This window comes from Nocardioides sp. B129/18 (genome assembly GCF_055282735.1).
Map to the genome: position 1 here is coordinate 60,486 of NZ_JBUZJI010000012.1, position 48,864 is coordinate 109,349.

The window sequence follows — 48,864 nt, forward strand, 5'->3', positions numbered from 1 at the left end:
CCCGCTGCCTATACCCCCACCACCACCTGATCGGTGAGGACCGCCACCCGCCGTCGGAGTCGTCCACAAATTCCTCGGCTCCGGAGGCATGGTCCGGCGTCGGGCGGGGAAGTGTGACCTCGATGCCGGAGCGGGCCGACCGCACCGGTTCGACGGAGGTCACCGACCGCCGTCATGTGCGTTCCGCCTGCTCGGGACTGACTCGGGCACCAGACATACCACTTAGGGAGAACCCCATGGCTAACGTGAACGTGACTTACCAGGAGATGGAGTCGCAGGCCACCAAGCTCACCAACGCGCAGCAGGAGATCGACACCTACCTGCGCAACCTCAAGAGCCAGGTCGACGGCCTGGTCTCCGGCGGCTTCGTCACCGACGCCGCCTCCGGTGCCTTCCAGGCCTCCTACGAGGAGTTCACCCAGGGCGCCTCAAAGACCATCGAGGGTCTGCAGGGCATGGCCGGCTACCTCAACAAGGCCGCCTCCACCTTCCGCGACGTCGACTCGCAGCTGTCCTCGGCCCTCAAGGGCTGACGCTCTTCGGCGACCACACGAGGCCGGTGTCCCCGCTCGGGGGCACCGGCCTCGTGCTGTCTGCGGGCACCCGTCCCGACCGACGACAGCGGCCCCGTCCACCACGCAGGGGGACGGGGCCGATCGTCGTCGCGCGTCGTGGCCGCGGCCTCACTCGACGAGCGTGGCCACCTGCACCAGCTCGCCGTCGCCCGCGTGCAGCCAGCCGCTGCCCGGACGCACCGGGTTGCCGATGATGCTGCGCGGCAGGCGGACGCCGACGAGGTCGCCGTCGGAGAGGCCCTGCGGCGAGAGCAGCACGCCGGCGCGGGTCTTGCGCAGCTCGACCTGCCAGCCGGAGATGCCGGAGGTGACGCTGTCGCTGTGACCGCCGGCGAGCAGGAAGATCTCCTCACGGCGGCCGCGGACGACGTCGAGCAGGAGGTCCGAGCCACCGCAGTCGCGCAGGCCCTCGGCGTCGTCGAGCACCATCAGCACCCGCCCCGTGGCGCCCTCGAGCATCTCCTCGTAGGCGCTGACCGGGGTGCCGGCGTCGGTGACGACGCCGAGGACGCCGGGCTGACCGGCGAGGTCGCGCAGCGGGCTGGGCCGCGGAGCGACGACGAGCACCTGGCCGCCGGTGGCGATGAAGCCGCGGGCGGCGCCGAGCAGCACCGAGGAGCGGCCGGAGCGCCCCGGACCGGCCACCAGGAAGCTGGCGCCGCGGGCGGCGTCGACCTCGAAGGTGTGCAGGTCGTCGCCACCGACGCCCACGAGGATCCGCGGGCCGACCACCTCGAGGGGCGGCAGCGACAGCGCGAGCTCGAGGGTCGCCCGCGCGGGCAGGACGTCGACGCGGAACGGGCGACGGCCCTCCGCGGCCGGCACGAGATCGCGGCCGAGGTCGCGCAGCGCGGCCGCCTGGGCCGGGCCGGAGTCGTCGGCGGAGAGCAGCATGACCTGCACCTCCTCGCCACCGGCGGTGAAGGCACGGCCCGCCGGGATGCGCTCGGGCACGGCGCGCGGCGAGAGGCCCACCATCGTGTAGTCGCCGCGGTCGGCCAGGCGCATCGCGAGCTTGTTCTCCGTCATCGAGGAGACGCGCGAGTTGCTGGCCAGGGTGCGGTCGCCGGCGATGACGGCGTGGACGCCGAGGCTGGCGCCCTCGCGCAGGATGCGGGTGACGCCGTCGAAGATGGAGTCGACCTCGCCGATCGTGGTGGCGAAGCCCTCCCAGCGGTCCAGCAGCAGCACGAGGTGCGGCAGCGGGTCGCTGGAGGCCGCGCGCTGCTCGGTGACGTCGGCGAAGCCGCCGGCGGACAGGATGCGCTGACGCTCGTCCATCGCGGCGGTGAGCCGGGCGATCAGGCGGGCCGCCCGCTCGGGCTCGGTGCGGGAGACGACCGCGCCGCAGTGCGGCAGGTCGGCCACCGGGTTGAGGGCGCCGTTGCCGCAGTCGAGGCCGTAGAGGTGGACGTCGGCCGGGTCGGCCAGTCGGGCCACCGACGCGGCGATCGCGCGCAGCGCCTGCGAGCGGCCGGCCTTGGCCGAGCCGATGAGCAGCAGGTGACCGTCCTGGGCGAGGTCGAGCACGGCGGCGCGCTGACGCTGCTGGCCCGGCAGGTCGATGCGGCCGAACGGGAAGGCCGGCACGTGGCCCGGGCCGAGCGTCGGGACGCCGGCCTGCTCCCAGACCTCCTCGCACAGCAGCTGCTCGGGCAGGGGCGGCAGCCACGGGCGGCGCTGCTCGGGCAGGCCCTCGGCCTGCGCGGCCGCGCCGATCGCGCGGACGACGGCGGCGAGGTCGGTGTCGGCGACCTCGTTGTTCGTGGTCGGGCCGCTGGGCCGCGGGGCGGCGTAGCCGGCGTTGCCCCACGTCATGCGGGCCAGGAACGGCGGCGGGATCTCGGCCACCGCGGCACCGGGACGACGTCCGCCGACGCGGCCGGCCTGGAAGCCCTGCAGCGAGGAGGCGCCGGTGCGGGCGAAGGCCCGGCCCGGCGCGCTCTTCGGGATGCGCGCGGAGTCGGCGGAGTTGATGACGTCGGTGGAGTCGCTGACGTCGTTGACGCGCAGCGCGATGCGCAGGTTGGTGTTCGCGCGGATGTCGGCCGACACCACGCCGCCGGGGCGCTGGGTGGCCAGCACCAGGTGGATGCCCAGCGATCGTCCGAGCTGGGCGATGCTCACCAGGCCGGTGACGAAGTCCGGGAGGTCCTTGGACAGCTGGGCGAACTCGTCGATGACGATGAGCAGGCGCGGCAGCGGCGGCCGGTGGGGCTCGCGGGCGCAGAGGTCCTGGTAGTCCTCGATGTCCTTGACCGATGCCTCGGCCAGGAAGTGCTCGCGGTGCTTGAGCTCGGCCTGCAGCGAGGCGAGCGCGCGCTCCACGAGGTGGGGGTCGAGGTCGTTGACCTTGCCGACGGTGTGCGGGAGCTTCACGCACTCCTTGAACGCGGAGTCGCCCTTGTAGTCGACGAGCACGAAGTTGAGCTCGTCGGGGCGGTTCGCGATCGCGAGGCTGGCGATCATCGTCTGCAGCAGCTCGGTCTTGCCCGAGCCGGTGGTGCCGGCGACGAGGCCGTGCGGGCCGTCGAGGCGCAGGTCGAGGGAGAACGGGCCGTCGACGCCGACGCCGAGCACCATCGTCGTCGAGCGCGGCTCGAGCACCCAGCGCGAGCGGATGGCGTCGGCGGTGGGGTCCTCGAGCGCGAGCACCTCGAGCAGGCGCGCGGAGTCGGGCAGGGTGTCGCCGCCGGCCTCGGCGCCGACGTCCTTCAGCGGCGCGAGGGCGCGGGCGACCCGCTCGGTGTAGCGCTGGCCGACGGCGTCGACGAGCACCTTGCGCAGCGTGGTCTCCCCGGCGCGCGAGAGCACGGCGTAGGAGGGGTGGGCGAGGTCGAGCAGGAGGGTGGCGTTGCAGCGCTCGGGCAGCGAGCGCTCCTCCTCGTCGGTGCACACGGCGTAGACGCCGACCTCGGGGCCCTGCTCGAGGATCCGGGCCAGGCCCGGGAGGCCGCGCATGCGGCGGTAGCCGTGCAGGACGACGACGTGGGTCGGGAACGACTCCGCGCTCAGGTTGTGGTGCTCCTTGGCGGAGTCCTGGCGCTGCTTGACCATCTCGCTGAGGCCGGCGACGAGCGCGGTGGTGGTGGCGTCGTCGTTGCCGATCATCGCGGCGGGGCCGTCGGGGTCCTCGGGACGCAGGTGCGGGAGCCAGCGGGTCCAGGACCAGGTGGCGCCGGCCTGGGTGGAGAGGAAGGAGACCGAGAGGTCGCGGGGCGCGTGGTAGGCGCTCAGCTGCACCATCACCCAGCGCAGCACGCCCTCGACGCGCTCGGGAGCGCCGGCCAGGCCGAGCACGCCGACCTGGGCGAGGTGGACGCCGACCGGGACGTCGCGCAGCCGGTGGTCGGCGCCGTCGTCGGCGCCGCTGACCTCGACGGTGGAGGGGATCTCCGAGGTGCCCAGCCGCAGCACGAGGGAGTCGGGGTCGTGCTTGCGACGCTCCCAGAGCCGGCGGCCCGGGAGCGTGGCGGTGAGGAGCGTGGCGGCGGCGTCGGGCATCTCCTCGCGCAGCCGGCGCTGCTCGGAGTCGATGGCGCGGTCGAGGTCGATCTGGGCCTGGGCGAGCTTGGCCTCGTACTCGGCCACCGCCTCCTTGTGGTCCTTCGCGGCCCCGCGACGCTCGGAGAACTGGTTGGCCGCCATCATCAGCGGGCTCATCAGCGCGAACATCAGGTAGAACGGCGACTTCATGACGACGGCCATGACGATGCCGAAGAACAGCGGCGCGACCATCGCGATCACGGGGAAGCGACGGTTGCGGTGCTCGGCGGGCGCCTTCGGCACCTCGATGCGCGGGGTCAGATGCAGTGGACGGATCCGCGGCGGCCGCAGGAACGTCGACCAGCCGGCCTCGGCGTCCTCGACCGCGGCGTCGGCGACGACGGCCTGACGCAGCTCGAGCAGGGAGTCGCCCAGGTGCAGCACCGCGCCGGGCTCCCACGCGACCGCGGTCTCCTGCGGCACGGCCTCGCCGTCGAGCAGCGAGCCGTTGGCCGAGCCGAGGTCCTGGACGCTCACGCCGTCGGTGCCGACCTCGACGCAGCAGTGGCGCCGCGACATCGACTGGTCGCCCCACGACGGCATGCCGCTGCGGCCGAGCTCGTGACGTCCCAGCGGCAGGGAGAACACGCCGCCGGCGGCGGGGCCGCCGACCACGTGGAGCTGCCAGCCGCTGGTGGGCAGCTCGACGTCGGGGTCGGCGCCGTCGAGGCGGATGACCGCGCCGTTGCGCAGCCCCGCCTCCGCGACGCGGGTCTCCGCGCCGAGGGGGCCGGCCGGGCTGCCGACGGTGACGAGCGCGCCGACCTCGGCCCGCACCGCCTCCTGCAGCCGCTCCAGCGGCAGGTCGTCGTCACAGTCGACGAGGACGTCGGTCTCCCCGGCTGGGGCCTGGACGGTCAGGGTGATGCGCAACGTCAGCCTCCTGCGGAAGCGATGGTGAAGGTCGGGGACTCGAGATCGGTGAAGTTGCCCAGCCGCACGTCGACCCGGCAGTCCGAGGCGGTGCGCTGGATGCCGACGCGACGTCCGTCGTCGATGACGAGGGCTCCGTTGCAGCCGTCGGAGAGCCGGACGCCCTCGTAGCCGCCGGCCACCTGGTCGAGCATGGTGGTGGCGTCGCCGACCGCCCGACTGTCGAAGAGCGGGTGCTCGGCGTCGGCGGACTTCGCGCCCAGCCAGACCGGCAGCAGGGTGACGCCCAGCGTGGTCTGCCCGACCCGCGGCTGGGTGGGGCTGATCTGGACGTCGACGTCCTGGAGGCGCTGCACGGCGTAGGCGGTGGAGCGCGGCTGCGCGCTCAGCGCCGCCTGCGTGCTCTCCGCGATCGATCCGAGCCAGCCGTCCAGCGCGTCCTTGGTGGCGTCGATCTTCAGCGGGATGTCGGCCTTGACCTCGACGTCGCTGCGCGCGTCGATGTCGGGCGTCTGGAGGGAGTAGGCGCACGGGACCGCGATGCCCGTGGTGCTGGGGATGTTCGGGGTGACCTGGGCGTCCTGCCAGGCCGGGAGCGGGCAGTCCTGCCCCGTGCCGGTCGGCGGGATGACCTGCAGGAAGGGGCCCTTGAGCGGTGCGGACTCCGCGGAGTAGCGGATCGTCAGCGCCACCGAGCCCTTCGAGGCGTCGTAGGTGGCGTCGTAGTCGACGGTGAGCCCGGTGGGCAGCGCGTCGCCGGGAAGCGAGGCGTCGACCGAGCCGGAGCCCTGGCCACCGGCCTTCTCGTCGCCGCCGCCTCCGCCGAGCAGGCTGGTGACGCCCCAGGCGCCGAGGCCCAGGACGATCGCGGCGCCGGCGGCGACCACGGGGACGAACCACTTGGGACGGGTGCGCTCGGGAGCCGAGACGACCTGCGGCTCGAGCACCGGCTTCGGCGCGGACTCCACGACGCGACCGAGCATCGTCTCCTCGCCGCCGCCGAGCCCGGTGACCGGCGCGAGCGCCTGGACCTCGCCGGCCCGGGCGACCGGCTCGGCGACCTCGCCGGAGCGCGGGACGAAGGTGGCGCCGACGTCGACTCCGGCGGGGGTCTCCTGGACGCGGATCGGCCCCGCGGGGCTCTCAGGCGCGGCCTGGATCCACGACGCGGGATCGCTCTGCACGGGCAGGGCAGGCACGTCGAGCACGGAGTCGGGCAGCGCCCGCAGGAGCTCGGCGGTGCGCTCGGCCGGCAGCCGGCTCCCGGGCTCCTTGGCCAGCATCGTGGAGAGCGCGCGCCACAGCTCGTCGGGCACGGCGAGCACGGGCGGCGCCATGGTGACGTGCCGGTGGCCGACGGTGTGCGCGGTGCCGGGACCCGCGAACGGGGTGCGGCCGGCGAGGAGCTCGTAGAGCAGGACGCCGGCGGCGTACACGTCGGAGGCCGCGCTGAACGAGCCGTGGACGAACAGCTCCGGCGGCATGTAGCCCGGGGTGCCGAGCAGGCCGGTGGCCATGACCGTGGACTCCTGGGCCAGCCGGGCGATGGAGAAGTCGGAGAGCCGGACGTCGGCGGGGTCGGCGCCGCCGGCCCGCGCCATCAGCACGTTGTCGGGCTTGACGTCGCGGTGGAGCACCCCGGCGGCGTGGGCGGCCGCCAGCGCGTCGAGGATCGAGCAGACGATGCCGACCGCGATCCGCGGCGTCATGGTGCCCTGCTCGCGCAGGTGCCAGCGCAGGTCGTGGCCCTCGACGAGGTCCATGACGATGGCGAGGTCCTCGCCCTCCACCACGAGGTCGCGCACCCGCACGATGTGCGGGTGGCGCAGCGTCACCAGGATCGAGCGCTCCTGCACGAAGCGAGCGACGATCGAGGGGTCCTGCGTCAGCTCCGAGCGCAGCAGCTTCGCTGCCACCACGGAGCCGTCGGTGCGGTCCTCAGCACGCCAGACCTCGCCCATCGCACCGGAGCCGATGCGCTGGACGAGCTCGTAGCGACTGCCGAGTGCTCGACGGTTCTCCACGTTCAGGGATCAGCCCTCCTGGGCGGGGATCGCGAACCAGTGCAGGGCCGCGGTGGTGCTGAGCGCCGGGCGCACGCCCGGGTCCTGCGAGGTCGAGACCAGCGGGACGACGTCCTTCTGGGCGAGGGCGTCGGTGGAGCCGAAGTCCAGCTGCGGGCCGGCGAGGCCGTCGGCCGCCTCGACCTGGAGGCCCTGGAGCGTCGAGGCGACGTCGGAGGCGGTGACCGAGCCGGCCTCCGCCGCCGCGGTGGCGAAGGCGATGACGGCGTCGTGGCTGGCGAGGTCGGCCCCGGACGAGGCGTCGGCGAAGGAGCCCGAGCCGAAGAGGTCCTTGGCGTCGGGGTTGTCGGCCAGCAGTCGCAGCGCCGCGAAGAACGCGGCCGCCGACTCCGCCGGGCGGCCCTGGCCGAGCGTGGTGGCGTCCGTGGCGTCGATGCCCACCGTGGTGAGCTCGTCGGCCGTGGTGCCGCCCGCCTCGTCGAGGGTCTTGGCGAAGGTCGGGCTGAGGGCGTCGGGGGTCAGGACGATCGGCAGGTCGGGCACCCGGCCCTGCAGGGCGGCGACGATCTTGCCCTGGGTGTCGGGAGCCGCGGCGACGACGACGCTGTCGGCGCGCTTGGCCTTGACCGCCCGCTGCACCGCCGCGACGACCCGCGTCGGCGAGGACGCGGTGTCGCCGGCGTCGATGCCCTCGAGGGCGTCGACCGGCGAGGCGACGCCGTCGGCGCTGACGACAAACGGCTTGGTGAGGCTCTGGTCGGCCAGGGCCTGCTTCGTGGCCGCGGCGATGCCGGCGTCGTCGGGGCCGGAGAGCCAGACGCCCTTCGGCAGCTGCGCGGTCTCGCGCAGGTAGGGGGCGATGACGGGGACGCCGGCCTTCGACGCGGCGTCGAGGGCGTCGTCGAGGTGGTCGCCGGTGGAGGCGACGACGATGCCGCTGACGCCCTGGCCGACCATCTCCTCGACGGCCGCCGAGGCGCCCTCTGCGGTGCCGCGGTCGTCCTGGACGTCGAGGGTGATCTTCGACCCGCCCAGGCGCAGGCGCTCGACGGCGACCTGCGCCCCGGCCGCCGAGGCCAGGACGGCGTCGCCCTGGCCCGGCGCGGAGTCGACGGTGACCAGGAGGCCGAGCGTCATGGGGTCCTCGACCTTGAGGTCGCTCAGCGCGACCGCGGCCGGACGCGGACCCTTCGGCGTCTGGTCGTCGTCACCCGAGCAGGCCGCCAGGCCCAGCACCGGGGTGCTGGCCAGCGCCAGCACCGCGACCCGGCCCAGCCGGGTGTGCGTGAGGCGCGGCATCAGCCACCCACCTGCACCGAGAAGACGGTCGTGTGGGTGCTGCCCGCGGGCAGGTCGATGCCGAAGACCGGGAAGTCGGCCTGCAGCTGCAGCGCCAGCGCGGTCTGCGCCTGCTGCAGCAGGAGGTCGTCGAGGCCCTGGCCGCGCACCCGGCTGAAGTCGGCCGCGGTGTCGGTGGCGCTCTCGATGCGGTCGTTGCTGACGCCGGTGCTGGTGGCGCTGGTGAACAGCGAGCCGAGGAGGCCCGAGCCGTTGTTCTTGCGCTCGCCGAGATCGAGGAGGACCTTGCGAAGGTCGGCCAGCAGGCGCTTCTCCGAGGCGGCGACGTTGCGGTTGGACGCCGCGACCGTGGCGTCGATGCTGCGCACCGTGGCGGTGACGCCGGAGGTCAGCTCCGCGCCCGAGCGCCGGGTGGTGGCGGCCAGCCGCTCCCGCTGCTCGGTGACGGTGTCGCGCCCCTCCTTGAGCACCTGGTCGCCCGAGTCGTCGAGCTGGCTGCTGAGCTGGCCGATCAGGCTGCTGGCCTGGTTGCCGGCCTGGTTGCCTGCCTGCGAGACCTGCTGGGCCGAGACGCCGGCCTGCTGCGCGGCGGCGCTCATGACGCCGGTGGCGCCGTCGAAGGCCTGGCGGATGGACTCCGCGGTGAGGCTGGCCTGGTTCTCCTTGACCGCCTCGATCGCCTTCTGCAGCTCCGGCAGCGGCGCGAGGGTGCCGTCGGGCAGCTTCCCGCAGGGCGTCTCCGGGAGCTTGTCGGCGCCCAGGGTCAGCTTGGCGACGGTGCAGTAGACCCCGATCAGCTTGTTGCTCAGGGCGGGGCTGCTGCCGGAGTCGCCGGTGATGTCGTCGATCTGGCTGATGGCGCTGGTGACGTAGCCGTTGACCGCGTTGATCTTCGTCACGACGTCCCCGATGCCCGAGGCGATGGCGTCGAGCTCGCCGGCGGCGGAGTCGACCTGGCTGAACTTCCCGGCGAGGGAGTCGGGGTCGTAGGCGTTCGCGGCGGGCAGCGGGTCGGCGCACTTCACGCCGAGGAGGTCGACCGACACCCGGTCGGACTGGTCGCCCGGCAGGTTGTCGCAGACGTAGGTGCGCACCGTGCCGAGGCGGGCGATCGAGCTGCCCCGCCCGGTGGAGTCGCGGAGCGTCGTGCGGACCGGCGCGAGCTGGTCGTTGAGCTTGTCGAGCTGCACGGCGAGGGTGTCGCCCCCGGTGGGCGCGAGCAGGTCCCGGGCCTGGACGAGGGTGGCGCGCACGCCGCTGAGGTCGCCGGTGATGCCGCCGGTGCCGCCGCTGGAGAGCGGGTAGACGAGCTTGTAGAGGTCGTTCACGGCCTTCTGGACCGCGTCGTTGGTCGAGATGACCTTGCCGACCAGGGCGGGGTCGAACTTCGCCGCGAAGGAGTCGCGGAACTGGACGACCGCGGCGACCTGCGTGGTGAGCGACGTGCCGACCTGCTGGATCATGCAGGCGGCGGCGTCGGCCGGGGTGCAGGTGCCGTCGGGCTCGATGGTGCCGACCGTCGTGGCGAGGCCGGCCTGGATGAGCTCCTGGCACCTCCCGGTGGACGTCGACAGGGCCTTGAGCTGGCCGGAGACCGCGGCGATCTGGGCCATGATCGTGGGCTTGCGGCCCTCGGGCAGGGCCGGGATGTCACAGCCGTCGGTGGTGTCCCTGATGACCGGCGCCTGGGTCTTCGGGTCGCCGAGCAGCGAGGTGACCTGGGTGACGCTGCGGCCCAGCGCCTTGAGCGCGGAGTCGTTGGCCTTGTCGAGGCGGGTGCTGATGTCGGAGCTCAGGCCGTTGAGGTCGGCGCTCAGGCTCGTCATCGAGGAGCTGACCTCCGAGCTGCTGCTCTGGAGGTCGGCGATGGTGCGCGCGCCGAGGGTGGCGGCGGTGCCGCCGAGCTCGGTCTGGATGCGGTTGAGCACCGAGCTGGCCTCGGTGAGCACGGTGGTGACGCTGGTGATCAGCGAGATCGTGCGGCGCTCCAGGCTGACGTTGCTGTCGGACTGGTCGGTGAAGGCCGCCTCGAGGAGGCCCTTCAGCGAGGCGTCGGTGACCAGGCCGGGCTGGACGCTGAGGTCGAACCGCGGCGGCTTGAAGTCCTTGGTGTCCTGGACCAGGCGCAGCGTCGCGCTTGCGCCCAGGCGCGGCGGGGCGAGCATCGTCGCCCACTGCACCTGGCCGGCGTCGTCGTCGCCGCGGCCGAGGACGCCGTTGGTGACGTCCTGCGGGCGCTGGTCGTCGTTGACGACGACCTGGCCGTAGGACTTCTTGCCGAGGTCGGCCGAGGCGACGACCGTGAGCGGCGTGCCGACCAGCGCCCAGCGCTTGCGGCTCACGCCGGCGACGTCGTAGGCGACCTGGCGGGCCTGGACGGTGGTGTTCTGGACGGTGAGGTCGATGACGACCCGGCCCGACTCGCCCTTGATCTGGTTCAGATCGGTGCCGGTGCGGTCGCCCAGGCGCCAGGCGGTCTGGACGCGGACGGGCAGGCGCGGGGCCAGCGTGGCGGCGTCGAGGTCCTGCACGTCCTCCTTGACGTCGTCGTCGCCGGAGGCGCGGACGGCGCGGCTGGTGATGCTCGCGACGCGACCGTCCTCGCCGACCTTCACGTCGACCGACTGCAGCACGCGCTGCGGCGCGGCCTCGGCCGATCCGGCCGTGCCGGCCACCACGATCGCGGTGGTCGAGCCGGCCAGCACCATCGCCATGACGGCGGTCGCCGGCTTCACGACCCGGCGGCGGCGTGCCGCCCGGGTCCCCCATGTCTTCGTCATCTGAACTCTCGCCTCGTAGCCGGGTCAGCCCGGGATTCCATGACCTGCTGCCACGACGTCGACGAAGCGATCGATGTGCTCGCCGAGTCGGGCACGTCGCACCTACCCATCCCGGACCGGATCTACTCGTCCTGAGACGGATGAATGCGCCCGGTTCAACGCGGACCTCCGCCGGAGGTGACGCCGGCGCCTCCGCCTCGGCGTGTCGCGGGCGTGTCGCGGGCGTGTCGCCGTGGTGCGGATCCACAGGTGTGAGCCGCGTCGAGACGGGGAAGCAGGACTGGGACCGCCGCGCGCGTCCGGTCTCCGGGCGCGCGTCCTCGGGGCGGTCCCGGAGAGGGAGGTCCCCATGGCGGGCGACACGCTGCAGTACGCGCGGGAGGACCTGCTCGGCATGAGCCGCACGCTGGCGACCCTCGCCGACCAGCTCGTCCACGATCCCGGTCTCGACCGCGTCGACCGGCGCGACGTCGCCGTCGACTCCCTCGTGCACGTGCTGCAGGATCTCGCCGGCGTCTGGGAGGGCGATCGCGAGGCCCTGGCCCGCGGCCTGCAGGACCTCGCGCAGTGGGTGGCCCGCGCGGCCGCCGAGCTCGACCGCGCCGACACCGAGCTCGCCGCGCGCATCCACGCCGTCATGGGCGGCGCCCCGACCTCGTCGGGAGCGGTCGCATGAGCCGCGTCGGCGACTGGCACCTCCTCGGCCGCGAGGCCGACCCGGTGCCCGCCACCGCCGACGCCGTCGAGCGGGTGGCCGCCGACCACGACGACCGGGCCCGGCGCCTGCGCGAGGTGCAGGTGGCCCTCGACCGGCTCAGCGCCCTCGAGGGCTGGCACGGCCGCAGCGCGGAGACCTTCGCCGTGCGCGCCGCGGAGCACCTGGGCGCCCTGGCCCGCGCCGCGGAGGACCATGAGCGCGCGAGCGGGGCGCTGCGCCGCTTCGCCGACGACGTCGCCCACGCCCGCGGACGCACCGGGTCCGCGCTCCAGACCGCGGAGGGCGCCGAGCGCCAGCGGCTGGCCCACCAGCCCGACCCCCTCGCCACCCCCGAGCAGGCCGACGTCGACAGCGCCCGGCTGGCCGCCGCCGAGGACGAGCTGGCCGCCGCGCGCCGCCGCCTCGAGGCCACGATGCGCGACCTCGACGACGCCGCCGACCGCTGCCGCCGCGAGCTGCAGCCCCGCGCCGACGGCGCCGACGGCGTCTCCGACGTCACCCTCCTCCTGCCCGGCGGCCTCGCCGCCACCCTGACCCGCTCGATCGAGGGGCTCGGCACCGTCGGCCAGGCGCTGGCCGTGGCTACCCGCTCGCTGCGCCTGCTGGCCGCGGCCGCCTCCGACGGCCAGGGCGAGGTGCGCACCGTCGCGCTCGGCCTGGCCCGCCCCGACGTCGGCGCGACGCTGCGTCCCGGCGAGGTCCGCCAGGCCGGCCTGACGCCCACGGGCGACGTCGGCTGGACGATCGCGGGGATGCTGCTCCTCGGCTTCGCGCTGACGATGCTCCCGCCCGACCGCACCGACGTCCGCGTGCGCGCGGCGCTGACCACCGCCCGGGGTCGTCAGCTCGCCGAGGCCGACCGCGACGAGCCCCGCGACGAGGCCCACGACCTCCACTTCCCGGCCGGACGCCACCCGCTGCTGGAGGCCCCTGGCGCGGGCGGCGGGCCCGGCGACCTCGGCGATCTCAGCGACCTCGGGCTGCACCTCACCGGCCTCGACCACGCCGTCGTCGCCGCCGGCCGCTCCCCGGCGTCGGCCTGGCGGTCCGTGGCGGTCGCGTGAGGGGCTCCGCACCGGCCGCGACGACCACCACCGGCGTGCTGCGTCTGCCGGGCCTGGCCCGCTGGCTCCCCCTGGACCTCGACGCCGAGCCGGAGGCCTATCGCGAGCGGCTGCTCGGAACCCGGTCCGGCTCCGCGGAGCAGGCCGACGCCATCCTGCGCGTCGCGACCCTCCTGGGCGCGGATCGCGGCCGGCCCGGCGTCGACCTCGTGGCCGCCTGGCTCCTGCTCGACGAGCCCGGCGCGCTGCGCTGGAGCGCCCACGCGACGCTGCGGGGCGTGCGACTCCCGGCCGCCCGACAGGCCACCGACGCCGTCGCCCGGCTGCTGGCGGGCGAGGCGCTCGTCGGCGCGCCCGAGGTCGACGAGGTCGCCACGGCGTCCGGCCCGGCCCTGCGGGTGCGCTGCCGCCCTCTGGCCGCGCCCGACGCCACGGGCGCGCGGGCCGTGCACGCGCGCACGAGCCTGGCGTGGCGGCGTCCCGACCGCGACCTGCTGGTGGTGCTCGGCGGCTACGCCGAGGACCTCGCCCACGGCCCCGCGCTCACCACCGCCCTCGCTGCCCTCGGACGCGAGGTGAGCGGACTGTGAGCGCCCCCGCGCACGTCCCCGCCGAGGCGCCCGGCCGGCGCGCCGACTGGCGGCTCCTCCTGCCGCCGGGATGGGTCAGCCTGCGGGCGGGCGAGCTCGACGCCGAGCCGGCCTCCCCCGAGCTCGGCCTGCTCGCCGACCACCTGCGCGCCGCGGCCGACGACGCCGCCTGCAGCGTCCACGTCCTGCGCGACGGCCTGCCCGGCGTCGCGGACGTCGACGTCACCGCCGCGCTGGTCGTCAGCCAGCCGGCGGGCCGCGCCGACGACGGCGCCGAGGCGATGCTCGGACCGGCCCTGGGCGTGCTCGAGACCGGCCCGATCGCCGTCGCCGGGCTCACCGGGGTGCGACGGCGTCGCCGCATGCTGATCACCGACGGGCCGGACGCCGGCGGATGGGCCACCCACCTGGAGATCCTGCTGCTCGACCGCGAGCGCCGCCCGCTCCTGCTGCAGTTCACCACCGTCTCCGACGACGTCGCCGGCGAGCTGGTGGCCCTCTTCGACGCCATCGCCGGCTCGCTGCACCGCGCCGACTCGACGCCCTCCGCCTGACCCCCTCCCGCCGGGGCCTTGCGTTGATCGAACGCCTGTTCGATCATGGAGCGTGCCCCGGTTCCTCCACGCCGACCTCGACTCGTTCTACGCCTCGGTCGAGCAGCGCGACGACCCCGCGCTCGCCGGGCGCGCGGTCATCGTCGGAGCCGGGGTGGTGCTGGCGGCCAGCTACGAGGCCCGGGCCTACGGGGTGCGCGGCGGCATGGGCGGCCAGGAGGCGCTGCGACGCTGCCCGCAGGCCGTCGTCGTCCCGCCCCGGTTCTCCGCCTACGTCGAGGCCAGCCGCGCGGTGTTCGCCGTGTTCGAGGACACCACGCCGCTGGTGGAGGGGGTCTCGATCGACGAGGCGTTCCTCGACGTCGCGGGCCTGCGACGGCTCGCCGGACCCGCCGAGGACGTCGCCCGTGCACTGCGCGCCCGCGTGCGCGAGGAGGTGGGGCTGCCGATCTCCGTGGGCGTGGCCCGCACCAAGCACCTGGCGAAGGTGGCCAGCGCCGCCGCCAAGCCCGACGGCCTGCTCGTCGTGCCCGCCGACGCCGAGGAGACCTTCCTGCACCCGCTGCCGGTCGAGCGGCTGTGGGGCGTCGGTCCGGTGACGGCCCGGCGCCTGCACGCCGACGGCATCCACACCGTCGGCGACCTCGCCGCCCGCGAGCAGACCGAGCTCGAGGGCGCCCTCGGCGCCGCCGCCGGCCAGCACGTGTGGGCGCTGGCCAACCTGCGCGACCCGCGGCCGGTCGTCGTCGGGCGTCGGCGCAGCTCGGTGGGTGCGCAGAGCGCGCTGCCGCGCAGCGCCCCGAAGGGACGCAGCGACCTCGAGGCTGTCCTGGTCGGCCTCGTCGACCGCGTGGCCCGGCGCCTGCGCTCCGGGGAGCGCATCGGGCGCACCTTCACCCTGCGCCTGCGCTTCGCCGACTTCGGCACCGTCACCCGCTCGGCCACCCTCCCCCACTCGACGGCCACCACCGCGGCCTGGGTCGAGACCGGCCGGGCGCTGCTCGCCGGCGCGTGGCCGATGATCGTCGAGCGCGGCTGCACCCTCATCGGCGTCAGCGTCTCGGGTCTCGTCGACGAGCACTCCGAGCAGCTCGAGCTCGACCTCTTCGGCGAGGTGGCCCAGCGCGAGAGCGACACCGCGCTCGACACCGCGCTCGACGCCGTCCGCGACCGCTTCGGCTCCGACGCCGTCGGCCGCGCGATGCTGCTGGGCCGGCGGGTCGGCTTCGAGGCGCCGATGCTGCCCGACGTCGCCGCGGGGTGAGGGCTCAGCCTCGGCCGTCGGCCGCGGGACCGGACTCGATCCCCTCGCGCTCGACCGGCCAGTGCTCGAGCGACCATGGCTCCGGGACGTCGGCCCGGTGGAGGGTCCGCGCGACGGCGTCGAAGAGGGCCATCAGCGGCTCGACCAGCGGCTCGGTGTAGGTGGTGAAGGTGAGCACCAGGATCCGTCCGGGCTGCTCCTGCACCAGGAAGTCGAGCTGGGCCGACCAGGTCTCGGCGGCGCCGGGCTCCTCCAGCACCGGTGCCGTCCGCTCACGGCGCCGGCGCAGGGCGGGACGACCGCCCAGCTCGGTCGGCCCGTTCTCGACCACCCCCTCGGCGGCCCCGAGGAGCGCCGCCAGGCGCGCTCCGACCCGCTCGCCCTCGTCGACCTCGAGCTCGGCGACCATGAGGGTCGCGGACACCGGCACCCCGGCGATCGCACGGGTCAGGGCGTGCATCTGCGTCACGCCATGATCGGCCGCACGCGCGAGGTCCGCGCGCAGACGCTGGTCCAGCGCGATCCGCAGTCGGATCAGCTCATCGCGCGAGGTGCGCGAGAACTGCGCGTCGAGCAACCGGACGATGGCGCGATCGCGCTCGACCGCGTCGGTGGTCGGGATGGTGAACCACCCCGCAGGGAGCACCAGACGCCAGCCGGGCGTCGCATCGACGAAGCGGTCAGACATCCAGACCCTCTCTCGCATCGACCTCGCGAGCGGTGCTCGCGAGCTGGACCACGGCAGCCGACACGGCATCGGCCAAGGCGAGGTCCTCGATCGGCATCGTGTGCAGCACCAAGGCGATGTCGTCGTCGGTCGGCCAGGCCACCGAGACCACCTCGCTGAGCGCGATGCCACCCCATCCCTCGGCGCCGATCCGCATGCGGTGGTGCAGAGCCGGGCCGAGCAGGGTGTCGATCGTCGCGCGGCGCGGCGGCTGCCACGGCTCGGCGTGGCTGGCGAGGAACGCGGACGCGGCGTCGAGGTCGAAGCCCGGCTCCACCGCGACCCACGACCCCACCAGCACCGCGTACGGCCGCAGCCGCTGACCACCGGAGGGCAGCAGTGCCCACACGGCGAACACCTCGTGGGCGGGCCCGGCGGTCGCGAGCACGGAGTCGCGGACGGTCACGAGCTGTCGTGCGAGGCGCTCCTTGATCTCTGGTCGCGCGGGGTCGGCGAGGAAGCGGTCCTCGATGTCGTGCCGAAGGTCCTCGGCCGCGCGGTCGACGGGCAGGGCCAGCCACTCGTCGAACCGCTCGAGCCCGAGGTCGGTGCGGATCACGACGACCTCGGCGCGGTGGCGTCGCGCCGCGTCACCCGCCGCAGCCAGGCCTTGCGCCGCAGACCGAGCACGAGCGCGACGACGGCCGTCAGCATCCCGACGGCGCCGCTGACGCCGAGGAGCACCGACTGCCAGGCGGGCTGGTCACCGAGGAAGACCGGTGCGATCGCGTAGAAGGCGTTGAGCACGCCGAGGATCGGCATCCCGACGGCCGCGACGATGCTGAGCATGCCCTGGTCAGCGGGGGCGATGAGGAAGCGGTCAGGGGAGGAGAGGTCCTCGGCGTGGGGGTCGTCGGCGCTCCAGTCACCGGGGAAGGCGCCCGGCAGGCCCGCCTGAGCCATGGGCCGGACGGCGATCCCGGCCGCGTCACAGGCGCGGCGCAACGCTGCGTCGTCGCCGTCGGGGACCCATCGCGCCGAGGAGAGGGCCAGGAAGGGGGCATCGTCGGCCCCGAGGAACCACAGGGCGTCGGGGCTGACGGCGCAGGTGCGCACGCCGCCCTCGGCGGGGCCCGGCAGCCAGACCTCCGCGCCGCGCTGGCGCCAGACGACGCCCGCCGCGGCCACACGCAGCTGCGCCTCGCGCTGGAAGACCGGCGCGGACGGCGCAGCCCGGTTCGGCAGATCGGCCACCGGATCCGCGGGATCCGGGAGGGGCGCGTCGACCCGCCGGAGGAAGCGGTCGGTCCACCGCCAGCTGTCGATCGCCCACCATCCGAGGCCCAGAGCGCTCAGGACGCTCAACGGCCACGCGCTGCGGTCGCTGGTGACGACGATGTTGGCGTAGAGCACGGCCGCCACGGCCAGAGCGATCGCGAGGACGAGGTGCACCCGACGACGGGATCGCAGCGCCTCCACGGTCGGCCCCCACGTGTGCGCGGCACCCGCGCGGCGCACGAGGGAGCGCTCCTGCTCCGAGGCGTCCTCCAGCGGCAGCCCGAGCGCCGCGGCGGCGGCCTCCAGCCGCGTCGCCGAGTAGATCTCCTCGTGCGTCACCGGGCTGCCGCCGGCGAACATCTTCCACAGCGTCAGCGTGAGGACCACGCGATCACCGGCGAGGAACGCGACGACGTCCTGCGTGGGGGTCCGCCCTCGCAGCGGGACCCTGCGGAAGCGCGCCGGCAGATCGGGGCCCGGAACCCGCACCGCCCGGGTGATCTCCCCCGGGCCTGCGAGCGCGCGCGACCGTTCGCCCTCGCCGTCCGGCTCGATGGCCTGGAGCCCCTCGGCGGAGGCGATCAGCCGCCAATGACGCGCATCGGCGAGGGATACGCCCTGGCGCACGCCGGGAGTCAGGACGACGCGGGTCACCGACCGGCACCGACGAGGGTCGTCGGACGGTCCTCGACGCCGAGGTCGAACGGCCGGTCGTCACCCCATAGCTCCCGACCGCTCTCAACGGACTCGCCGGGGTTGACCACGAGGTCGTGGCCGAGGCTGACGCCCTGCATGCCGGCGCCGGTGTAGGTGGCGCCCAGGCCGGCGAAGACCCGGCCGAGGGCGTCCTCGGGGATGTCGGCGTAGCGGCACAGCAGGGCCAGGCGGCGGGTCTCGGTGATGGCGTCCGCGGCGCCCAGGAAGTCCGCGATCGGGCGCTTGGCATTCATGATCGCCGGCAGCCCCTCGTCGACGGCCCGGGTGACGCCCCGTGCGAGGTCGTCCTGGTACTGCCCCAGCCGACGAGCGATCCGTCCGCCCGCCGGGGCGAGGTTGCGCAGCATCCCGGCGAATCGGTAGCGCAGGAGGCCCGAGCCGCCACTGCGGGCCAGCGGGATCATCCGAGCGACGGGGCCCTTCAGCAGGGCCCCGCCCACGCGACCGAGGCCGAAGCCGAACACCCCGACCGCCGCCCACGCGGCGTCCTGCCACGTGGCGTCGCCCCACATGGCCTGCGCGGCCGTCAGGGTCGCTGCCACGGCGGAGACGACGAGAGCGATGGTGTTCAGCGCCGAGACGACGCCTGCGACCGCGGCCAGCGCACCACCTGCCGTGGCCACGATCAGGATCACGATGACGATCGCCGCGATCACCATGGCGACGATCGTCAGCACCTTCACCGCCGAGGCGACGAAGCCCTTGATGTTGTCCCAGGTGCTGTCCTTGAAGCGCTCCGAGGCGGAGTTGATCGCCCTGGCCGCGGTGTCTGCCGCGCGGGCGAGGTCACTCATCGCGGACTCGAGGTCCTTGCGAGCCGTCGCGAGGTCGCCCTGCGCGCCCGCGAGCTGACGGGTGCGGGCCGACTCCGCGTCGACCTGCGCGGGAGTCGGGTCGTCGACGACCGGCGGGGCATCGGCGTGCTGGCGCCGGCGCTCCTCGGCCGCCTCGGCATCCTTGACCGCCCTCCACGTGCGGTCGCGGGCGTCGTCGACCTCCCAGGAGTAGGACCGCAGTGCGGTGGCGGCGTCGCCGTACTTGGTGGCCGCCTTCTCGAGGTCCTTCCAGGTGTCCTCGGCCTCGTCGTCGAAGGCCTTGGCGGCCTCGCCGACCCAGGCGGACTCGGAGGCGAACGCCTTGAGCGTGGCCGACGCCGTCGACATCACCTCGGCGCGGTCCTGGAACTCCACGGCGACCTCCCGGACGCGATCGCCGTCAGCAGGGACGGGGTCCGAGCCGTGTCCGACGAGGTCCCAGTCAGCGACCCGGCGACTCACGAGTCCTCCCCGTCGACCTTGAGGGCCTTGACGAGCTCGAGGTCGACCTTGGCGAACTCCTCGTGGGCTGAGGCCGCGGCCTTCTGGAGGGTCTCGACCTTCGAGATCAGGCGCTGACGCTTGTCGTCCCAGTCGTTCACGAAGTCGTCGATGGCGTCGGCCACCTTGCGATGAGCGACGTCCTCGACGCCGTGATCACGCAGCTTCCGATCGTTCTCGAGGTCGGTGGTGATGGTCTTGAGCTGGGTGGCAAGCCGCGAGAGGCGGTCGCTGTCGTAGCTGAGATCGGCGGTCATCTGGATCCTGATCGTTCCGAGAGGGGCGCGGGCAGCATTCCCCGATGCCGGTCGCCGAAACCGGCAGGCGGATGCCACTCAGGTCAGGAGGTCGGTGAGCGGGTTGAGGAAGAAGTACACGACGAACAGGCCCGCCACGACCCACATCAGCGGGTGGATGGCCCCGACCTTGCCGCGGATCAGCTTGATGAGCACGAAGGCGAGGAAGCCGGCGCCGATGCCCACCGTGATGGAGTAGGTGAAGGGCATCAGGACGATGGTGAGGAAGGCCGGGAGGGCGATCTCGACGTCGTCCCAGGCGATCTCCTTGACCTGCTGCATCATCAGGAAGCCCACCAGCACCAGCGCCGGGACGGCCGCCTGCGAGGGGATGATCGCGACGATCGGGGCGAAGAGGATCGTCAGCAGGAACAGCAGGCCGGTGACGATCGAGGCCAGACCCGTGCGCGCGCCCTCGCCGACGCCGGAGGCCGACTCGATGTAGCTGGTGTTCGACGAGACGCCGGCCGCGCCGCCCGCGACGGCGGCGAGGGAGTCGACGACGAGGATCCGCTCGGTGTGCGGCGGCAGGCCGTCCTCGTCGAGGAGGTCGGCCTCGGCGCCGATGGCCGTCATCGTGCCCATGGTGTCGAAGAAGTCGGCGAGCAGCAGCGTGAAGATGAACAGCAGCGCCGAGACGGTGCCGATGGAGGAGAAGGAGCCGAGCAGAGAGAACTCGCCGAGGGTGTCGAAGGAGGGCGTCGAGATCCAGTCCTTCGGGAGCTCGGGCGCGGTGAGGCCCCAGGCCGCCGGGTCGATGCCGACGATCTTGTCGATGACGATCGCGATCACCGTGGTGGCGAGGATGCCGAGCAGGATGGCGCCGCGCACCTGGCGCACCCACAGCCCCACGACGAGCACCAGGCCGATCGCGAAGACCAGCACCGGCCAGCCGGTCAGCTGGCCGCTCGCGCCGAGCTGCACCGGGACGGTGGTCTTGGCGGCGTCGGGGATTCGGGTGACGAAGCCGGCGTCGACGAAGCCGATGAAGGCGATGAACAGGCCGATGCCCACCGAGATCGCGACCTTGAGCTGCGCCGGGACGGCATGGAAGACCGCCGTCCGGAAGCCGGTGAGCACCAGCACGAGGATCACCAGGCCCTCGAGCACGACCAGGCCCATCGCGTCGGCCCAGGTGACCTTCGAGGCGATGGCCACCGCGACGAACGCGTTGAGGCCCAGGCCGGTGGCCAGCGCCAGCGGGTAGTTCGCGACCGCGCCCATGAGGATCGTCAGGACGCCGGCGACCAGCGCGGTGCCGGCGGCGATCGTCGCGAGGTTGGACCCGTCGCCGCTGCCGCCGCCGAGGAAGTTGCCGTCGACGTCGGGCGCGAAGCCGAGGATCAGCGGGTTGAGCACCACGATGTAGGCCATCGTGAAGAAGGTGACGACGCCGCCGCGCACCTCCCGCCCGACGGTGGATCCGCGCTCGGAGATCTGGAAGTAGCGGTCGATGAGGCTCGTCGTCACGGGCCGAAGGCTCTCATCCGAGGCACGCGCCCGCCAGTCGGGTCCGCTCACCGGATCAGACCGGGTGGCGCGGACCACTAGCCTGGCGCCCCCGCCACCTGGAGGTCTCCCGTGCTCATCGTCGGACTCGTGCTCGCCGCCCTCGCGGCCCTGCTCCACGTCTACATCTTCTGGCTGGAGTCGCTGGCCTGGGAGGGTCCGGCCGCGCGCCGCACCTTCGGCATCCGCAGCGACGAGGAGGCCGCCCTCACCCGGCCGCTGGCCTTCAACCAGGGCTTCTACAACCTGTTCCTCGCCGTCGAGGTGGCGCTCGGCATCGTCCTGCGCGTCGCCGGGCACGACGCCGTCGGCGCGACGCTGGTGCTCACCGGCGTCGGCAGCATGGCCGCGGCGGCGCTGGTGCTGCTGCTGTCCTCGCGCGAGCACCGCCGCGCGGCCCTGAGCCAGGGCACCCTGCCGGTGCTGGCCCTCGTCGCGATCGTCGTCGGCCTGGCGTGACAGGCTGAGGCCGACCCACGACCAGAGGAGCCCTGCGTGTACCGCCTGACCATCGCCTACGAGACCCCCGCCGACCCCGAGGCCTTCGACCGTCAGTACGTCGAGCAGCACATCCCGCTGTGCCGTCCGCTGCCCGGCCTGCTGGGCGCGAGCTTCTCCAAGCCGTCCGCGATGGGCCCGGGCACCGCGCCCTACCTCGTCGCGCAGCTCGACTTCGCCGACGCCGACGCCTTCCGCACCGCGATGCGCTCCCCCGAGATGGCCCTCGTGGCCAAGGACGCCGAGACGCTGCCGGCCGCTCGCACGATGTTCACCGGCGAGGTCACCGACGGCACGACCCTCTAGGGGTCGCGGGTCAGCCGAGCGTCAGCGCGACCGCGACGACCGCCACCACCAGCAGAACGGCGATGCCGGAGATCCAGTAGACGACCCAGAACGGCGGACGACGGGACTCCCGAGAAGCGGCCATGGCCGCAGGCTAGGGCCTGAGGTCGCCGTCGGCCAGGGCGACGTAGAGCTGCTGCTGCACGTACCTCGTGCGCAGCTCCTGCTCGACCGCCGGCGGGAGCAGTCGGTACGCCTGGGCGACGTAGAACGGCGCACGACCGGCCGCCTGGATCGCCGTGGCCTCGGAGACCACCCCGGGGAGCGCGCCGCCCTTCGTGGCGAACACGGGGAAGTCGGCAGCCGTCGCGGCGTCCTGGCGCCGGGGCCAGGAGAGCACGTCGACGGCGAGCGCGGCGGCGTCGTCGTGCGGGGCCCGCTGCTGCAGCGTGCGCTGGAGCCGGGCGAAGTCGGCCATCGAGCCGCGCCCCGAGGCCAGCGCGAGCCGGCGCTGCGCGGCCTCCGACGGGAGCGGGACGCTCACCGGGCCGCGGGACGCGGCCGCAAGGCGTCGAGCGATGCGCTGGCGCAGCTCGGGCGTCGCCTGCAGCCAGGCGCGAGGCTGGTGGGACCACGCGAGGAGCTCGCCGCGCAGCGACCAGATCGGATCCTGGTCGCGCAGGGCCAGGCGCCGGGCGAGCCGGTCGACGACGGCCGGGCCGCCGACCCGCGCGAGCACGAGATCGGCCGCGGAGTTGTCGGACTGGACGATCATCGCGTCGAGCGCGGTGCGCAGCGTCCAGGACTCGCCGTAGGCCTGCAGCGCCGCCGGGTGCGCGCCGGCGTCGGTGCCGGGGAGGTACCAGCGGTCGAGCTCGCTCTGCGGGACGGCGTCGTCGAGCCCGAGTCGGCCCCGCGCCACCTGCTCCGCGGCGGCGAGGAGGATCAGCACCTTGCGCGTGGACGCCAGCGGCATCGGCCGCCGCGGCTGCGCCGCGGTGAGCACGGCGCCGTGCTCGTCGAGCACGACGAGCGAGGCCAGGCGCGGGTGCCGCCGGATCCAGGCCAGCAGCTCAGCGGGCGTGGTCGGCGTCGGCGGCGGGACCGACGCCGCCAGGGCGTCGCCGTGGGTCAGGGCGAGTGCTCCGGCGGCTCCGGAGACGAGGGCGGTGCGACGGGCCAGATGCATGAGGACCTCCCGAGTGGTCGTGTCCTCGACGGTACGTCGGCGCGGGGCTGAGGCAAGCGTCCGCAGAGGTCCCTCAGCCCCGCGCTGCGGCCCGGCGTCGCAGCGCGGTGGCGGCGAAGCCGACGAAGCCCACCGTCGTCGCCACGAACGAGGCGCCCACGACGCCGCGGAACCGCAGGTCCGACTCCAGCTCGGGCTTGAACGCCAGCGGCAGGAACATCGAGGCGTTCGACCACGCCGCCACCGCGGCGGTGCGCTGCAGGGCCACCGGCGCGTCCGGCACCGCGAGGCCGAGCGCGACGCTCGCGGTGCCGAGCGCCGCGAGATCGAGGTGCCACTGCCGCACCCGCGCCACGCTGGCGATGCCGAGCCGCTCGGCGCGCTGCCGGTCGGCGATCGCCAGGGTGTAGACCCAGCCCGACAGCGCACCCGCCGCGAGCTCGGTCAGGCCCGAGGCGACGAGGGCGTTGGGGACGACGGGCGGCCGGGTGGTCTGCTGCATGGCCCCATCCTCGGGCCTGGGCGGATCTCAGTCGCGGATCGACCGAGGAACGGCGACGGCCCCCGCCAGCGCGGGAGCGCTGATCCGGGGGCCGGTCTCGGAGCCGCCTGTCGGAATCGAACCGACGACCTAATCATTACGAGTGATTCGCTCTACCGACTGAGCTAAGGCGGCGTGTCGTCCAGGGAGCACCAGGACGACGGGGCGAGTGTAGCCAGGCGGGCCGCGCCCCACGAAACCGAGGCCTCACGCCCAGGCGGCGCACACGATCAGGCCGTCGGCGCGGGCCCAGCGTCCGTGGATCACGGTGCCGTCGGGCAGGCGGACCTTCGAGACGCCGGCCTCCAGGAGGACGACGTCGAGGTCCAGCGGCTCGCAGGTGCTCGCCGTCCAGGGCGACCACGCCTTGTAGGCGGCCTCCTTGAGCGAGAACAGCAGGCGGGCGACGTCGGGGCCGCGGGCCTGCTCGGAAGCGGTGAGCGCCACCGGGACGACGTCGGCGGGCAGCGGGAGGTCGGGCTCGGCGTCGATGCCGAGGGCGCGCAGGTCCGCCCTGACACAGCCCACGGCCGCGGCCACGAGGCCGTCGGCATGGGTGATCGAGCCGACGACGCCCTCGGGCCACTGCGGGGCCCGGAGAGCGTCGGGGAGCAGCGGCACCGGCTCCTCCCCCAGGGCCGTCAGCGCTGCGCGGGCCAGCCGTCGGCCCGTGGCGAGCTCGCGGCGGCGTCGCTCGCGGGCGTGGGCCGCCAGCGGGAGCTCCGCGGGCAGCAGGCCGTCCTCGTGCTCGGGGCCGAGGGCGCCGCGGTGCTCGCGCACCACGACGCCGGGTGGCACGAGATCGGCGAGGGTCATCGTGGGCGGCTCCGTGCGGGGGTCTCGACAGGCCCGACCACCGAACGCGGCTCGACCACCGAGCGCCGCTCGACCACCGAGCGCCGCTCGACCACCGACCCCATCGAACCCGAGCCGCTCACCGACTCAGTCGAACAGGTAGGCGGCGGCGAGGGTGAGCATCGCGCCGGCCAGCATGAAGAGCAGGAGGCGAATGAGCTGCGGGAGCAGGTCCTTCAGCATCGCAGACCGTCCTTCGGCACGACGTCGTCGACGAGGTAGGACTCGATGGCGTCGTCGACGCAGGAGTTGCCGGCGTTGTAGCCGGTGTGGCCGTCGCCGTCGCGGGTGACCAGGACGCCGGACTCCAGCTCCTTGGCCAGCGAGACCGCCCACGCGTACGGGGTGGCGGGGTCGCGGGTGGTGCCGACGACGACGATCGGGGCGGCGCCGGGGGCGGTGATGGAGTCGTCCTTCTCGGTGGCCTTCACATGGATGCCGTCGCAGCCGATGAGGCCCCAGGCGAAGACGCGTCCCAGCGTCGGGGAGGCCTTCTCGAACGCGGGGATCTGGGCGGCGACCTGGGAGGGCGCGAGCGCGTAGGGGTCGTCGAGGCAGTTGATGGCGTAGATGGCCTCGGCGCTGTTGTCGGCGTAGGAGCCGTCGGGGTTGCGGGAGGCGTAGACGTCGGCCAGGCGCAGCAGGGCGCTGCCGTCGCCCTTGACCGCCAGGGCCAGGGACTGGGTGAGGATCGGCCAGTAGTCGCGGTTGTAGAGCGGCGTGATGAGGCCGATGAAGGCCAGGCCCTCGGTGAGGGGACGATCGGTGCCGGTCTCGAGGGGCTTCTGGTCGGCGCCGAGGATGAGCTGCTTGATGGTGGCCAGCCCCTGCGGGACGGTCTTCCCGACCGGGCAGGAGGACTGCTTGACGCAGTCGGCGACGTAGGAGCGCAGGGCGGTCTCGAAGCCGCGCGCCTGGCCCAGGCTCAGCGAGCGGGAGTCGAGGGCGACGTCGACCGCGCCGTCGAGGACGAGCCGGCCGACCCGCTTCGGGAAGAGGTCGGCGTAGGTGGCGCCGAGCTTGGTGCCGTAGGAGGCGCCGAAGTAGTCGAGCTTGGTCTCGCCCAGCGCCGAGCGCAGGACGTCCATGTCGCGAGCGGCCTCGACGGTGGTGACGTGCCCGACGATCGCGCTGGAGCGCTCGACGCAGCCGCGGTAGAAGGCGTCGTAGCCGGCGACGGCGGCCTTCTGCTCGGCGGCGGTGTCGGGGTCGGGGTCGGCGGCGAGGAAGGCGTCGAGCTGGGCGTCGGTGAGGCAGTCGACCGGGGCCGAGGCGCCGGTGCCGCGGGGATCGAAGCCGACGATGTCGAAGTGGTCGCGCAGCGGCGCGCGGAAGGCGAGGTCGGCACTGGCGGCGTAGCTGGTGCCGGGGGCGCCCGGGCCGCCGGGATTGACCACCAGCGAGCCGATGCGCTCGCTCGGCTTGGCGGCCGGGACCCGCAGGACCGCCAGGCTCGCGGTGGCGCCGCCCGGCTTGCGGTAGTCGACCGGCACCCGCAGCGTCGCGCACTCGTTGGTGGTGCCCTTGCCGTCCTGGCCGGGGCAGGCCTTCCAGTCCAGCGTCTGGCCGTAGAAGCGGGCCAGCTCGGGCTCGGGGGCCGTGCTGGAGCCGGGCTCAGGCCGCGTGGTCGGCGCGATGGCGCTGCTCGAGCCGCCCATGCCGCCGCTGCCGGTGAGGGCGGCGACCAGGCTGACGGCCGCGCCGCCGGCCACGAGGGCCACGACGACGACGATGACGATCACGCGGGTGCTGCGGCTCAACGGCGGGCTCCTGCCTCGGCGGGGATCTGCATGGCCACCATCATCGACTCACACGCCAAGGCCGGCGGCACGTTGAACTCCAGCAGCTGCTCGCGGGCCTCGAAGACCGCGGTGATGCGGGCCAGGCAGCCCTCGGCGCCGACGGCGTCGGCGAGCCGCTCGATGGGCGCGCGCAGCTCCTCGTTGACCAGGCGTCCGGGCGCGCCCAGGGCCACCGCGACGCCGTCGCGGTAGACCGAGACGAGGTCCATGAGACTGCGGTCGAGGACGTCGAGGTGACGCCGCTTGGCGCGGGTCTTCTGGCTGCGCTCCATGGCGGCGAGCGCGGGGCCGTACTCGCGGGGACGACGGCCGCGCTCGACCACGCCGTAGGAGGCGTCGAGGTCGGCCTTCTCGCGGGCGTCGAGCTCGGAGGTGATGGCGTCGGCCTCCTCCTTGGTGATCTCGACGAGCCGCTGGGCCTCGCTCATGCAGCGGCCCAGGCCGGTGAGCCGCAGCGGCAGGCCGACGACGTCGTCGCGCCGCGCGCGGGTGGCCTCGTCGCGGGCCAGCGCCCGGGCCCGGCCGATGTGGCCCTGGCTGGCGCGCGCGGCGTGGTCGGCCAGGGCCGGGGCGACGCCGTCGGTGCGCTCGAGGAACGCCGCCACCTCGGCGGTGCTCGGCGTGGAGAGCGTGACCAGCCGGCAGCGCGAGCGGATGGTGGGCAGGACGTCGTCGACCGTGGGCGCGCACAGCATCCACACGGTGCGCTCGGTGGGCTCCTCGATGGCCTTGAGCAGGGCGTTGCAGGCCTGGTCGGTGAGGCGGTCGGCGTCCTCGATGATGAGGATCTGCCAGCGGCGCCCGGCCGGGGAGAGCGCGGAGCGGCGGACGAGGTCGCGGACCTCGTCGACGCCGATGGAGAGCTTCTCGGTGCGGATCAGCGCGACGTCGGCGTGGGAGCCGCCGAGCGCGGTGCGGCACTCGTGGCAGGTGCCGCAGCCGGCGTCGGGGCACTGCAGCGCGGCGGCCAGCGCGACGGCGGCGTTGGAGCGGCCCGAGCCCGGCGGGCCGGTGAACAGCCAGGCGTGGCTCATGCCGCGCCCGTGCGCGGCGGCGCTGAGCGCCTCGATGGCCGGGGCCTGGCCGACCAGGCCGTCCCAGACGCTCACGGGGTGCCCGTCGCCAGGCGCTCGAGCAGCGGGCGCACCCGCTCGCGGACCGCGGCGGCGACCTCCTCGACGCTGCCGCGGGCGTCGAGGACGGCGTAGTGCTCGGGGTCGGCGGCGGCCATCGTCAGGAAGGCCTGCCGCACTCGCTGGTGGAACTCCAGGGACTCGCCCTCGATGCGGTCGCGCTCGGTGAACCGGCCCAGGCCGGCCGACGGCTCGAGGTCGAGGACGACGGTGAGGTGCGGGCGGAGGTCGCCGGTGGCCCAGCGGGCCACGGCCTCGACCTCGGCGACCGGCAGGGTGCGACCCGCACCCTGGTAGGCCAGCGTGGAGTCGACGTAGCGGTCGGTGATGACGACCTCGCCGCGCTCGAGCGCCGGGCGGACGACGGCGTCGACGTGCTCGGCCTTGTCGGCGGCGTAGAGCAGCACCTCGGTGCGGTCGGCCAGGGCGCCGGTCTCGGGACTGAGCACGATGCGGCGGACCTCCTGGCCCACCGGGGTGTCGCCGGGCTCGAAGGTGAGCACGACGGTGTGGCCCTGCTCCTCCAGCCACGTGCGCAGCAGCCGGGACTGGGTGGACTTGCCGCCGCCCTCGCCGCCCTCGAAGCAGACGAACAGGCCCGTGGCCGCGTGGACGCCGCCCGGGGCGTCTGCTGCGATGGCGCCGCTCATGCCCCGAACCTACGGGGCGGCGCCGACACGCGTCATCCCGGGCCCGCGCCGGCGGTCCGCGGTGACGACCGTCACCCCGGGGCGTCCGCGTCGTTGCTCTCCACATGCGTCGCCTCCTCCCCGCCGTGGCCTCCCTCCTGTGCGCCCCGCTGCTGCTCCTGCCCGGCTCGTCCGGCTCCCTCGCTCCGGCCGCCTCGGCCGCCACCGCCCCCGCGGTGACCGTGACCCCCCTGTGGTTCAGCGTCGACGTCGGACCCGGCAGCGCCACCCGCTGCACGATCGTCGCCGACCTCTACCGGCCCGCGGACGCCTCGCCCTCGCGTCGGGTGCCCGCCGTGCTCACCACCAACGGCTTCGGCGGGTCCAAGGACGACCAGGCCGGCCTGGGCCGCTACCTCGCCGGCCGCGGCTACGCGGTGCTCTCCTACTCCGGCCTCGGCTTCGGCGGCTCGACCTGCCCGATCTCGCTGGACTCCCCCGTCACCGACGGCCGCGCGGCCCGCTTCCTCGTCTCCTACCTCGGCGGGCAGACCGGCCGGGCCTACCTCGACGCCGGGCTGACGCGGAAGGCCCCGCGCCTGGACGTCGTGCGCCGCGACGCCCGCGACCACCGCGGCCACCGCAGCGCCTTCGACCCCCGCGTCGGCCTCATCGGCGGCTCCTACGGCGGCGGCAACCAGTTCGCGGTCGCCTCGATCGATCCGCGCGTCGACGCGCTCGTGCCGCTCATCACCTGGAACGACCTGAGCTACTCCCTGGCGCCCAACGACGTCGTCGCCAACGGCACCGAGCGCGCCGTCGGCGTCACCACCCCCACCCACGGGCAGGCCAAGCTGCTGTGGGCCGGCGGCTTCTCCGGCCTCGGCATCGCCCGCGGCCTGGAGAACGCCAGCGCCGACCAGCAGCGGCTCATCGGCTGCCCGAACTTCGAGTCGTGGGTGTGCCCCTCGCTGATCAACGCCACCACCACCGGCACCCTCGACGACGCCACCTACCGGCTGCTGCACGACCGCTCCGTGGCCTCGTTCCTGCCGCGCATCACCGTGCCGACGCTGCTGATGCAGGGCGAGGGCGACACCCTGTTCAACCTCAACGAGGCCGCCGCCACCTACGCCGCCCTCAAGCGGCAGGGCACCGTCGTCAAGCTCATCTGGAGCGACGGCGGGCACTCCAACCCCTATCCCACCGGCGAGATCGACCTCGACGCCCCCGACGCCCGCACCCAGTACCTCGTGCAGCGCGCCGAGGCGTGGCTCGACCGCTACCTCAAGGACCGCGACGTGTGGACCGGCCCCGCCTTCGCCTACTTCCGCGACTGGGTCTCCTACACCGGCAACGCCAAGCCGGCCTACGCCTCCGCCGCGCAGTTCCCGCTCACCGGCGGTCGCACCCTCACCCTCGACGGCACCGCGCTGAGCGCCACGCCGTCGGCGAGCCCGGCGTCCCAGATGCTCGTGACGCCGATCGCCGGCCTCCCGACGTCCTACGACACCCCCGACGTCGTCAGCGGCTCCTTCGCGGGCCTGCCGCCGGTGCCGACCTTCCCCGACTCCGACCTGCCCGGCACCGCCGTCGCCTGGACCAGCGCCCCGCTCACCGCGCCGCTGACCGTGGTCGGCTCCCCCGTCGCCCGGCTCACCGCCTCGGCCCCGACGCTGCCCGCCGGCCAGCCGCTCACGCTGTTCCTCAAGGTGCTCGACGTCGCCCCCGACGGCTCGGCCACGGTGATCCGCGACCTCGTCTCGCCCGCCCGCGTCGCCGACCCGACGCAGCCCTTCACCGTCCGCATGCCCGCCTTCGCCCACCGCTTCGCCCCCGGCCACTCCGTGCGCCTGGTGGCCGCCGGCGGCGCGATCTCCTTCCGCGGCGGGCTGCTCCCGGTGCCGGTGACGATCGCTGGTGGGGGGTCGCTGCGGCTGCCGGGGGCGTGAGAGGAGGAGTTCCCCGGCTGACCGGGGAACTTCTTGTTGGTCAGGGGAACTTGGGGTCTCTGACGCCCAACTTCCCCTGACCAATCTCCTCCTCATCCACAGTCCGGGCGGACTGCTGGGGCAGGGTGGGCGCATGGCCGAGAACGCAGACCAGGTGCACGCCCGAGCCCTCGCCCACGCCGACGTCGCCGGACGCCTGCCGTCGCCCGACATGGCGGCGTGGGACGTCTTCCCGTGGGAGGTCGTCGACGGAGAGCTGCGTCCGAAGCCGCTCGCCGCGCCCGGGCCCGAACGAGTCCGCGACGGCGAGGCCGGGCCCGATGTCTGCGGCACCTGCCAGGGCGGCGACGAGAAGGTCGTCTGGGAGGACGAGCACTGGCGGCTCATCCACCTCGGCGGCCCCAGCGGCATGCCGGTGGTGCTCATGCTCCTGACGCGCGAGCACGTCGACGCCGGCCGCCTCACCGACGACCTCGCCTCCGAGCTCGGGCGCATCACCAACCGGCTCGTGCGCATCGTCGAGGGCCTCGACGGCGTCGGCCGCTGCCACGTCAACCGATGGGGCGACGGCGGCGCGCACTTCCACCTGTGGTTCTTCGGCCGCACGCAGGGCCTGGCGACGATCCTCGGGTCCTACGCCGTGGAGTGGGACGAGATCCTCCCGTCAGGCCCCGAGGACGTCTGGCGCGCCGACCTGCACGCCATCGCCACCCGGCTGGCGCACTGGGGCGGCGTCGCGCGGGTCTGAGCCGGCGTCCTCGCACGGCGCTGACGACCGTCGGCGGGCGTCACTCGGCACGCGAACCGTGCGGTTGGCACGGGACATCTCCCGTGCCCACCGCACGATTACCCGGCTGACCGGGTAATCGGGCCGGCGCCCCGCGTCACGCCTTCTTGGCGGTCTTCTTCGCAGCCGTCTTCTTCGCAGCCGTCTTCTTGGCCGCGGTCTTCTTCGCCGCGGTCTTCTTGGCGGCCGTCTTGGCAGGCGCCTTCTTGGCACCCTTCTTGGCCGCCTTCTTCGCCGGGCCCCGCTCGCGACGCTCGGCGAGGAGCTCGGCGGCGCGCTCGAGGGTGATCGCCTCGACGGAGTCGTCCTTGCGCAGGGTGGCGTTGTACTCGCCGTCGGTGACGTACTCGCCGAAGCGACCCGACTTCACCACGACCGGCTGGCCGGAGACGGGGTCGTTGCCGAGCTCCTTGAGCGGCGGGGCGGCGGCGGCGCGGCCGCGCTGCTTGGGCTGGGCGTAGATGGCCAGCGCCTCGTCGAGGGTGACGGTGAAGAGCTGGTCCTCGCTGGTCAGGGAGCGGGAGTCGGTGCCCTTCTTCAGGTACGGCCCGTAGCGGCCGTTCTGGGCGGTGATCTCCTCGCCGTCGGCGCTCTCGCCGACCACGCGCGGCAGCGAGAGCAGGCGCACGGCGTCCTCGAGGGTGACGGTGTCCAGCGACATCGACTTGAACAGCGAGCCGGTGCGCGGCTTGGCGCTCTTGGGGGCGTCCTCGGGCAGCAGCTCGGTGACGTAGGGGCCGTAGCGGCCGTTCTTCGCGACGACCTCGAGACCGGTCTCGGGGTGGCGTCCGAGCTGGATCTCCTCGCCGGCCGGGTTGGCCAGCAGCTCCTTGGCCTTGGCGACGCTGAGCTCGTCGGGCGGGAGGTCGTCGGGGACGTTCGCGCGCCGCGCGAAGGCGTTGCCGTCGTCGTCGGGGCCCTCGACGTAGGGGCCGTAGCGGCCCACGCGCAGGTGGATGCCGGAGTCGGCGCCGCCGACGGGGAAGGTCGCCAGCTCGCGGGCGTCGATGTCGCCGAGCTCGTCGACGAGCTTCTTGAGACCCTCGACGTCGCCGGTGCCGTAGTAGAACTCCGCCAGCTCGGCGTTGCGCTCCTTGCGGCCGGCCGCGATCTCGTCGAGGACGTCCTCCATCTGCGCGGTGAACTCGTACGAGATCTGCCGCGGGAAGTGGTCCTCGAGCAGGCGGATCACCGAGAACGCCAGCCACGCCGGCACCAGCGCGGTGCCCTTCTTGTAGACGTAGCCGCGGTTGAGGATCGTGCCGATGATCGAGGCGTAGGTGGACGGACGCCCGATCTCGCGGTCCTCGAGCTCCTTGATGAGCGTGGCCTCGGTGTAGCGCGAGGGCGGCTTGGTCTCGTGGCCCGACGCCGACAGCGCGGCCGCCGACAGCGCGTCGCCCTCGGCGAGCGCGGGCAGGCGGGTCTCGGCGTCGTCCTTCTCGGCGGCGTCGTCGGTGCCCTCGACGTAGGCCTTGAGGAAGCCGTGGAAGGTGATGACGCGGCCGCTGGCGGAGAACACGACGTCCTCGCCGGAGGCCGCGTGCCCGCCGAGGCGGATCGTGACGGTCTGGCCGGTGGCGTCCTTCATCTGCGAGGCGACGGTGCGCATCCAGATGAGCTCGTAGAGGCGGAACTGGTCGCCGGTGAGGCCGGTCTGCGCCGGGGTGCGGAACGACTCGCCGGCCGGGCGGATGGCCTCGTGGGCCTCCTGGGCGTTCTTGACCTTCGAGGCGTAGACGCGCGGCGCGTCGGGCAGGTACTCCGCGCCGTAGAGCTCGCGCACCTGCGCCCGGGCGGCGCCGACGGCCGACTCCGAGAGCGTCGTGGAGTCGGTGCGCATGTAGGTGATGTAGCCGTTCTCGTACAGGCGCTGGGCCACCGACATCGTGACGCTGGCGCTCATGCCGAGCTTGCGGCTGGCCTCCTGCTGGAGCGTGGTGGTGCGGAACGGCGCGTACGGCGAGCGGCGGTAGGGCTTGGCCTCCACCGAGCGGACGTCGAAGGAGGAGTCGGCCAGGCCCTCGACGAGGTCCTCGGCACGGATGCGGTCGAGGTGGACGACGCTCGCGCCGGACTTCAGCCGGCCGTCGGGCCCGAAGTCGGAGCCGCGGGCCACCCGGACGCCGTCGACGGAGTGCAGCTTGGCCGGGAAGAGGCGCTGGTCGTGCTTCGCGCCGGCGTCGAAGGTGCCCTCGAGGTCCCAGTAGGTGGCCTGGGTGAAGCGCATCCGCTCGCGCTCGCGGTCGACGACCAGCCGCGTCGCCACCGACTGCACGCGGCCTGCGGAGAGGCCGGACATGACCTTCTTCCACAGCACCGGGGAGACCTCGTAGCCGTAGAGGCGGTCGAGGATGCGGCGCGCCTCCTGGGCCTCGACGAGGTCGTCGTTGATGGTGCGCGGGTTCTCGACGGCCGCGAGGATCGCCGGCTTGGTGATCTCGTGGAACACCATGCGGTGCACGGGGATGTTCTTCGGCTTCAGCTCGTCGAGCAGGTGCCAGGCGATGGCCTCGCCCTCGCGGTCCTCATCGGTGGCGAGGTAGAGCTCGTCGGCGTCCTTGAGCAGGCTCTTGAGCTTGGCGATGTGGCTCTTCTTGTCGCGCGGGACGACGTAGTACGGCTCGAAGCCGTTCTCGACGTCGACCGCGAGCCGGCCCCACGGCTTGTCCTTGATCTTCGCCGGGGTGTCGGCGGCGCTCTGCGGCAGGTCGCGGATGTGGCCGATGGAGGACTCGACGACGTACCCCTGACCGAGGTACCCGCCGATCGTGCGGGCCTTCGCCGGGGACTCGACGATCACCAACTTGTGTGCCACAGACCTTCTACTTCCATGAGGGGTGTTGCCGGGTGTGCTGCCGGGCGTGCTGCGGGGAGGAGCGCGGGCCGAGCACGGCCCACGGCGGCTCACGGTAGCGCGTGCTCCCGACCGGGGCCCTCACGGAGACGGCCCGGAGACCGCCCGGAGACCGCCCGGAGACCGCCCGGAGACGGCCCGGGGATGTCGGGGAGGCGTCAGCGCAGGTCCGCGAAGCCCTCCGCGACCAGCGCCCGCGCGGTGGCCAGGTGGTCCTCGCGCAGCGCCTCGGGCTCCTCGTCGAGCAGGACGGCGAGGGCGTCGAGGATCTGCCCGACGGTGAGGTCGCCGTCGCAGGCCCCGGCGAGCGCGGCCTCGACGGTGTCGGCGCGCCGGGCGCGACGCAGGCCGCGCTGCTGGCGCAGGACGATGGCGGAGGGGTCCTCGGCGCCGGCCGCGCCGACGGTCTCCTGGACGACGTCCTCGCGCAGCACCAGTCGGGAGTCCAGGCCGACGTCGAGGCGCTGGGCCGCACCCCACTCGGCGATCGCCGGGGCGATGGGCTGCTCGACGTCGAAGGGCCACTCGAGCAGCTCGCGGGCGCCGCGGCCGCCGGTGCGCAGGTTGATCCAGCCGAAGCCGATGGCCTCCACGCCCTGCTCCTCGAACCACGAGAGCCAGGTGTCGTAGCGGCGGGAATACTCCGCGACGTCGACGGCGCCGGTGGCCGGGTGCTGACCGGCGTCCTTGAGCCACAGCTCGACGTAGGCGGCGGTGTCGAGCACCTCGCGCTGCACGACGAGGGCGTCGCAGCCGGGGTCGATCCACGCGTCGAGGCGCTCCTGCCAGGGCCGGTCGGCCAGGATCGCCCAGTTGCCGAGCACCTGGCACCAGCCGCCGTCGGTGAGGTGGGCGGGCGCGGCGCGGACGATGTCCTCGACGACGCGGTCGCCGGGCAGTCCGGAGTCGCGGTAGACCAGCCGCTCGCCGGTGGCCGGCGAGATCACGAACGGCGGGTTGGTGGCGATGAGGTCGAAGCGCTCGCCCTCGACGGGGTCGAAGAACGAGCCGTCGCGCACCTCCACCCGCTCCTCGACGCCGTTGAGCGCGGCGTTGAAGCGGGCCAGGCGCAGCGCCCGGGCGTTGACGTCGGTGGCGACGACCCGCTGGGCGTGGGCGGCCAGGTGCAGCGCCTGGACGCCGCAGCCGGTGCCGAGGTCGAGCGCGGAGCCCACCTCGTGGCGCAGCGTGAGCTGGGCCAGCGACGTCGACGCCGGGCTGATGCCGAGCACGTGGTCGGCCCCGACGCGGGTGGCGGTGCCGTCGAGGCCGGGGGTGAGGTCGCTGACGACCCACAGCCCCGGGCCGGCGTCGTCGTCGGTGCCGTAGGGGCGGATGTCGAGGCGCGCGGCGACCTCGCCGACCGACTGCTCGAGGAAGCCCTCCACCGCGAGCCGGTCGACCAGCCCCGGCAGCGCCTCCTCGGCGGCGCGCAGCGACACCGGCGTCTGCAGCAGGAACAGCCGCACCAGCGTCGCCAGCGCCCCGCCGTCGCGGGTGCGGCGCAGGCCGGGGGTGGTCTCGTTGCGGGCCAGGGCCTCGTGGGCCTGGGGGCCGAGCAGGTCGGCGACGGCGTCGTAGGTGAAGTCCGCGGCCGTCAGCGCGTCCCGGAGCCGGTGGGGCAGGCCGGTGGGTGCGGTCATGGCCGCGAGCCTAGGGCGTCGGCGGCTGGGCCGGCCGGGTGAGGTCGCAGGGACGCCTCCGTGGCCCGGTCGGGCCATCCCTGACCCGAACGGGTCATCTTGTGGCCGCGAACGGCCATGGTGGGCCCATCCCCCTCCCGACGCGAGTCAGGGCTCTCTAATGTGGGGGATGTCGCGGTGGCGGGTCGGGAGCCCCGCCACCGCGATCTGCGTCGGGCCCACGGACGGGCCCGCTCCCGGGCGCCCGACCCCACGGAAGGGATCCCCGATGAGGAACCCCCGGCGCGCGCTCGGCGCAGCCGTCACCGCCACCCTGACCCTCTCCGGCCTCGCACTCGGCGCCGCGCCGACGCAGGCCGCACCCGCAGCCCCGGCCAGCGCCCTCGTGCGCGCGCAGGCCGCCCCGGGCGCCGAGCGCCCCGACGGCCTCCTCGACCCGCTGCTGCTGGTGGTCCAGCAGCTGCCGGTGATCGGCGGCAGCGCCGGCGTCGGCAGCCTCCTCACGCTCTCCCAGCCGGTCTGGAACCTGCTGGGCGTCACCAGCTCGGTGCGCTGGCTGCGCGACGGCGTCGCGATCCCGGGCGCCACCGGCTGGAGCTACCTGCCCACCGTCGACGACGCCGGCCACACCGTGCAGGCGATCGTCACCGGCTCGCTGCTGGGCCTCCTGCCGCTCGACGTCGTCACCAACGCCCTGCCGATCCCGGCCCTCGGCGGTGGCGGCGGCGCTGGCGGCGGACTCGGGACGCTGCTCTCCGCGCTGCAGCCGCCCTCGCTCAGCGGCCTGGGCTCGGTCGGCTCGGTGCTGAGCCTGCTCGACCCGGTGTGGAACCTGCCGGGGGTCTCGACGGCCTACCAGTGGTTCGTCGACGGCGTCCCCGTGCCCGGCCAGACCGGCCCCACCTTCGTGCCGGGCCTGGCCGATGCCGGCAAGCAGGTCTACGCGGTCGTCACCGGCCTGATCTCCGGTCTGCCGCTGGTCTCGACGCTGACCGACACCCTCTCGATCCCGGCCCTCACCGGCTCGCGCTCGGTGCAGGCGACCTCGGCGCCCTCGGTGCCCGGCCCGGTGAAGGTCGGCACGCCGACCACCGCGACCGCGCCCACCTGGGACACCGACTCGACGACCACCACTTACCAGTGGCTGCGCGACGGCGACCCGATCTCGGGCGCGAAGGCCCGCACCTACACGCCGAGCGCCGTCGACCTCGGCCACCAGCTCAGCGTCCTGGCCACCGGCTCGGCCGACGGCTACACCTCGAGCACCGTCGAGAGCACCGATCCCGCCACCGTCCAGCGCGGTGACGCGCCGCGGTGGACCGTCCAGCCGCGCATCACCGGCACCGCGAAGCGCGGTGCCACCCTCACCGCGCAGCCCGGCTCGTGGGGCGCGGGCGAGACGCCGAGCTTCACCTACGTGTGGAAGCGCGCCGGCAGCGTCGTGGCCGGCGCGACCGACGCCACCTACGCCCCCGGCGTCGCCGACCTCGGGCGCGCGGTCACCGTCACCGTCACTGCGGTGCGCACCGGCTACCAGCCCGCCACCTTCACCACCTCGCCGGTGACGGTGGCCCGCGCCGTCAGCACGACCCGCGCGCGCCTGGTGAAGGCCCGCGTCAAGCCCGGGGCCCGGGCGGTCATGGCCGTCAGCCTGCGCGCCTCGGGCGTGCGTCCCGGGGGCACCGTCAAGGTCTACGACGGCAGCCGCAGGGTGGGCACGTTCACGGTCACCGGCAGCCGCCGCGTGCGCCTGCCCGTGCTGAAGGCCGGCACCCACCGGCTCCGCGCGGTCTACGCCGGCTCGAGCAGCGTCACCGGCTCGCGCTCGGGCGTCGTCCGGCTGACGGTGCGCTGACGACTCCCACGGCCCGCTCATCCGACACGACGGGGCCCGTCTCGTGCGGGTGCGGTGGGCGACCTAGGCGATCGCGGAGTCGCGCCGCTTCGAGACGACCACCGCGGCGGCGATGATCGCCACCGCCACCAGGGCGATGACGATGCGGATCACGTCGTGCTCGTCCTCTCCGACGCTGAGGGAGACGACCGCGCTGGCGATGAGCAGCGAGACGAGGTTCATCACCTTGATCAGCGGGTTGATCGCCGGCCCGGCGGTGTCCTTGAACGGGTCGCCGACGGTGTCGCCGATGACCGTGGCGGCGTGCGCCTCGGAGCCCTTGCCGCCGTGGTTGCCGTCCTCGACGAGCTTCTTGGCGTTGTCCCACGCGCCGCCGGCGTTCGCGAGGAACACCGCCATCAGCGTGCCGGTGCCGATGGCGCCGGCCAGGAAGCCGGCCAGGGCCGTGGCGCCGAGGCCGAAGCCCACCGCCACCGGGGCCAGCACCGCGAGGATGCCCGGCGTCACGAGCTCGCGCAGGGAGTCGCGGGTGACGATGTCGACGACCCTGCCGTACTCCGGACGTCCGGTGCCCTCCATGATCCCCGGGATCTCGCGGAACTGGCGGCGCACCTCCATGACCACCGCGCCGGCCGCACGGCCGACCGCGTTGATCGCCAGGCCCGAGAAGAGGAAGACCACCGCGGCGCCGAGCAGGACGCCCACCAGCACGGCGGGGTCGAACACGACGAACGAGAGGCCCTCGTCGGGGCTGGGGTTGGCGTCGGCCAGCGCCTCGGCGATCGAGGTGGCGTAGGAGCCGAACAGCGCCGTGGCCGCCAGCACCGCCGTCGCGATCGCGATGCCCTTGGTGATGGCCTTCGTGGTGTTGCCGACGGCGTCGAGCTCGGTGAGGATCTGCGCCCCCTCCTCGCTGACGTCGCCGGACATCTCCGCCACGCCCTGGGCGTTGTCGGAGACCGGGCCGAAGGTGTCCATCGCGACGATGACGCCGACCGTCGTCAGCAGGCCGCAGCCGGCCAGGGCGACGGCGAACAGCGAGACCGTCAGCGACGCGCCGCCAAGCAGGTACGCGCCGAACACCGCGGCGCCGATGACCAGCGTCGTGTAGACCGCCGACTCGAAGCCGACCGCCAGACCCGAGAGGATCACGGTGGCAGCGCCGGTGAGGCTGGTGCGTCCGACGTCCTGCACGGGGCGGTACTCGGTGCCGGTGTAGTAGCCGGTGAGGGCCAGGATGCCCGCGGCCATGACGATGCCGATGACCACCGCCACCGCCGCGATCACCCGCGGGTCGCCCTCGGCGGCCAGCGCGGCGACGTCGACGTTCGTCAGGTCGGCGAAGCTGCTGGGCAGGTAGACGAAGCACAGCACCACGGACGCGACGGCCGCGATCGCGGCCGAGATGTAGAAGGCCCGGTTGATGGTGACCAGGCCGTTCTCGCCGACGCGCGGCTTGGTGAGGTAGACGCCCGCGACGGCCGTGAGCGCGCCGATCGCCGGGATGAGGAGCGGGAAGACCAGGCCCTTGTCGCCGAAGGCCTGCGAGCCGAGGATCAGCGCCGCGACCAGCGTCACCGCGTAGGACTCGAAGAGATCGGCGGCCATGCCGGCGCAGTCGCCCACGTTGTCGCCCACGTTGTCGGCGATCGTGGCGGCGTTGCGGGGGTCGTCCTCGGGGATGTTCTGCTCGACCTTGCCGACGAGGTCCGCGCCGACGTCGGCGGCCTTGGTGAAGATGCCGCCGCCCACGCGCATGAACATCGCGAGCAGCGCGGCGCCGAAGCCGAAGCCCTCGAGGACGTCCGGGGCCTCGTCCTGGAAGGCGATCACCACGATGCTGGCGCCGAGCAGGCCCAGGCCGACGGTGAGCATGCCGACCATCGCGCCGGTGCGCAGGCCGATCGTCATGGCCGGCTCGCGTCCGACCTCGTTCGCGGCGGCCGCGACGCGCAGGTTGGCGCGCACGGCCAGGGACATGCCGAGGTAGCCGACGGTGGCCGAGAAGCCGGACCCGACGAGGAAGAACACCGAGCGGAAGATCCGGACTGTGACGTCGTCGGCCGGCAGGGCCAATAGCGCGACGATCGCGACGGCGGCGAAGATGGCGAGGGTGCGGAACTGGCGCTGGAGGTAGGCGTCGGCCCCCTCCTGGACGGCCTGGGCGATGGTGCGCATCTGCGCGGTGCCCTCGCCCGCGGCGAGGACCTCCTTGCGGAACAGCGCGGCCATGACCAGGGCACCGAGCGCGATGAGGCCGACGACGACCACCAGCACCAGATTCCCGCCGGTGACCTCCACGACCGCGGGTTGGATACCCGACATGCACTTTCCTCCTGCGTCGACGAGCGGGAGGCCCGGAGTGTGATCCAGGTCTCATGGATGCGCCGTACTCTAGCCACGCCCGAGGGCCGCTCCGCGACATCGTGTGACCCGGGTCACATGTCGGGGCGCGCCGGAGGGCGTCGCGTCGTCGGTCCCACCCGATCGGGTCCGGGCAGCACGACGCCCCCGGGCCGAGGGCTGCGGGGGCGTGCGGTGTCGTGGGGTGTCGTGGGGTGTCGTGCGGCGGTCGGGGCGCGGGACGCGCCGGGGCGTCAGCCGGCGAGCGCGGCCTCGGCCGAGGCGTGGATGACGAAGACCTTCGCCAGGCCGGTGATGCGGAAGATCTTCAGCAGGCGGTCCTGGGTGCAGACCAGGTGCAGGGAGCCCTGGTGGGCGCGGACCTTCTTCAGGCCGCCGACGAGCACGCCGAGCCCGGTGGAGTCGAGGAACTCCACGGCCTCCATGTCGATGACGATGTCGTAGACGCCCTCGCCGACGAGCTCGGTGATCTTGTCGCGCAGCTTCGGCGCCGTGTAGACGTCGATCTCGCCGCCGACGGACACGATGGTCTTCCCATCGATCTCGCGCGTCGCCAAGGTCAGGTCCACGACTTCTCCTCCACAGCCGGCATCGACTGGTCTGGCGTCCCGGAGCCGGCGAACCTGAGACGAGACCGCTCATATCAAACCATGCAGCGGGCCCTGCGGTGCAATAAGTGGACAAGCCGGGACGCCCCGGTGGCCGGTCCCGGCCACCGCACCCGCTCCCTCGACGCCCGCCGGCTCCGCAGGCTGTCGGCGCCGTTTGCCACACTCGCCCCCGTGCCCGACGTCCCGACCGCCGACCTGCTGACCCGGCTGGCGGCGCACCGCGACGAGCGGCTCACCCACGTCGAGCAGGTGCCCGAGCGCGTCGGACGTCCCACCGACTGGCCGTCCTGGGCCGCCGACGACGTCACCGCCGCCTTCGCCGAACGCGGCATCACCCGCCTGTGGGAGCACCAGCGCGCCGTGGCCGAGGCCGCCCACGCCGGACGCCACGTCGTCGTCGCCACCGGCACCGCCTCGGGCAAGTCCTTGGCCTACCAGCTGCCGGCGCTCACCGCGATCCGCACCGCGCGGGGCTCGCGCGGCCAGCGGGGCGCGTCGGTGCTCTACCTCTCGCCCACGAAGGCCCTCGCACACGACCAGGCCACGGCGCTGGGCGGCCTCGGCCTCGACGTCCGGCTCACCACCTGCGACGGCGACTCCGGCCGCGATCAGCGCGACTGGGCGCGCGAGCACGGCGAGTACGTGCTCACCAACCCCGACATGCTGCACCGCTCGGTGCTCCCCCAGCACCAGCGGTGGGCGGGGTTCCTGCGCACGCTGCGGTTCGTCGTCGTCGACGAGGCCCACCACTACCGCGGCGTCTTCGGCGCCCACGTGGCCCAGGTGCTGCGCCGTCTGCGCCGCGTCTGCGCGCTCTACGGCGCCGAGCCGACGTTCGTGCTCGCCTCGGCCACGATGGCCGAGCCCGCCGACACCGCTCGACGGCTCACCGGGCTCGAGGTCGAGGCCGTCGTCGACGACGCCTCCCCCCGTGGCCCGCTCACCCTCGGCCTGTGGGAGCCGCCGCTCACCGAGCACACCGGCGAGAACGGAGCCCCGGTGCGTCGCTCGGCCGCCGCCGAGACCTCCGACCTCGTCGCCGACGCCGTCGCCCACGGCGCCCGCTGCCTGGCCTTCGTGCGCTCGCGTCGCCAGGCCGAGCAGGTGGCCGCGGTGTCGGCCGGCCTGCTCGACGAGGTCGAGCCCGGTCTGGGGGCTCGGGTCAGCGCCTATCGCGGCGGCTACCTGCCCGAGGAGCGTCGCGAGATCGAGGCCGACCTGCGCAGCGGGCGGCTCCTCGCGCTCGCCGCCACCAGCGCGCTCGAGCTGGGCATCGACGTGCACGGCCTCGACACCGTCGTGCTCGCCGGCTTCCCCGGCACCCGCGCGGCGCTGTGGCAGCGGGTCGGGCGGGCGGGCCGTGACGGCGCCGCCGCCACGGCCGTGCTCGTCGCCCGCGACGACCCTCTCGACACCTACCTGGTGCGCCACCCCGAGGCGCTGCTCTCCCGGCCCGTCGAGGCCACCGTCTTCGATCCCACCAACCCGCACGTGCTCGGCCCGCACCTGTGCGCCGCCGCCCAGGAGGCGCCCCTCGTGCGCGCCGACCTGCCGCTCTTCGGGCCCACCGCCGAGGCCGTCGTCGCGCAGCTCGTGGAGCTCGGCCTGCTGCGCAAGCGGCCGCGCGGCTGGTTCTGGACCCACGACGGCTTCGCCGCCGACCTCGCCGACCTCCGCTCGGCGGGCGGTCGACCGATCCAGCTGGTCGAGCAGGGCACCGGACGCGTGGTCGGCACCGTCGACGCCGGCAGCGCCGACGCCGTCGTGCACGACGACGCCGTCTACGTGCACCGCGGCGAGAGCTGGGTGGTCGACCACCTCGACCTCGCCGAGCACGTCGCGGTGCTGCACCGCGAGGAGGTCGACCACACCACGTCGGCCCGCTCGGTCACCGACATCCGCGTCGTCGAGGAGCGCGAGCACCGCTTCTGGGGGCCGTGCCGGCTCTCGGTGGGCGAGGTCGACGTCTCGACCCAGGTGGTCGGCTACCTCATCCGCGACGCCCGCAGCGGCGACGTCGTCGCCGAGGAGCCGCTCGACCTGCCCGTCCGCACGCTGCGCACCACCGGCGTGTGGTGGCAGGTGCCGGCGGCGGTGCTGGCCGAGGCCGGGCTCGACGAGCTCGACCCGATGGACCTCGCCGGCGCCGCGCACGCCGCCGAGCACTGCTCCATCGGCCTGCTGCCGCTCTTCGCCACCTGCGACCGCTGGGACATCGGCGGCGTCTCCACGATCCTGCACCCCGACACCGGCGAGCTCACCGTCTTCGTCCACGACGGCCACCCCGGCGGGGCCGGGTTCGCCGAGCGCGGCTACCGCGCCGCCGAGGCCTGGCTGCGCGCCACCCGCGAGGCCATCGGCGCCTGCGAGTGCGAGACCGGCTGCCCCTCCTGCGTGCAGTCGCCCAAGTGCGGCAACCAGAACAACCCGCTCGACAAGGCCGGCGCCGCGCGCCTGCTCGACGTGCTGCTGGCCGGTGCGGGCCAGGCGAGCGCCCCAGCGCCGGTCTGACACCTCCGCCCGAGGACCTCAGCGCGGATCCGGGCGCGTTGCAATCCTTGCAACGCCAGGACCTGCCCGCGCTCGGGCACCAAGGCTGGCGTCGGGGCCGAGCCAGCCGTCGACCGCCACCGACACCTCGACGACGACGTCGGAGCCGCTCGGGGTGCAGGCGACGAGGCGGGCGCCGTTGGCCTCGGCCACCGGGGCGGCGGCGCCGCAGTCACCGCCGGCCGCGGCCAGGGCGGCCAGGTCGGCGGCGGCCTGGGCTCGGCGGTGCTCGACGACGAGCCCGGTGACCTCGGCGAGGGCGACGCCGACGAGGAGCAGCACGGCCGCGAGGGCGACGGCGAGGACCGTGCCGACGCCGCGGTCGTCGCGGGGGCGTCGCGACCGACTCACGGATCCTCCTCGGCGCCCACGGCCTCGGCGCGCACGGTGGCGCCGGGGAGCAGGCCGTCGAGGACGCCGCCGGGCATCCCCACCGACCCGGTGACGGTGACGCGCACGCGACCGTCGGCGCGGGCCAGGGCGATGCGGGATCCGTCAGGCGCGATGCCGGCGCCGGCGGCGATGGCCTCGGCGTCGGGATCGCCGCGGGCGGCGAGCCGGGCGGTCTCGCGGGCGGCGTCGACCGCGCGCACCTGGGCCAGACCGACGGCGAGCAGCCAGCACAGCGCGGTGGTGAGCAGCACCAGCACGGGCAGCACCATGACGGCCTCGGCGGTGACCGCGCCCCGCTCGCCGCGGCGGACGCCGCGACGAGCGGGGCGAGGACGCGGGGACGCAGCGCTCATCCGACGCCCAGCATCGACAGGGCCTTGTCGAAGAGGACGGTGAGGATGCGCTCGCCGAGACCGCCGGTGAGCATCGTGTAGAGCAGGCCGGCGAAGCCGGCGCCGGCCGCGGTGCCGACGGCGTACTCGGCGGTGGTGATGCCGTCGTCGCGACGGCTGCGGGGACGGATGCGGGTGCGGGACATGGGTGACTCCTGGTGCTCGAGGGATGGGGTGGCTGGGGGTCGGGGACGTGCGAGGGCCCGGCGGTGCGCGGGCCCTCATGCGGCGACCTTCGAGAGCAGGCCCGCGACCAGCGGGACGATGCCGAGGAGCAGGAACGACGGCAGCAGGCAGGCGCCCAGCGGCACCGCGGCCCGGACGCCGACGGCGCGGGCGCGCTGCTCGACGTCGGCACGGGCCTGACGGTCGAGGTCGTCGGCGAGCCGGGCGAGCACCAGCTGCACCGAGGCACCGGACTCGCTCGCGCGATGGAGGGCTCGGGCCAGGACGCCGAGCACGGGGTCGTCGCCGAGGCCGAGCCACAGCGACGCGGGATCGGCGCCGAGCTCGAGCCGGGCGAGCGAGGCGAGGAGACGCTCGGAGGTCGGACCGGGCAGCGCCCGCGCCGCCACCGCGACGGCCGACGCCGGGGCGAGTCCGCCGCCGACGGCGGTGGCGGTGAGGCCGACGAGCTGGGGCAGATCCTGACGCTCGCGCTCACGGCGGCGCCTCACCGCCGGCGGCTCGCGTCGAGCGCGACGCACGCCCACCAGCACGGCCGCGGGCACGGCGGCGATCGCGCCGAGCACGCCGCCCACCAGCACCCAGGCGAGGGCGCCCGCCGCGGTGCCGAGCAGCCACGGGGTCACGCCCGGACCCTCGGAGGGGGCGGCGACGACCGGGGCGTCCTGGTCGCTCGGAGCCACGGAGAGCGCCGCCAGGGTCCGGGCGCGCGGCAGGACGAGCAGGGCGCCGGCGAGGACCAGCCCGGCGAGGAGGATCGGCGCGGAGGTCATGCGGGGGCCTCGCCCTCGACGTCGAGGGCGATCGACTCGATCCAGCGCAGCCCGAGCACGGCGAGCCCCAGCCCGGCCAGCAGGCACACGACGCCGGCGGTGGACCCGAGCAGGAACGTCAGCGGACGGCCGCCGCTGCTGGCGCCGATGCCCCAGGCCGCCACCGGCAGCAGGGCGACGAGGCGGGCCGTGGCCCGTGCGGAGGCGAGCTCGCCGCGCACCACGAGCGCCGTGGCGGCGTCGGCGCGCAGGCGGGACGCGACGGCGTCGAGGGCGGGGGCCAGGCCGGCGCCCGTGCGCCACGAGACCTCCCAGGCGGCGGCGACCGCCCGCAGTCCGCCGCAGCCCGGCGCGACGGCGAGCTGACGCCAGGCGTCGGGGACGTCGGCGCCGAGGTCGGCGGCGGCGCTGACCGTCGCGAGGGCAGGGTGACGGGTGGTGGCCGAGGTCAGGGCGAGGGAGGTCGGGCGTCCGGAGGCGAGGTCGGCGGCGAGCGACTCGCAGGCCTCCTGCACCCACGCCCGTCCGGCGAGCACCTCCCGCGAGAGGGCCTGGCGTCGCAGGATCGCCAGGACGCCGCGCAGCAGCAGGCCTCCGCCGACGCCGAGCAGGACGACCCGCGTCAGCGGGAGTCCGAGCGCGGCCAGCCCGGGGACGGCGCTCACCGCCGCGAGCGCGATGAGCAGGGTCGGGCGCGCGGGCGGGCGATCCTCCGCTGCGGGCGCCATGGGCCGCCGACGGGCCGGCGCCAGGGCGAGCAGCGCGAGGGTCAGCAGCACGCCGACGGCGGCGGGCAGCGCGGCGCCCGTCATGCCGGGACCTCGCGGCCGGGAGCGAGCATCCGGCGCAGCCGCTCGTACGCCGGCCCGGCCATCGCCTCCGCGCCGTCGCAGCGCACGGCGGTGACCAGGCGCACCCAGCCGTCGGCGTCGCGCTCGGGGACGGCGAGCTCGGCGACCCGGCGGCGTCCGGCGCGGTCGCGGGCGAGGTGCACGACGAGGTCGAGCCCCGAGGCGAGCTGGCTGTGGGCGGCCGCCCGCCCCAGCCCGGCGGCCAGGGCGAGGGCCTCGATGCGCGCGGGGACGTCGGCGGCGGAGTTGGCGTGGACGGTGCCGCAGCCGCCCTCGTGGCCGGTGTTGAGGGCGGCGAGCAGCTCGACGACCTCGCCACCGCGGACCTCGCCGACGACGAGGCGGTCGGGGCGCATGCGCAGCGCCTGGCGCACCAGCGTGCGCAGGTCGACGGCGCCGACGCCCTCGACGTTGGACGTGCGGGCCTCCAGGCCGACGACATGAGGGTGCGCGGGCGCGAGCTCGGCGGAGTCCTCGACGACGACCAGCCGCTCGGCGGGCGGCACCAGCCCCAGCAGCGTGGCCAGGACGGTGGTCTTGCCGGTGCCCGTGCCCCCGGTGACGAGGAAGGCCAGGCGTCGCTCGACGACCGCGGCGAGCACCTCGGCCAGCTCGCGGGTGAGGGTGCCGGAGGCGACGAGATCGTCGAGGGCGAGCGCGGTGCCCGCTGGGACGCGCAGCGAGAGGAGCGTGCCGGGGCGGGCGAGCGGGGCGAGGACGGCGTGGAGGCGGGTGCCGTCGGGGAGCCGGGCGTCGACGTGCGGCGCGGCGTCGTCGAGGCGGCGCCCGGCCGTCGCCGCCAGTCGCTGGGCGAGCCGGCGGACGGCGGCGTCGTCGGGGAAGGAGACCTCGACGGGCTCGAGCCCGGAGCCGCGGTCGACGTAGACGCCCTGCGTGCCGTTGACCAGGACGTCGGTGACGCCGGGCAGTCGCAGCAGGGGCTCGAGCGGACCGGCGCCGACGGCGTCGCGCACCAGCCGGGCGTGGACGGCGAGGACGGCGGCGTCGCCGACCGGGCGCCCGCCGGCCCGCAGCGCCTCGGCGACCCGCTGCGGCGAGAGCGGGCCGGGCGCGCGGGCGAGGGCGTCGCGGACGAGCTCGACGTCGGCCGACGACGGCTCGGGAACCGGGCCCGCCGCGAGGAGGCTCATGCGGCGTCGCCGAGCAGCGAGACCCGCTCGAGGAGGTCGCGGGCGGTGCGGCCCAGCGGACCGCGCGGGCTGCGGACGGGTCCGAGGCCGAGGTCGAGCGCCTCGTCGAGACCCCGCTGCGGCGCCATGGCCGCGGCCAGCGGCACCCGCAGGGCCTGCGCGCAGGCCTCGGCGGCCTCGCTCGGGCCGCGGACGACCAGCCGCAGGCGCTCGGGGTCGGGCGCGGTGCGGCACCAGCGGGCGGTGGCCGCGACGGCGCTGATGCCCGGGGTGGTGACGACGAGGACGACGTCGCAGCGGGCCAGGAGCTCCTCCCCCACGGCGCCGGCGGCACGGGGCAGGTCGAGGACGACGTGGCGGTGTCCGCGCTGGGCGGCCGAGAGCACCTCGCGAGCGGCGAAGGCCGGCAGCGGCTCGGCGACCCCGGCGGCCCAGGTGAGGACGCCGAGCTCGCCGCGCCGCGGGACGGCGTCGCGCAGGGAGCGGGCGGAGATGCGGCCAGTGGTGCGGCACAGGTCGGCCCAGCGCACGCCGTGGCGGGACTCGAGGCCCAGCACGCGGTCGAGACCGGGCCCGAGCGGGTCGGCGTCGACGGCCAGGACCGGCCCGAGGGCGGCGGCGCGCTGGGCGAGGGCGGCGGCGAGGGTGGTGGCGCCGGCTCCGCCGCAGCCGGCGACGACGCCCACGACGCGACCGGGCGGGGCGGCGCGCTCGTCGAGGTCGGCGAGCAGCTCGGCGAGCCATCCGCCCGAGCGGGGCAGGTCGGAGACGGCCTCGGCGCCGAGCGCGACGGCCGAGCGGAAGAGGTGCTCGGGGACCTGCTCCCACGCCAGCACCTGGACGCCCGGGCGGCGGCGCAGCCCCAGCGGCACGAGCTCGCCGGCGAGATCGGAGCCGACGAGGACGAGCGCTGCACGACCCCACAGCCGCACGGCCTCGGAGAGCTCGGCGGTGACGTGCACGCGCACGCCCGCCGCGGCCGCGAGCCGAGCGACCTCCTCGACCAGCGAGGGCTCGCGGGAGAGCAGGAGCGGCACGCCCTGCGGGGTGCGTCCGGGCCCGGGAGGGCCGGCGGAGCCGGTGACGGGCCCCGTGACGGGACCCGTGAGAGCGGCGTCGGTGGAAGCGAGGGAGCAGGAGGAGGAGCGTGCGAGGGCCATGGCTCCACGCTCGTCGGACGGGCGCCGCAGCGGGAGGGGTCGATGACGATCTGGGGACGACGCTGTCGAGTGAGCCCCTGTGGAGGCTCAGCGGCCTACGATGAGGGCATGCCGGCCGCGGCCTTCTTCGATCTGGACAAGACGATCATCGCGAAGTCCAGCGCGCTCGCGTTCAGCAAGCCCTTCCAGGCCGGCGGTCTCATCTCCCGCCGCTCGGTGCTGCGCTCGGCCTACGCCCAGTTCGTCTACCTCGTCGGCGGCGCCGACCACGACCAGATGGAGAAGATGCGGCTGTTCATGTCGCAGCTGGTCGCCGGCTGGGACGTCGCGACGGTGCGCGAGATCGTCGCCGAGACCCTGCACACCGTCGTCGACCCGCTGGTCTACGACGAGGCCGTCGGGCTCATCGAGGAGCACCACGCCGCCGGCCGCGAGGTCGTCATCGTCTCCACCTCCGGCACCGAGGTCGTCGAGCCGATCGGCCGCCTGCTCGGCGCCGACACCGTCGTCGCGACGCTGCTGGAGGAGGTCGACGGCCGCTACACCGGCGAGATCGCCTACTACGCCTACGCCGAGGAGAAGGCCGTCGCGGCCCGTCGCCTGGCCGCCGAACGCGGCTGGGACCTCGCCGAGTGCTACGCCTACTCCGACTCCATCACCGACGTGCCGCTGCTCGAGGCCGTCGGCCACCCGCACGCCGTCAACCCCGACCGCGACCTGCGTCGCGTCGCGGCCCAGCGGGGCTGGCCGATCCTCGTCTTCGCCAAGCCGGTGGCGCTGAAGTCGCGCATCGCGCCCACGCGTCCGACGCTCGCCGCGCTGGCCGTGGGCGGGGCGGTCGCCGTCGGGGGCCTGGCGTGGGCGAGCGCACGGCGTCGTCGTCCTGCCGTCTGAGGCTGCTGCCCTCCGGTTCCACGACGCACGACACGCCGCGTGCCTCTTGTGGCCCAGGTCACATCGGCGTACAACTGGAGTCACAACTCCACAGACGTACACGCGGATCGGGTACCCACGCGGCATTCCACCCAATGTCTGGGCGCCGATTCAGCCGGGATGCTCCCGGCACGGCAGTTGCGATCATGCACGCTTGGTAGCCGGCGATCCACGTGTCAGCGGTGGCACCCAGGACTTCGTGAGCCGGGGTGCCACCTGCATGTCCGCGGTCGGACGCCGTCGTCGAGCCCTCGCGTCCGGGGCTCCGTCGGACGGAATCGAGCGGAATCGGGCCGATCAGGTCAGGGAGAACTGGACGTTGTCGGGGGAGACCTCCCCTGACAACGTCCAGTTTCCCCGGATATCCGGGGCGGATTCGTGGGGTCATCGCAACACCTGGTGTG

40 protein-coding genes and 1 tRNA gene are annotated in these 48,864 nt (G+C 74.5%); 13 read left to right on the forward strand and 28 right to left on the reverse strand.

Features of this window, described 5'->3' with window-relative positions:
- Nucleotides 1-236: 236 nt before the first annotated feature.
- Entirely contained in the window at nucleotides 237-533 is a 297-nt protein-coding gene (locus ACZDWJ_RS10755; protein ID WP_463520951.1) for a WXG100 family type VII secretion target, read from the forward strand.
- 150 nt (nucleotides 534-683) lie between these two features.
- Here the strand turns inward: ACZDWJ_RS10755 and ACZDWJ_RS10760 are convergent, their stop codons facing one another.
- The 4 genes from ACZDWJ_RS10760 to ACZDWJ_RS10775 are packed head-to-tail and all read right to left on the reverse strand — an operon-like array spanning nucleotide 684 to nucleotide 11,052.
- A complete protein-coding gene (locus ACZDWJ_RS10760) occupies nucleotides 684-4,994 on the reverse strand; it encodes an FtsK/SpoIIIE domain-containing protein (protein WP_463520952.1) in 4,311 nt (1,436 codons plus the stop codon).
- Nucleotides 4,995-4,996: 2 nt separating this feature from the next.
- A complete protein-coding gene (locus ACZDWJ_RS10765) occupies nucleotides 4,997-7,018 on the reverse strand; it encodes a serine/threonine-protein kinase (protein ID WP_463520953.1) in 2,022 nt (673 codons plus the stop codon).
- 9 nt (nucleotides 7,019-7,027) lie between these two features.
- Nucleotides 7,028-8,317: an ABC transporter substrate-binding protein gene (locus ACZDWJ_RS10770; protein ID WP_463520954.1), complete on the reverse strand. Its 1,290-nt coding sequence runs from the start codon at nucleotides 8,315-8,317 to the stop codon at nucleotides 7,028-7,030.
- Entirely contained in the window at nucleotides 8,317-11,052 is a 2,736-nt protein-coding gene (locus ACZDWJ_RS10775) for a hypothetical protein (RefSeq protein ID WP_463520955.1), read from the reverse strand. Before ACZDWJ_RS10775 ends, ACZDWJ_RS10770 begins: the two co-directional genes overlap by 1 nt.
- A 394-nt stretch (nucleotides 11,053-11,446) precedes the next feature.
- Here ACZDWJ_RS10775 and ACZDWJ_RS10780 point away from each other — a divergent pair, with 394 nt between their 5' ends.
- Genes ACZDWJ_RS10780 through dinB form a run of 5 tightly spaced genes read left to right on the forward strand, consistent with a single transcriptional unit; the run spans nucleotide 11,447 to nucleotide 15,287 of the window.
- The gene (locus tag ACZDWJ_RS10780) at nucleotides 11,447-11,773 is read left to right on the forward strand and encodes a hypothetical protein (RefSeq protein ID WP_463520956.1); all 327 of its coding nucleotides are present in this window, start codon (nucleotides 11,447-11,449) and stop codon (nucleotides 11,771-11,773) included.
- Nucleotides 11,770-12,879 carry a hypothetical protein gene (locus ACZDWJ_RS10785; RefSeq protein WP_463520957.1) on the forward strand — a complete coding sequence of 370 codons (1,110 nt, stop codon included), beginning with the start codon at nucleotides 11,770-11,772 and terminating at the stop codon, nucleotides 12,877-12,879. Before ACZDWJ_RS10780 ends, ACZDWJ_RS10785 begins: the two co-directional genes overlap by 4 nt.
- Complete coding sequence (locus tag ACZDWJ_RS10790) at nucleotides 12,876-13,469, forward strand: hypothetical protein (RefSeq protein WP_463520958.1); 594 nt, start codon at nucleotides 12,876-12,878, stop codon at nucleotides 13,467-13,469. The genes ACZDWJ_RS10785 and ACZDWJ_RS10790 overlap by 4 nt, the downstream gene beginning before the upstream one ends.
- Entirely contained in the window at nucleotides 13,466-14,023 is a 558-nt protein-coding gene (locus tag ACZDWJ_RS10795; RefSeq protein WP_463520959.1) for a hypothetical protein, read from the forward strand. The genes ACZDWJ_RS10790 and ACZDWJ_RS10795 overlap by 4 nt, the downstream gene beginning before the upstream one ends.
- A gap of 52 nt (nucleotides 14,024-14,075) precedes the next feature.
- Nucleotides 14,076-15,287, forward strand: coding sequence for a DNA polymerase IV (gene dinB, locus ACZDWJ_RS10800; protein ID WP_463520960.1), 1,212 nt, complete (start codon nucleotides 14,076-14,078; stop codon nucleotides 15,285-15,287).
- A 4-nt stretch (nucleotides 15,288-15,291) separates the two neighbouring features.
- Here the strand turns inward: dinB and ACZDWJ_RS10805 are convergent, their stop codons facing one another.
- From ACZDWJ_RS10805 to ACZDWJ_RS10830, 6 genes are all read right to left on the reverse strand, one after another.
- Nucleotides 15,292-15,975 carry a hypothetical protein gene (locus ACZDWJ_RS10805; RefSeq protein WP_463520961.1) on the reverse strand — a complete coding sequence of 228 codons (684 nt, stop codon included), beginning with the start codon at nucleotides 15,973-15,975 and terminating at the stop codon, nucleotides 15,292-15,294.
- Nucleotides 15,968-16,573, reverse strand: coding sequence for a hypothetical protein (locus ACZDWJ_RS10810; RefSeq protein ID WP_463520962.1), 606 nt, complete (start codon nucleotides 16,571-16,573; stop codon nucleotides 15,968-15,970). Before ACZDWJ_RS10810 ends, ACZDWJ_RS10805 begins: the two co-directional genes overlap by 8 nt.
- The gene (locus ACZDWJ_RS10815; protein ID WP_463520963.1) at nucleotides 16,570-17,886 is read right to left on the reverse strand and encodes a hypothetical protein; all 1,317 of its coding nucleotides are present in this window, start codon (nucleotides 17,884-17,886) and stop codon (nucleotides 16,570-16,572) included. The genes ACZDWJ_RS10810 and ACZDWJ_RS10815 overlap by 4 nt, the downstream gene beginning before the upstream one ends.
- Entirely contained in the window at nucleotides 17,883-19,226 is a 1,344-nt protein-coding gene (locus ACZDWJ_RS10820) for a hypothetical protein (protein WP_463520964.1), read from the reverse strand. Before ACZDWJ_RS10820 ends, ACZDWJ_RS10815 begins: the two co-directional genes overlap by 4 nt.
- Nucleotides 19,223-19,522: a hypothetical protein gene (locus ACZDWJ_RS10825; protein ID WP_463520965.1), complete on the reverse strand. Its 300-nt coding sequence runs from the start codon at nucleotides 19,520-19,522 to the stop codon at nucleotides 19,223-19,225. The genes ACZDWJ_RS10820 and ACZDWJ_RS10825 overlap by 4 nt, the downstream gene beginning before the upstream one ends.
- A 78-nt stretch (nucleotides 19,523-19,600) precedes the next feature.
- A complete protein-coding gene (locus tag ACZDWJ_RS10830) occupies nucleotides 19,601-21,031 on the reverse strand; it encodes an NCS2 family permease (RefSeq protein ID WP_463520966.1) in 1,431 nt (476 codons plus the stop codon).
- Nucleotides 21,032-21,142: 111 nt separating this feature from the next.
- Here ACZDWJ_RS10830 and ACZDWJ_RS10835 point away from each other — a divergent pair, with 111 nt between their 5' ends.
- Nucleotides 21,143-21,529 (forward strand): DUF1304 domain-containing protein, encoded by a 387-nt coding sequence (locus ACZDWJ_RS10835; RefSeq protein ID WP_463520967.1) that lies wholly within the window; start codon nucleotides 21,143-21,145, stop codon nucleotides 21,527-21,529.
- 36 nt (nucleotides 21,530-21,565) lie between these two features.
- Nucleotides 21,566-21,874 carry an EthD family reductase gene (locus tag ACZDWJ_RS10840; protein ID WP_463520968.1) on the forward strand — a complete coding sequence of 103 codons (309 nt, stop codon included), beginning with the start codon at nucleotides 21,566-21,568 and terminating at the stop codon, nucleotides 21,872-21,874.
- 133 nt (nucleotides 21,875-22,007) lie between these two features.
- Here the strand turns inward: ACZDWJ_RS10840 and ACZDWJ_RS10845 are convergent, their stop codons facing one another.
- The 7 genes from ACZDWJ_RS10845 to tmk form a co-directional block, all read right to left on the reverse strand.
- Nucleotides 22,008-23,042 (reverse strand): serine hydrolase, encoded by a 1,035-nt coding sequence (locus tag ACZDWJ_RS10845; protein WP_463520969.1) that lies wholly within the window; start codon nucleotides 23,040-23,042, stop codon nucleotides 22,008-22,010.
- Nucleotides 23,043-23,115: 73 nt separating this feature from the next.
- Complete coding sequence (locus tag ACZDWJ_RS10850) at nucleotides 23,116-23,544, reverse strand: hypothetical protein (protein WP_463520970.1); 429 nt, start codon at nucleotides 23,542-23,544, stop codon at nucleotides 23,116-23,118.
- A gap of 101 nt (nucleotides 23,545-23,645) precedes the next feature.
- Nucleotides 23,646-23,718, reverse strand: a tRNA-Thr gene (locus tag ACZDWJ_RS10855).
- 72 nt (nucleotides 23,719-23,790) lie between these two features.
- Nucleotides 23,791-24,399, reverse strand: coding sequence for a 4'-phosphopantetheinyl transferase family protein (locus ACZDWJ_RS10860; protein WP_463520971.1), 609 nt, complete (start codon nucleotides 24,397-24,399; stop codon nucleotides 23,791-23,793).
- Nucleotides 24,400-24,614: 215 nt separating this feature from the next.
- Nucleotides 24,615-26,198 (reverse strand): alpha/beta hydrolase, encoded by a 1,584-nt coding sequence (locus tag ACZDWJ_RS10865; protein ID WP_463520972.1) that lies wholly within the window; start codon nucleotides 26,196-26,198, stop codon nucleotides 24,615-24,617.
- Nucleotides 26,195-27,349: a DNA polymerase III subunit delta' gene (locus ACZDWJ_RS10870; RefSeq protein ID WP_463520973.1), complete on the reverse strand. Its 1,155-nt coding sequence runs from the start codon at nucleotides 27,347-27,349 to the stop codon at nucleotides 26,195-26,197. The genes ACZDWJ_RS10865 and ACZDWJ_RS10870 overlap by 4 nt, the downstream gene beginning before the upstream one ends.
- Nucleotides 27,346-28,023: a dTMP kinase gene (gene tmk, locus ACZDWJ_RS10875; RefSeq protein WP_463520974.1), complete on the reverse strand. Its 678-nt coding sequence runs from the start codon at nucleotides 28,021-28,023 to the stop codon at nucleotides 27,346-27,348. The genes ACZDWJ_RS10870 and tmk overlap by 4 nt, the downstream gene beginning before the upstream one ends.
- A gap of 104 nt (nucleotides 28,024-28,127) precedes the next feature.
- On the opposite strand from tmk, the gene ACZDWJ_RS10880 reads away from it, so the two are divergent.
- Nucleotides 28,128-29,954, forward strand: coding sequence for an alpha/beta fold hydrolase (locus ACZDWJ_RS10880; RefSeq protein WP_463520975.1), 1,827 nt, complete (start codon nucleotides 28,128-28,130; stop codon nucleotides 29,952-29,954).
- A gap of 133 nt (nucleotides 29,955-30,087) precedes the next feature.
- Nucleotides 30,088-30,702 carry a hypothetical protein gene (locus ACZDWJ_RS10885; protein ID WP_463520976.1) on the forward strand — a complete coding sequence of 205 codons (615 nt, stop codon included), beginning with the start codon at nucleotides 30,088-30,090 and terminating at the stop codon, nucleotides 30,700-30,702.
- Nucleotides 30,703-30,838: 136 nt separating this feature from the next.
- On the opposite strand, the gene topA is transcribed toward ACZDWJ_RS10885, so the two are convergent.
- Nucleotides 30,839-33,559 (reverse strand): type I DNA topoisomerase, encoded by a 2,721-nt coding sequence (gene topA, locus ACZDWJ_RS10890; RefSeq protein WP_463520977.1) that lies wholly within the window; start codon nucleotides 33,557-33,559, stop codon nucleotides 30,839-30,841.
- Nucleotides 33,560-33,756: 197 nt separating this feature from the next.
- A complete protein-coding gene (locus ACZDWJ_RS10895; RefSeq protein WP_463520978.1) occupies nucleotides 33,757-35,241 on the reverse strand; it encodes a DUF7059 domain-containing protein in 1,485 nt (494 codons plus the stop codon).
- 268 nt (nucleotides 35,242-35,509) lie between these two features.
- On the opposite strand from ACZDWJ_RS10895, the gene ACZDWJ_RS10900 reads away from it, so the two are divergent.
- Nucleotides 35,510-37,096 (forward strand): Ig-like domain repeat protein, encoded by a 1,587-nt coding sequence (locus ACZDWJ_RS10900; protein ID WP_463520979.1) that lies wholly within the window; start codon nucleotides 35,510-35,512, stop codon nucleotides 37,094-37,096.
- Between the two features lie 63 nt (nucleotides 37,097-37,159).
- Here ACZDWJ_RS10900 and ACZDWJ_RS10905 read toward each other — a convergent pair whose 3' ends face one another.
- Nucleotides 37,160-39,421 (reverse strand): sodium-translocating pyrophosphatase, encoded by a 2,262-nt coding sequence (locus tag ACZDWJ_RS10905; protein ID WP_463520980.1) that lies wholly within the window; start codon nucleotides 39,419-39,421, stop codon nucleotides 37,160-37,162.
- 272 nt (nucleotides 39,422-39,693) lie between these two features.
- Complete coding sequence (locus tag ACZDWJ_RS10910; protein WP_463520981.1) at nucleotides 39,694-40,029, reverse strand: anti-sigma factor antagonist; 336 nt, start codon at nucleotides 40,027-40,029, stop codon at nucleotides 39,694-39,696.
- 213 nt (nucleotides 40,030-40,242) lie between these two features.
- Here ACZDWJ_RS10910 and ACZDWJ_RS10915 point away from each other — a divergent pair, with 213 nt between their 5' ends.
- Nucleotides 40,243-42,582 (forward strand): DEAD/DEAH box helicase, encoded by a 2,340-nt coding sequence (locus tag ACZDWJ_RS10915; RefSeq protein WP_463520982.1) that lies wholly within the window; start codon nucleotides 40,243-40,245, stop codon nucleotides 42,580-42,582.
- Between the two features lie 18 nt (nucleotides 42,583-42,600).
- Here the strand turns inward: ACZDWJ_RS10915 and ACZDWJ_RS10920 are convergent, their stop codons facing one another.
- The 7 genes from ACZDWJ_RS10920 to ssd form a co-directional block, all read right to left on the reverse strand.
- Entirely contained in the window at nucleotides 42,601-42,972 is a 372-nt protein-coding gene (locus ACZDWJ_RS10920; RefSeq protein WP_463520983.1) for an Rv3654c family TadE-like protein, read from the reverse strand.
- Nucleotides 42,969-43,367, reverse strand: a complete 399-nt coding sequence (locus ACZDWJ_RS10925; protein ID WP_463520984.1) for a TadE family type IV pilus minor pilin — start codon at nucleotides 43,365-43,367, stop codon at nucleotides 42,969-42,971. Before ACZDWJ_RS10925 ends, ACZDWJ_RS10920 begins: the two co-directional genes overlap by 4 nt.
- Complete coding sequence (locus ACZDWJ_RS10930; protein ID WP_463520985.1) at nucleotides 43,364-43,552, reverse strand: DUF4244 domain-containing protein; 189 nt, start codon at nucleotides 43,550-43,552, stop codon at nucleotides 43,364-43,366. The genes ACZDWJ_RS10925 and ACZDWJ_RS10930 overlap by 4 nt, the downstream gene beginning before the upstream one ends.
- Before the next feature lie 75 nt (nucleotides 43,553-43,627).
- Nucleotides 43,628-44,365, reverse strand: coding sequence for a type II secretion system F family protein (locus ACZDWJ_RS10935; protein WP_463520986.1), 738 nt, complete (start codon nucleotides 44,363-44,365; stop codon nucleotides 43,628-43,630).
- Nucleotides 44,362-45,177: a type II secretion system F family protein gene (locus ACZDWJ_RS10940; protein WP_463520987.1), complete on the reverse strand. Its 816-nt coding sequence runs from the start codon at nucleotides 45,175-45,177 to the stop codon at nucleotides 44,362-44,364. The genes ACZDWJ_RS10935 and ACZDWJ_RS10940 overlap by 4 nt, the downstream gene beginning before the upstream one ends.
- Nucleotides 45,174-46,367, reverse strand: coding sequence for a TadA family conjugal transfer-associated ATPase (locus ACZDWJ_RS10945; RefSeq protein ID WP_463520988.1), 1,194 nt, complete (start codon nucleotides 46,365-46,367; stop codon nucleotides 45,174-45,176). Before ACZDWJ_RS10945 ends, ACZDWJ_RS10940 begins: the two co-directional genes overlap by 4 nt.
- Nucleotides 46,364-47,527: a septum site-determining protein Ssd gene (ssd, locus tag ACZDWJ_RS10950; protein ID WP_463520989.1), complete on the reverse strand. Its 1,164-nt coding sequence runs from the start codon at nucleotides 47,525-47,527 to the stop codon at nucleotides 46,364-46,366. The genes ACZDWJ_RS10945 and ssd overlap by 4 nt, the downstream gene beginning before the upstream one ends.
- Before the next feature lie 108 nt (nucleotides 47,528-47,635).
- Here ssd and ACZDWJ_RS10955 point away from each other — a divergent pair, with 108 nt between their 5' ends.
- A complete protein-coding gene (locus ACZDWJ_RS10955; RefSeq protein ID WP_463520990.1) occupies nucleotides 47,636-48,421 on the forward strand; it encodes an HAD family hydrolase in 786 nt (261 codons plus the stop codon).
- Nucleotides 48,422-48,864 lie beyond the last annotated feature (443 nt).

Excerpts from the sequence above, each read along its gene's own strand:
- ACZDWJ_RS10900 (WP_463520979.1), top strand. The coding sequence starts at position 35,510 with ATGAGGAACCCCCGGCGCGCGCTCGGCGCAGCCGTCACCGCCACCCTG.
- ACZDWJ_RS10940 (WP_463520987.1), bottom strand. The coding sequence starts at position 45,177 with ATGACGGGCGCCGCGCTGCCCGCCGCCGTCGGCGTGCTGCTGACCCTC.
- ACZDWJ_RS10945 (WP_463520988.1), bottom strand. The coding sequence starts at position 46,367 with ATGAGCCTCCTCGCGGCGGGCCCGGTTCCCGAGCCGTCGTCGGCCGAC.
- ACZDWJ_RS10880 (WP_463520975.1), top strand. The coding sequence starts at position 28,128 with ATGCGTCGCCTCCTCCCCGCCGTGGCCTCCCTCCTGTGCGCCCCGCTG.
- ACZDWJ_RS10755 (WP_463520951.1), top strand. The coding sequence starts at position 237 with ATGGCTAACGTGAACGTGACTTACCAGGAGATGGAGTCGCAGGCCACC.
- ACZDWJ_RS10930 (WP_463520985.1), bottom strand. The coding sequence starts at position 43,552 with ATGTCCCGCACCCGCATCCGTCCCCGCAGCCGTCGCGACGACGGCATC.
- ACZDWJ_RS10845 (WP_463520969.1), bottom strand. The coding sequence starts at position 23,042 with ATGCATCTGGCCCGTCGCACCGCCCTCGTCTCCGGAGCCGCCGGAGCA.
- ACZDWJ_RS10805 (WP_463520961.1), bottom strand. The coding sequence starts at position 15,975 with ATGTCTGACCGCTTCGTCGATGCGACGCCCGGCTGGCGTCTGGTGCTC.
- ACZDWJ_RS10955 (WP_463520990.1), top strand. The coding sequence starts at position 47,636 with ATGCCGGCCGCGGCCTTCTTCGATCTGGACAAGACGATCATCGCGAAG.
- ACZDWJ_RS10860 (WP_463520971.1), bottom strand. The coding sequence starts at position 24,399 with ATGACCCTCGCCGATCTCGTGCCACCCGGCGTCGTGGTGCGCGAGCAC.
- ACZDWJ_RS10850 (WP_463520970.1), bottom strand. The coding sequence starts at position 23,544 with ATGCAGCAGACCACCCGGCCGCCCGTCGTCCCCAACGCCCTCGTCGCC.
- ssd (WP_463520989.1), bottom strand. The coding sequence starts at position 47,527 with ATGGCCCTCGCACGCTCCTCCTCCTGCTCCCTCGCTTCCACCGACGCC.
- ACZDWJ_RS10770 (WP_463520954.1), bottom strand. The coding sequence starts at position 8,317 with ATGCCGCGCCTCACGCACACCCGGCTGGGCCGGGTCGCGGTGCTGGCG.
- ACZDWJ_RS10780 (WP_463520956.1), top strand. The coding sequence starts at position 11,447 with ATGGCGGGCGACACGCTGCAGTACGCGCGGGAGGACCTGCTCGGCATG.
- ACZDWJ_RS10825 (WP_463520965.1), bottom strand. The coding sequence starts at position 19,522 with ATGACCGCCGATCTCAGCTACGACAGCGACCGCCTCTCGCGGCTTGCC.
- ACZDWJ_RS10785 (WP_463520957.1), top strand. The coding sequence starts at position 11,770 with ATGAGCCGCGTCGGCGACTGGCACCTCCTCGGCCGCGAGGCCGACCCG.
- ACZDWJ_RS10905 (WP_463520980.1), bottom strand. The coding sequence starts at position 39,421 with ATGTCGGGTATCCAACCCGCGGTCGTGGAGGTCACCGGCGGGAATCTG.
- tmk (WP_463520974.1), bottom strand. The coding sequence starts at position 28,023 with ATGAGCGGCGCCATCGCAGCAGACGCCCCGGGCGGCGTCCACGCGGCC.
- ACZDWJ_RS10925 (WP_463520984.1), bottom strand. The coding sequence starts at position 43,367 with ATGAGCGCTGCGTCCCCGCGTCCTCGCCCCGCTCGTCGCGGCGTCCGC.
- ACZDWJ_RS10895 (WP_463520978.1), bottom strand. The coding sequence starts at position 35,241 with ATGACCGCACCCACCGGCCTGCCCCACCGGCTCCGGGACGCGCTGACG.
- ACZDWJ_RS10935 (WP_463520986.1), bottom strand. The coding sequence starts at position 44,365 with ATGACCTCCGCGCCGATCCTCCTCGCCGGGCTGGTCCTCGCCGGCGCC.
- ACZDWJ_RS10885 (WP_463520976.1), top strand. The coding sequence starts at position 30,088 with ATGGCCGAGAACGCAGACCAGGTGCACGCCCGAGCCCTCGCCCACGCC.